41 protein-coding genes and 1 pseudogene (1 of these 42 running past the window's edge) are annotated in these 57,671 nt (G+C 59.1%); 30 read left to right on the top strand and 12 right to left on the bottom strand.

What is annotated here, in order from left to right:
* On the bottom strand, positions 1–276 hold the start of the coding sequence (gene hutI / locus AC6H1L_RS11660; RefSeq protein WP_497597674.1) for an imidazolonepropionase. 1,008 nt of this gene lie to the left of the window's left edge; the window shows 276 of its 1,284 coding nt (coding positions 1–276); the start codon lies at positions 274–276; the stop codon falls past the left edge of the window.
* Positions 277–526: 250 nt separating this feature from the next.
* Here hutI and AC6H1L_RS11655 point away from each other — a divergent pair, with 250 nt between their 5' ends.
* The 3 genes from AC6H1L_RS11655 to AC6H1L_RS11645 all read left to right on the top strand — a co-directional run bounded on the left by AC6H1L_RS11655 (position 527) and on the right by AC6H1L_RS11645 (position 2,017).
* Positions 527–796 (top strand): hypothetical protein, encoded by a 270-nt coding sequence (locus AC6H1L_RS11655; RefSeq protein ID WP_497597673.1) that lies wholly within the window; start codon positions 527–529, stop codon positions 794–796.
* Positions 786–1,157: a rhodanese-like domain-containing protein gene (locus tag AC6H1L_RS11650; protein WP_497597672.1), complete on the top strand. Its 372-nt coding sequence runs from the start codon at positions 786–788 to the stop codon at positions 1,155–1,157. The genes AC6H1L_RS11655 and AC6H1L_RS11650 overlap by 11 nt, the downstream gene beginning before the upstream one ends.
* Positions 1,158–1,243: 86 nt before the next feature.
* Positions 1,244–2,017, top strand: coding sequence for an enoyl-ACP reductase FabI (locus AC6H1L_RS11645; protein ID WP_497597671.1), 774 nt, complete (start codon positions 1,244–1,246; stop codon positions 2,015–2,017).
* A 203-nt stretch (positions 2,018–2,220) separates the two neighbouring features.
* Here AC6H1L_RS11645 and AC6H1L_RS11640 read toward each other — a convergent pair whose 3' ends face one another.
* A complete protein-coding gene (locus AC6H1L_RS11640) occupies positions 2,221–4,248 on the bottom strand; it encodes a trypsin-like peptidase domain-containing protein (protein WP_497597670.1) in 2,028 nt (675 codons plus the stop codon).
* 514 nt (positions 4,249–4,762) lie between these two features.
* On the opposite strand from AC6H1L_RS11640, the gene AC6H1L_RS11635 reads away from it, so the two are divergent.
* A complete protein-coding gene (locus tag AC6H1L_RS11635) occupies positions 4,763–5,134 on the top strand; it encodes a hypothetical protein (protein ID WP_497597669.1) in 372 nt (123 codons plus the stop codon).
* Between the two features lie 170 nt (positions 5,135–5,304).
* Here AC6H1L_RS11635 and def read toward each other — a convergent pair whose 3' ends face one another.
* Positions 5,305–5,808 (bottom strand): peptide deformylase, encoded by a 504-nt coding sequence (gene def / locus AC6H1L_RS11630; RefSeq protein WP_297162094.1) that lies wholly within the window; start codon positions 5,806–5,808, stop codon positions 5,305–5,307.
* Positions 5,809–5,979: 171 nt separating this feature from the next.
* On the opposite strand from def, the gene tilS reads away from it, so the two are divergent.
* The 5 genes from tilS (at position 5,980) to AC6H1L_RS11605 (ending at position 11,505) form a co-directional block, all read left to right on the top strand.
* Entirely contained in the window at positions 5,980–7,425 is a 1,446-nt protein-coding gene (gene tilS, locus AC6H1L_RS11625; RefSeq protein WP_497597668.1) for a tRNA lysidine(34) synthetase TilS, read from the top strand.
* A gap of 45 nt (positions 7,426–7,470) precedes the next feature.
* Complete coding sequence (gene hpt, locus AC6H1L_RS11620; RefSeq protein WP_497597667.1) at positions 7,471–8,055, top strand: hypoxanthine phosphoribosyltransferase; 585 nt, start codon at positions 7,471–7,473, stop codon at positions 8,053–8,055.
* A 120-nt stretch (positions 8,056–8,175) separates the two neighbouring features.
* Positions 8,176–9,648 carry an AAA family ATPase gene (locus tag AC6H1L_RS11615; RefSeq protein ID WP_497597666.1) on the top strand — a complete coding sequence of 491 codons (1,473 nt, stop codon included), beginning with the start codon at positions 8,176–8,178 and terminating at the stop codon, positions 9,646–9,648.
* 41 nt (positions 9,649–9,689) lie between these two features.
* Positions 9,690–10,289, top strand: coding sequence for a hypothetical protein (locus AC6H1L_RS11610; RefSeq protein WP_497597665.1), 600 nt, complete (start codon positions 9,690–9,692; stop codon positions 10,287–10,289).
* A 184-nt stretch (positions 10,290–10,473) separates the two neighbouring features.
* Positions 10,474–11,505, top strand: a complete 1,032-nt coding sequence (locus AC6H1L_RS11605; protein WP_497597664.1) for an NAD(P)H-dependent glycerol-3-phosphate dehydrogenase — start codon at positions 10,474–10,476, stop codon at positions 11,503–11,505.
* Between the two features lie 188 nt (positions 11,506–11,693).
* Here the strand turns inward: AC6H1L_RS11605 and rpoD are convergent, their stop codons facing one another.
* From rpoD to AC6H1L_RS11590, 3 genes are all read right to left on the bottom strand, one after another.
* Complete coding sequence (rpoD, locus tag AC6H1L_RS11600; RefSeq protein WP_497597663.1) at positions 11,694–12,923, bottom strand: RNA polymerase sigma factor RpoD; 1,230 nt, start codon at positions 12,921–12,923, stop codon at positions 11,694–11,696.
* Between the two features lie 192 nt (positions 12,924–13,115).
* Entirely contained in the window at positions 13,116–15,287 is a 2,172-nt protein-coding gene (gene dnaG, locus AC6H1L_RS11595; protein ID WP_497597662.1) for a DNA primase, read from the bottom strand.
* Positions 15,288–17,092: 1,805 nt separating this feature from the next.
* The gene (locus tag AC6H1L_RS11590; RefSeq protein ID WP_497597661.1) at positions 17,093–19,528 is read right to left on the bottom strand and encodes an amylo-alpha-1,6-glucosidase; all 2,436 of its coding nucleotides are present in this window, start codon (positions 19,526–19,528) and stop codon (positions 17,093–17,095) included.
* A gap of 456 nt (positions 19,529–19,984) precedes the next feature.
* Between AC6H1L_RS11590 and AC6H1L_RS11585 the strand changes: the two genes are divergently transcribed.
* From AC6H1L_RS11585 to AC6H1L_RS11570, 4 genes are all read left to right on the top strand, one after another.
* Entirely contained in the window at positions 19,985–20,893 is a 909-nt protein-coding gene (locus AC6H1L_RS11585) for an ABC transporter substrate-binding protein (RefSeq protein ID WP_497597660.1), read from the top strand.
* Positions 20,894–21,282: 389 nt separating this feature from the next.
* Positions 21,283–22,074 carry an amino acid ABC transporter permease gene (locus tag AC6H1L_RS11580; protein ID WP_497597659.1) on the top strand — a complete coding sequence of 264 codons (792 nt, stop codon included), beginning with the start codon at positions 21,283–21,285 and terminating at the stop codon, positions 22,072–22,074.
* A 163-nt stretch (positions 22,075–22,237) separates the two neighbouring features.
* Positions 22,238–22,996 carry an ectoine/hydroxyectoine ABC transporter ATP-binding protein EhuA gene (gene ehuA, locus AC6H1L_RS11575; protein ID WP_497601539.1) on the top strand — a complete coding sequence of 253 codons (759 nt, stop codon included), beginning with the start codon at positions 22,238–22,240 and terminating at the stop codon, positions 22,994–22,996.
* Between the two features lie 37 nt (positions 22,997–23,033).
* Positions 23,034–23,834: an iron-sulfur cluster-binding protein gene (locus tag AC6H1L_RS11570; protein ID WP_497597658.1), complete on the top strand. Its 801-nt coding sequence runs from the start codon at positions 23,034–23,036 to the stop codon at positions 23,832–23,834.
* Positions 23,835–24,068: 234 nt separating this feature from the next.
* On the opposite strand, the gene AC6H1L_RS11565 is transcribed toward AC6H1L_RS11570, so the two are convergent.
* Positions 24,069–24,725: an HD-GYP domain-containing protein gene (locus tag AC6H1L_RS11565; RefSeq protein WP_497597657.1), complete on the bottom strand. Its 657-nt coding sequence runs from the start codon at positions 24,723–24,725 to the stop codon at positions 24,069–24,071.
* Positions 24,726–25,124: 399 nt separating this feature from the next.
* Here AC6H1L_RS11565 and AC6H1L_RS11560 point away from each other — a divergent pair, with 399 nt between their 5' ends.
* A complete protein-coding gene (locus AC6H1L_RS11560; RefSeq protein WP_497597656.1) occupies positions 25,125–26,543 on the top strand; it encodes a metallophosphoesterase family protein in 1,419 nt (472 codons plus the stop codon).
* 217 nt (positions 26,544–26,760) lie between these two features.
* Positions 26,761–30,549 (top strand): AAA family ATPase, encoded by a 3,789-nt coding sequence (locus AC6H1L_RS11555; RefSeq protein ID WP_497597655.1) that lies wholly within the window; start codon positions 26,761–26,763, stop codon positions 30,547–30,549.
* 196 nt (positions 30,550–30,745) lie between these two features.
* Here AC6H1L_RS11555 and miaA read toward each other — a convergent pair whose 3' ends face one another.
* Positions 30,746–31,729, bottom strand: a complete 984-nt coding sequence (gene miaA / locus AC6H1L_RS11550; RefSeq protein ID WP_497597654.1) for a tRNA (adenosine(37)-N6)-dimethylallyltransferase MiaA — start codon at positions 31,727–31,729, stop codon at positions 30,746–30,748.
* A 64-nt stretch (positions 31,730–31,793) separates the two neighbouring features.
* Positions 31,794–34,103, bottom strand: coding sequence for a serine/threonine protein kinase (locus AC6H1L_RS11545; RefSeq protein ID WP_497597653.1), 2,310 nt, complete (start codon positions 34,101–34,103; stop codon positions 31,794–31,796).
* 496 nt (positions 34,104–34,599) lie between these two features.
* Between AC6H1L_RS11545 and AC6H1L_RS11540 the strand changes: the two genes are divergently transcribed.
* The 13 genes and pseudogenes from AC6H1L_RS11540 (at position 34,600) to AC6H1L_RS11480 (ending at position 52,273) form a co-directional block, all read left to right on the top strand.
* Entirely contained in the window at positions 34,600–35,874 is a 1,275-nt protein-coding gene (locus AC6H1L_RS11540) for a hypothetical protein (protein ID WP_497597652.1), read from the top strand.
* Between the two features lie 1,032 nt (positions 35,875–36,906).
* Positions 36,907–37,203 carry a hypothetical protein gene (locus tag AC6H1L_RS11535; protein WP_497597651.1) on the top strand — a complete coding sequence of 99 codons (297 nt, stop codon included), beginning with the start codon at positions 36,907–36,909 and terminating at the stop codon, positions 37,201–37,203.
* A 46-nt stretch (positions 37,204–37,249) separates the two neighbouring features.
* Positions 37,250–37,612 (top strand): ArsR/SmtB family transcription factor, encoded by a 363-nt coding sequence (locus AC6H1L_RS11530; protein ID WP_497597650.1) that lies wholly within the window; start codon positions 37,250–37,252, stop codon positions 37,610–37,612.
* 3 nt (positions 37,613–37,615) lie between these two features.
* Positions 37,616–38,506 (top strand): lysophospholipid acyltransferase family protein, encoded by an 891-nt coding sequence (locus AC6H1L_RS11525; RefSeq protein ID WP_497597649.1) that lies wholly within the window; start codon positions 37,616–37,618, stop codon positions 38,504–38,506.
* A gap of 297 nt (positions 38,507–38,803) precedes the next feature.
* Positions 38,804–39,796 (top strand): lysophospholipid acyltransferase family protein, encoded by a 993-nt coding sequence (locus AC6H1L_RS11520; RefSeq protein WP_497597648.1) that lies wholly within the window; start codon positions 38,804–38,806, stop codon positions 39,794–39,796.
* Between the two features lie 98 nt (positions 39,797–39,894).
* The gene (locus AC6H1L_RS11515; RefSeq protein ID WP_497597647.1) at positions 39,895–40,716 is read left to right on the top strand and encodes a PHP domain-containing protein; all 822 of its coding nucleotides are present in this window, start codon (positions 39,895–39,897) and stop codon (positions 40,714–40,716) included.
* A 160-nt stretch (positions 40,717–40,876) separates the two neighbouring features.
* On the top strand, positions 40,877–42,046 hold the full coding sequence (locus tag AC6H1L_RS11510) for a glycosyltransferase family 4 protein (RefSeq protein ID WP_497597646.1): 1,170 nt from the start codon (positions 40,877–40,879) through the stop codon (positions 42,044–42,046).
* Between the two features lie 528 nt (positions 42,047–42,574).
* Positions 42,575–43,073 (top strand): annotated as a pseudogene (locus AC6H1L_RS11505) (CDP-alcohol phosphatidyltransferase family protein); the annotation flags it as partial.
* Between the two features lie 663 nt (positions 43,074–43,736).
* Positions 43,737–46,292, top strand: a complete 2,556-nt coding sequence (locus AC6H1L_RS11500; protein ID WP_497597645.1) for a LabA-like NYN domain-containing protein — start codon at positions 43,737–43,739, stop codon at positions 46,290–46,292.
* A gap of 515 nt (positions 46,293–46,807) precedes the next feature.
* Positions 46,808–47,893: a BMP family lipoprotein gene (locus tag AC6H1L_RS11495; RefSeq protein WP_497597644.1), complete on the top strand. Its 1,086-nt coding sequence runs from the start codon at positions 46,808–46,810 to the stop codon at positions 47,891–47,893.
* 346 nt (positions 47,894–48,239) lie between these two features.
* Entirely contained in the window at positions 48,240–49,634 is a 1,395-nt protein-coding gene (locus tag AC6H1L_RS11490) for an ABC transporter permease (RefSeq protein ID WP_497597643.1), read from the top strand.
* Positions 49,631–50,587 carry an ABC transporter permease gene (locus AC6H1L_RS11485; protein WP_497597642.1) on the top strand — a complete coding sequence of 319 codons (957 nt, stop codon included), beginning with the start codon at positions 49,631–49,633 and terminating at the stop codon, positions 50,585–50,587. Before AC6H1L_RS11490 ends, AC6H1L_RS11485 begins: the two co-directional genes overlap by 4 nt.
* A gap of 108 nt (positions 50,588–50,695) precedes the next feature.
* A complete protein-coding gene (locus AC6H1L_RS11480; RefSeq protein WP_497601538.1) occupies positions 50,696–52,273 on the top strand; it encodes an ABC transporter ATP-binding protein in 1,578 nt (525 codons plus the stop codon).
* Positions 52,274–52,582: 309 nt separating this feature from the next.
* On the opposite strand, the gene cysS is transcribed toward AC6H1L_RS11480, so the two are convergent.
* Both cysS and AC6H1L_RS11470 read right to left on the bottom strand, forming a co-directional pair.
* A complete protein-coding gene (gene cysS / locus AC6H1L_RS11475) occupies positions 52,583–53,770 on the bottom strand; it encodes a cysteine--tRNA ligase (protein ID WP_497597641.1) in 1,188 nt (395 codons plus the stop codon).
* On the bottom strand, positions 53,757–54,551 hold the full coding sequence (locus tag AC6H1L_RS11470; protein ID WP_497597640.1) for a TatD family hydrolase: 795 nt from the start codon (positions 54,549–54,551) through the stop codon (positions 53,757–53,759). Before AC6H1L_RS11470 ends, cysS begins: the two co-directional genes overlap by 14 nt.
* A 393-nt stretch (positions 54,552–54,944) precedes the next feature.
* Here AC6H1L_RS11470 and AC6H1L_RS11465 point away from each other — a divergent pair, with 393 nt between their 5' ends.
* Entirely contained in the window at positions 54,945–55,358 is a 414-nt protein-coding gene (locus tag AC6H1L_RS11465; RefSeq protein ID WP_497597639.1) for a hypothetical protein, read from the top strand.
* A 146-nt stretch (positions 55,359–55,504) separates the two neighbouring features.
* The gene (locus AC6H1L_RS11460) at positions 55,505–56,389 is read left to right on the top strand and encodes a 4-hydroxy-3-methylbut-2-enyl diphosphate reductase (protein WP_497597638.1); all 885 of its coding nucleotides are present in this window, start codon (positions 55,505–55,507) and stop codon (positions 56,387–56,389) included.
* Positions 56,390–56,686: 297 nt separating this feature from the next.
* Here AC6H1L_RS11460 and AC6H1L_RS11455 read toward each other — a convergent pair whose 3' ends face one another.
* On the bottom strand, positions 56,687–57,526 hold the full coding sequence (locus AC6H1L_RS11455) for a bifunctional 5,10-methylenetetrahydrofolate dehydrogenase/5,10-methenyltetrahydrofolate cyclohydrolase (protein ID WP_497597637.1): 840 nt from the start codon (positions 57,524–57,526) through the stop codon (positions 56,687–56,689).
* Positions 57,527–57,671 lie beyond the last annotated feature (145 nt).

Below are 57,671 nucleotides of genomic sequence, written 5' to 3'. Positions count from 1 at the left end.
GGTATGCGAGTCGACAAAACCAGGGGTAATCACAGCTCCTTGGGCATCTACAATGGCAATGCCATCCTGCCGCGTTGAGAGAAATAATGGCTCGGCCTCATCGTCTCTTCCGATCCAGACAATTCTACCGTGATAGACTGCCAGCGCCGCTTTGTCGAGCACCTGAAGCACTCCGCTGGCTCCCGCAATGGGCTGCTGGGCAACCGTTACCAGTTGCTTGATGTTGCGAATGACGGCATTTGCTCGGATGGGAGGCTGCGCTGATTCAGGTTGCATGGATTGCTTCTCCTTGTAAGGGCTGTGAGTGAGGCTCGCTATGCTGTTTTTTTATAGCATAGTTGCTTCTCATCGTCGAGGCTTGCGGCTCGCCCCCGCATTTGCTACACTCTCCTCGTAGTAAGCAGATCGCTCTACCATCCTGCAACGTCGACTGCTCTTCGCTCGTAGTGGTGAGTGGACACATCGCGTCGGTTCGCGTTCCTCTTTCAGGCGAGGAACGCCCAGCCAGCAGGAAGGAGCAAGCAGTATGCGGGCTATCGACGATAGCAGTGAGAAGTATGCCGCCGTCCTGCGCGAGCTGCGCATCTGGAAGTATCTACCAGAAAGCGATCTCTCTCGCATGCTGCGCAGGTATTTCTTGGTGACGGATGATTTCCGCGAGATGGAGGATCAGGGGCTGCTGACAATGACTTTTGTGGGAGATGAGTATATGATTAGTCAGACAATGCTGGGTCAGATCTGGCTGGAGCAGTACGAAGCTAACCAGCGTAATAAGGAGCAATACAATGCCCGCTGACGAGTATGCAACGGCGGCCCCTCAGCCCTATCAGACGATAGGCCCTGCTGAGGCCAAAGAGCTGATGGCAAGCGGCGCCCGCGTTATCGATGTGCGCTGGCCTAGTGAATGGCAACAGGGCCATATCCCCGGCGCCACGCTTCTTCCCCTCAGTGGTATCTACGCCTTTGGCCAGGCCCTGCGGGAATTGCAGCTTTCCCCTTCGGAGAAGGTGATCTTCGTCTGCGCTGTTGGTCAGCGCAGCGCTCTCGCCGCAGAGATCGCCTCTCTTCTTGGTTTCCAGCAGGTCTATAATCTGGCCTCTGGTATGCATGGCTGGCTACTCTCTGGCTACCCTATCGAGCAGGCTTCTTCTGCTTGAAGGGATCTTCTCTTTGTTGTCGCTATTATCCTTTTCTCAGCCTGTAACGTTGAGTCCCTTATCCACAAAGGAAGGAGTAAAACTCTATGCCTCTCCTGGAAGGAAAGAACGCTCTTATTTTCGGTGTGGCTAATCATCGGTCGATCGCCTGGGCCATCGCTCAGGCTCTGGCTAACGAGGGGGCGCGGCTCGCCCTCACCTATCAAGAGCGCATGGAAAAGTTTGTGCGCGAGCTGGCCGATAAGATACCTGGTACGCCTCTAATTCCTTGCGATGTCCAGAGCGATGAGCAGCTCGATGCCGCTTTTGCCAAGGCCGCCGAGGTCTTTGATGGTGGCCTCGACATCTTGATCCATTCGGTCGCTTTTGCCCCGAAAGAGGATATGGAAAATCCTTTTTGGCAGACAAGCCGCCAGGGTTTCCTGACAGCGCTGGATATCAGTGCCTATTCGCTGGTGGCTATGGCTCGCCGCGCGGTTCCTTTGATGCAGGCGCGGGGTGGGGGCAGCATTCTGACAGCTACCTATATTGCCAGCGAGCGAGTGATGCCCAAGTATAATGTGATGGCTGTGGCGAAAGCGGCTCTGGAGTGCAGCGTACGCTATTTGGCCTATGAGCTTGGCGCCTATAATATTCGTGTCAATGCCGTCTCGCCAGGACCCGTGAATACTCTGGCGGCTCGCGGGGTTCCTGGCTTTACGACGATGCGCGACCACATGACGGAGGTGGCTCCTCTGCGCCGCAATATTGAGCAGAGCGAGATTGGCGATGCTGCGCTCTTCCTTTGCAGTCCTCTGGCGCGCGCTATTACGGGCGAGGTGCTTTTTGTGGACGCCGGCTACCATATCATGGGGGCTTAGTTTCGACGCCGCGGCTGGCACCAGTTCCGAGCATTGAGCTGCCCTGCTTTATTTGCCAGGTAGCTTTATAGGTAAGAGGTGGTTCCGCAAGTCCTTATCACCATCTCATGATAAGGGCGCGCTCCTCTCTCCAAGACGAGAAGGGAGCGCGCCTTTGCGTTTCCTTCACTCCGGCGCTGAAGGCGACTGCTTGCTTTTTGGCCTCATTGTTCGATGCGCCGCACTGTCGGTGGCGGCGGCGCCGGTTCGCCACAGGTACTGCAGTAGCGCGCCTGGGGGCGATTCATATGGCCGCAGGGCCAGGGGCGTAGCTGCTCGGTAGGCGACTGGGGCGCTGAAGGAGGCGCCTGCCCTGCCCAAGGAGCCGCGCGGATCTCGGAGTTTCTGGAAGGGGCTGCAGAGGCTGTCGGTGGACCGCCTGGATGAGTTGGCTGAGGAGTCGCTTGGCCTCCGCCAGCTAGCCAGGGCTGTCCCTGCCCTCGGGGGCGCGCAGCACGTGGAGGGCCTCCGAACGGTACGAGGGTCGCCTCGTCTCCCGGATCTATGGGAGGATACGAGGAGGGCGCCGTCCGAGCAGCCGGCGACTGCTGAGAGGCCGCGTGCGCTGGCGGCGCTCCCGCAGGAGCAGCGGGCCTTGCAGAGGGCTGAGGCGGTGTAGAGATCTGGCCGCCCGGACTGGCGGGCCACGGCGTTTGTGGCGTAGGAGGAGCGATCGGCCCTCCTGGCAGCGGCGCCCCACCTGGGGGCCTCGGCGGAGACGTCCCGGCCTGTGTCTGGGAAGAATAGAGGACAGGCGCCAATGGCGTACCCTGGGGAGAACCATAGCCTTGCGTCTTGCTCGCCGCGCTTAAGGTTGGCGTCGCCGCGGCTGGCCGCCGGCGTCTGAGCAGGAAGATCGTTCCCCCGGCCAGCACGGCGATGACCGCGATGCCCAGAGCAGCAACCCCTATGAGCAGCAGGGATACAGGCTCACTCTGATTGGTAGTCGTGGCTGTTTGCTCATGGGCAGCCTGCTGTCTGGCGTAGTTTAGATAGGGGATGACCGCCTTGAACGCCGGATAGCGAGCAGCCAGAGCGGCAAACTCCTGGGCCGCGCGATGCCAGTGGCCGGGAGCAGTAGAAGCGTAATCGTTAAAAGCCTGGCTCCAGGCCCGCTGAAACGGTCCGGGGTCCGTATTAAGATGGAGATTCTGGATCAAGGCCCGCGCGCTGTTGCTGGCCTGTAGGAAGCTGGTTCCTCCCGGCGTACCAAAGCTGACGATGCCCACCACATGACCCTGACTGTCGAGAGCCGGCCCACCGCTATCCCCTTGCTCCACGTTGCCGCCTACCTGAATCACCTGAGCCCCGCTATCTGTGGTCTTGATGGAGCTGACGAAAATGCGATTCACAGATGAGGTCAAGAAATCTGTCGGACGCATGCTGACATCAGCATTGCCCGGAAAACCGATGATGGTCAGATTATCTTGTACCTGGACAGCAGAGGAGTCGCCGAGCTGGACGCTGGGCGTATCTTCCATATTTACGTGGACAATGGCGATATCCCGCTGATCTGGAGGGCTTTCTTGTTCAATGCGGTCAACCTGAGCAAAATACATCGCAGGTACATCGCGTAAGCGGTTGGCAGTCAGGGGACCACTGTAGTCAGTGCTCAGATAAACAGCGCTCACCGGAGAAGCATAGCTCGGCAGAGAGGGAAACTGGCCATTGAGCAAGGCTTGCTCCATCTGATCAGCGCTGAGCGACTGGCCACGTGCTATCGTGCGGTTGTAATAGGTCGCGACATCAGGAGCGGCAGCCTTGATCAGCACAGCATTGAGAGCATCATCATGAGGAGGGTTGATGACATGGTCAGCGGTGAGAATGTCGCCGTGGGCGCTGATAAAGGTGCCGGTTCCGAGAGCAGCCAGCGCATAACTGCCTCCATCTAGCGGAAAGGTCACGCTGCTTGCTGCGGAGAACTGCACAGTAAGCCGCCCATTCATTTGGGTAACGATGCGCACGACGGCTGGCCGGGCAATATCAACCGCTTTGACCACCGGGTCCTGAATATTGCCCCCAGGCACTCCCCCGGCCCGCGCCGTCGCTCCCGTCAAGCTTCCTACCAGGAGGGTCGGCCCGCAGATGAAGCAGATGCTGACCAGCAGAGAGTAGAGCACTCGTGCAATGGTCCGTTCCTTCCGCGGGCTACTGCTGCCGGTTTCGACAGAGGTAGTCACATGGTGATTCATAGCAGGCATCCTGTTCCTGAGTCGAAGATCACAGCATTGCCATAACAACGTCTATCATAGCATGCATGGTACTGGCTTTTTCTTCCCCCTTTTCGACCTGAGACTAGGAGGCCGAGAGCATTGCGCCTTCTCAGGCGCTCTTCGGAGAGATCCTTGCTCCCCCATAGATAGAACGCTTAACCTGCCTGCTTGTTGGCAATTGGCTTCGCTACTAGGAGCATTATACAAGATAGATAACCAAAGGCGGATGAATGAAGAGAGCCGAGACGCGTCGATCGCGATTTTCTATTTCAGCATTGGATAGCAATTATCTGGCCGGTAGCGATCAGGAGGCAGAGAGCGCAAAACACAGCAGACGGGCAGAGGATTCGCACCCGGCGCAGCGCCTCATGAGTGTGCAGCCATTTGGCGGCTGCCCTCTCGCATCGGCCCTAGACGGCAGGCTTTCGCTGGGTATATAATTTACGGATAATAGTCATTCAGCATTGCCGGCATAAAGGGGGAGATACTGGCAGTGAGTAGCCATGCTACACCAGGCTCAGGCAATGGCGCTTCGGCCAGCGGCAGCTCTTTTTCACATCGGCGTGAAGGGCGCACGACAAATGGCGCTAGTCCAGCGTTAGCCTCACAGAGCGCCGGCGGACGCGGATCTGCTGGTGCTGCCTTTGATCTCAATGGTCTTATTGCAGAGCTACGCGCCCTCTTTGAGCGGGATCGCCAGATAGCCAGCCTGCCCGACAGCACTCGCTGTGGCATCTGCTATCTGCACTATCGCTTGAGTGAGCTGCGCTGGCGAGATGAGGGCTTTTACATTTGCCGCGAGTGTGAGCGTCTTCTCGGACAGCAGCCGATGCCTATGTTACGCAAGCAGCAACGACAGGGCTAGTCGACAAAGCTTCAACCCGGGTCGCACTACCATGCAACAATAGATCTACGTCTAGACGCCGGCAGCCCTGGATAAGCGGGCAAACACAACAGGAGAGAAGAAAGGAAGAAGGGAGGACCTGCGCTAGCGCCGACGCCCTGCCCTCGCTGGCGCAGGTCCTCTCATCGCCCTCAGACCACCTCTGGCTCCGGCTCCTCGATCTCCCCTTCGCGCGCCGGGCGCAAGTCTTCGGGACGATCGAGGCGATCCAGGAAGAGAATACCGTCCAGGTGGTCGATCTCGTGCTGCAGAATACGGGCAAACCAGCCCTCGGCATTGATCTTGATTGGCTTGCCATCAACGTTCTGGCCTCTGACTACTACTCTCTCGGCCCGCCTGATGTTATCCCCCACATAGCCCGGGATGCTCAGGCACCCTTCTGTTCCAAGTGTCTCTCCCTCAGCTTTGATAATCTCGGGATTGAAGACCGCGACCTTGTGGTCTTCGTACTCAGCCACGAAGACCCGGATCGACAAGCCAATCTGGGGAGCTGCCAGGCCAACCCCATGCGCGGCATGCATAGTCTCAAACATGTCGTCTACCAGCCGCTTCATGGAGGCATCGAAGCGGTGCACCTTTTTGGCCTTCTGCCTCAAAATGGGGTTCTCAGCCGTGATGATCTTGCGAATCGCCATAGCTCTTTTCCTGAGATGTATCCCGAATGAATTGCCACACAGCCACAGTCGGGCAGTCAATGTTATATAATTTGCGTATATATCCTATCACATGAGCATGCGATTATCCATAGACGGCGGAGGTGGGACGTGGTGTCTGCGCCGGCAAGCAGCGAGTCACTTCCAGCCAAAGTGGCTGCTTACATTGTGCGTCATGGTCTGCTCCCTGCCCAGAGCGAGATAGTGGTTGCCGTCTCGGGCGGGGCTGATTCGCTCTGTCTGCTGCACCTGCTGCGCTCGCTCTGTGGCGAAGGGAAGCCTTTCCCCACGGTGCGTTTGCTCGCCGCCCACCTTAACCATCGCCTGCGCGGCGAGGCGAGCGAGCGCGATGCCCTCGCGGTCGCCCGTCTGGTCTCAGCCTGGGGCCTCCCTTTAACGATCGGCAGCATCGATGTCCCAGCGCTGGCGCGGCGTGAGAAGCGCTCGCTTGAGGAAGCTGCGCGTCTGGCGCGCTATGCCTTTTTACGCGAGGTAGCTCAAGGTCGCCTGATCGCCGTTGCTCACCAGGCTGATGACCAGGTAGAGACGATTCTCCTCCACCTGCTTCGCGGTAGTGGCCTGGCGGGCCTGGTTGGCATGGCGCCGCGCCAACAGGATATCATCCGGCCCTTACTGGGGGTAACCCGCGCCGAGATCCTCACCTACTGCCAGCAGCATGGTCTCCAACCCCTGGAAGATGAGAGCAACCGCGATCCGCGCTTTTTACGCAATCGCGTGCGCCATGAGCTACTCCCCCTGCTTGAGCAGCTCAATCCGGGTTTTCGTGAGACGCTGCGCCGCAGCGCTGAGGTATTGCGTGTTGACCTAGAATGGATTGAAAGCTGCGTTTCACAGTGCTGGTCAACAGTGGTGAGCAGCGCCAGCGATAGCGAGGTGCTCATGAACTTGCCTGAGCTGCTGGCCCAGCCGCTCAGCTTGCAGCGTCACCTGCTGCGTCGTGCCACCGCCCTCATGTGCGGCGGCCAATCGCCGCTAGAGCCTCGTCACTATGCCCTGCTTGAGTCCTTCTTGCAGGCAGCCCAGCGCTCGCGCGCTGAGCGCTCGCTAGATTTGCCGGGCCGTCTGCGCTTGCAGGTAAGTGGGACAACGCTGCGCCTCTCACACGGTCCGCCCAGCAGGCCGAGCCGCCTCAAGCCCTCAGATCACGAAGTGCTGCTGTTGCCTATTCCTGGAGAAGGTCAGGTTCCTGGCACACCGTGGCGTGCGCGAGCGGCGCTGCTGGCCCCCGACGTTGAGCAGGCAGCTCTGGAGGCCCTGGCGCGCGAAGATTGGGAGGCGGTCTGGCATCTGCTGCCACGGACACGCTATGTTGTATATATCGACGGCGACGCTGCCGGCTCGCTACTGCAGGTGCGCACGCGCCGGGCAGGCGACCGCATTCAGCCGCTGGGAATGCAGCAGAGTCGGAAGGTCCAGGATGTCCTGGTCGATGCCCACGTCCCACGGTCAGAGCGGCAGAGTCTCCCGCTCTTCTTTGCGGGCTCGCGCTGTATCTGGGTCGCTGGCCTGTGCTTGGCTGAGTCCGTTCGCCTCAGCCGCACTACTCGCCGCATTGTTCAACTCAGCATCAGCCGCTAGATCAAGCGGCGCTTTTTCATTACTGTTCTTCGGGAAGGGAGAGCTATGCACGAGGATATCGAAGAGATTCTTGTAACTCAGGAGCAGATAGAGGCGAAGGTTAAGGAGCTGGGACGCCAGATCACTCAGGACTACCAGGGCAAGAATTTGCTGCTCCTGGGGATTCTGAAGGGCGCCATTCCCTTCATCGCCGATCTGTCACGCGCTATTGATATGCTGCACGAGATCGATTATATGGCTGTCTCCAGTTACGGCAATGCGACACAGTCTAGTGGTGTGGTGCGCATCCTCAAGGACCTGGAGGGGCCTATCGATCAGAAGCATGTGCTGATCGTCGAGGATATCGTAGATAGCGGTTTGACTCTGCATTATATGCTGGACCTGCTGCGTCAGCGCCGCCCGCTAAGCTTGCGCGTCTGTACGCTGCTGTATAAGGAGCGCGAACGCGCCAGGCCTCTGGACCTGGCCTATATCGGCTTCCGTATTCCTAATTTGTTTGTGGTTGGCTACGGCCTCGACTACGCTCAACGCTATCGCAATTTGCCCTACGTCGGCGTGTTGAAACCCGAGATTTATCAAAATAGCCAGAAGCCAGAGCGCCAGCATAAAAGCCCGGCTGAGAATAGTTAGCTCCTCCGCTCGCCCGCAGATCGCTATCGATCATTAAAATAGTGCATGCTTGGTGCAAAGGGGGCTTGCTTTGTGTTATAATCCCTATAGGACCACAGGGGCATTCAAGGAGGGAACGAGATGCAGATCACTGTTTGTAATCTCGGCCCTTTGCGGCGGGCAGAGATTATCATGAAGCCCTTAACGGTCTTTGTCGGGAAAAATAATACGGGCAAGACCTGGCTGGCCTATACCATTGCAGGCTCCCTCGGACGCTACAGCTTGGGTCACTACCTCAATGCCTACTTGAGTGGACAGACGCGCGAGAGGTATCCCCCTCTTGATGGGCTGGTGCGGCGCATTGCGGAGCAGAGCGAGGGAGTCATTGATCTGGTGGCCTTTGCAGACGAGCATGCCGAGCGTTTTCTGAATGATCTGCTCGCGCACGTGCGCCAATGGCTCCCGGTCTTCCTGGGTAGCGACCACGCTCGTTTCGACCAACTGGCGATGAGAATCGAGATCGCTGCTTTTAAGCCGGAGCTGCTCCGACGCCTCCTCCAGGCCAGCCTTAGCCATTATATCGGCAGAGACCAGGAAGACGCCCCCTTGAAGGCCCTGAAGGAGAGCGGTGAGGCCCGTCTCTACTTCTACCCAGGCCAGAATGTGAGCGAACGGCTCCCCCGTCGGGAGATCGCCAGTTTCGTTAATGGGGTCGTTTTCCGCGAGCTTCTGCGGGCCTTCTGGCACGATATTAGCTATTTCCCAACCGAGCGTAGTAGTATCATCTACGAGCGCTTCATCTCTTTACCTTCTTCGGCCAGGAACAAACGAGGGAGCCGGACCGCTGATGCCCGTGGCTTGCTAGAGCGTCTGCTTGCCGCCCTTTCTGAACAACAGCCGCGCCTGGTGCCTGTGCCAATTGCTAACTTTGTCGATATCGTCTGGCGCTTCCACCGCCAGAGTAGCCTGAGCCAGGCGCAGGAGCAGGGTGATGTCAGCGCCAGCCGGAGCCGCTATCTGGAGTTAGCCGCCCTCCTGCAAGAGGAGATTCTAGAGGGCACACTTGACTTTAGTCCCGTTGACGCAGGAACAGCGCGCGAGATTCTCTTTTCTCCCACAGCGGTCACAGCTACGGCTGCGTCCGCACCGCGCACCGAGCTAGAGCTGTCCGTCTCTTCCTCGATGGTCAAAGAGCTTTCCTCGCTGGCTCTCTATCTCCGCTACCTGGCCTATCCTGGTGAGCTGCTGGTCATCGATGAGCCAGAAATGAATCTTCACCCGGAGGCCCAGGTCAAAATGATCGAGTTGCTGGCCATGCTGGTCAATGCGGGCCTGCATATCATGATGACTACCCATAGCACCTATATGATCGATCACCTGATCAACCTGCTGGCCGCAGCCAGGCACCCGCGCGAGCAGCATGATGAGCTGGCCTCGCTGTTTCTCCTGCGACGGAAAGAAGCCTTTCTCGCCCAAGACCGGGTAGCTGTCTACCATATCCGTGATGATGGAGAAGCCACAAGTATCCTGGATGAAGAGGGCATCATTCACTGGCGCACCTTCAGCGAAGTGACGCGCCTGGTTGAGCGCATTCACTTTGCACTAGCTGATTGAAGCGAAGTCGGTTCTACTCCCAGGAAGGAAGCTGACCGGCCATGCCTCTCACTCGTCTGCTGCTGATCGGCGCTAGCTCCTCTAAATGCATTAACGGCGAAAAAGGGGATAAAGTCTTTGTCGCTCCTAAAAACCAGAAGGCTAAGGCTCGCCTTGGCCATCTAGATGATCCCTACGCCGGCGAAGTCATTCTCTGTTTTCAACTCGACGACGGCAGCGCACAGGCGCGCGAGCTATTGCGGAGCCTGGGCCTCAACGAGCACGATCGGCGCTGCGATGGCGTCATCTTCTACAGCCGGGACGGCTCCCCGGAACGCACTATTTGTCTGGTTGAGCTGAAACATAGTCGCGTCGAGGAGGCCGCTACCCAACTGATTCGTACTCGCCGTTGCATCGAAGATCTCTTATCCAAAGAATGTGGAGGAGAGTCCGGCAGAAAGTATCTGCAGCGTCTGCAATGGAAAGCCTGCCTCTATCGACACGGCGCCTCGCCGGACGAAACCAGTAAGGCGCTTAAGGAGCTGCGCAAATACTTCAAATACTATCATTCATGTGATCATCAGTCCGCTGACATAGGGCCTTTCCTACGAGGAGAAAGCGAGCAGCGCGAGTCAGAGGGCCGTGCAGGCAAGAAGCGCTAGGCAACGGGCCGCGGGAGTAGTCTGAGGCTGCAGCGGCAGAGGGAGCGGTGGGAAAGGGTGGGGAGCAAGCTCTCTCAGCAAGTGCACGAGGTTGACCGTCCCCTCCCCTGTGCTACAATGAGAGGCAGCGCATAGCCCTTCAGCAAGTGAGCCTACGGGCAACCGAGCATAGGAGAGGAGGACAATGGCATCCGTTGCAGTCATTGGCAGTGGTGCCTGGGGAACCACGCTGGCGCTTTTGCTGGCCAACAAGGGTATCGACACAGTCCTCTGGGAGCACCGACCCGAGCGGGCCGCCGAAATGGCGCGTCTGCGTGAAAATAGACTGTTTCTGCCCGGCTTTCCCTTTCCCGAGCATTTAGGAGTCACTGCTGACCTGGAAGAAGCCGTTCGCCGCCGAGAAGTGGTCATTCTGGTCACGCCCTCACAGCGCATGCGTGAAAACGCGCGCCAACTCGCTCCCTATCTTGAGCGCGGCGCAATTGTAGTGAGCGCCAGCAAAGGGATCGAACTTGCCACGCTCCAGCGCATGTCAGAAGTGCTGGCCGAAGAATTGCCCGAGGCGCGTGAACGCCTTGCCGCGCTCAGTGGCCCCAACCTCGCGCGCGAGGTTGCTGAGGGAAAACCAACCGCCGCCGTGGTGGCTGCTCAAGATGAAGCCATCGCCGTCTACTTGCGCACCCTGCTGAGTACAGCGCGCTATCGGGTTTACACGACCCAGGATATCATCGGTATTGAGCTAGGTGGGGCATTGAAGAACATCATTGCGATAGGGGCCGGCATCAATGACGGCATGGGTTATGGGGAAAATGCGCGTGCAGCCTTTATTACAAGGGGACTGGCCGAAATCACGCGACTCGGCACCGCTGCCGGGGCCCATCCGCTGACCTTCGCAGGCCTGGCAGGCTTAGGTGACCTGGTAGCCACCTGCTCGAGCTCCCTGAGTCGCAATCACCAGCTTGGCCGCCGTCTGGCGGCGGGCGAAAAGTTGAGCGATATCCTTGCCTCCATGCACAGCGTTGCTGAAGGAGTCTATACAACTCGCGCTGCCCTCCAGCTTGCAGAGCGCTACGGCGTCGAAATGCCCATTACCCAGCAACTGGCCCTTGTCCTGTTTGAAGGCTACGACCCCTACAAAGCTGTCCTGGAGCTGATGATGCGCGATCCCAAGGGGGAGATGGAAGGCCTGATCGAGGGCAGCATCTATGTGAGCTAAGACAAGCAAGATGAAGAAGACCAGAGCCAGCTCAGCCAAGCTGGTTTGGCCCAGCTAGCGCAGCGCCCAGCGCTCACGGCGCCAGCCCCGCCGACTATGGACGATCGGATCGCCTCTGACCTCGCCCCGGCTCCGGCCAAAAAAGTAGGGGCGCGTTTGACGCGCCCCATAGCTACCTTGGGAAAAAGCTAGTCAAGGTAATCCTTGAGCTTACGACTGCGGCTGGGATGGCGCAGCTTGCGCAAAGCCTTGGCCTCGATCTGACGGATGCGCTCGCGAGTCACATGGAACTCCTTGCCCACCTCTTCGAGGGTACGGCTCCGACCATCGTCGAGGCCGAAGCGCAACTGAAGCACCTTGCGCTCACGCTCGGTCAGGCTAGCAAGCACATCCTCAACTTGCTCCTTCAGGAGCTGATGGCTGGCCGCATCAGCGGGAGCAAGGGCGGTATGATCCTCAATAAAGTCACCCAGGTGACTATCTTCCTCTTCGCCGATCGGCGTCTCCAGGCTCACTGGCTCCTGACTGACCTTGATAATCTCGCGCACCTTCTCGGGGCTGATATCCATTTGCTCGGCGATCTCCTCCGAGGTTGGCTCACGCCCGAGATCTTGCAGCAGACGGCGGCTAATGCGAATCAGCCGGTTAATCGTCTCGACCATGTGAACCGGGATACGGATAGTACGCGCCTGATCGGCAATAGCGCGGGTAATGGCCTGGCGAATCCACCAGGTGGCATAAGTGCTGAACTTGTAGCCCTTGGTGTAGTCGAACTTCTCGACGGCACGAATCAGGCCAATGTTGCCCTCCTGGATCAGGTCCAGCAGGCTCATGCCCCGGCCAATGTACTTTTTGGCAACGCTCACCACCAGGCGCAGGTTAGCCTCAGTCAGGCGTCGCTGAGCCTCCTCGCCTTCCTCGATAATGCGCCGATTCGGGTTAGGCTTGGCGGCTTCAGCCTTGCCCCGCTCCATCAGCCGCGCCAGGCGGACCTCCTCCTCAGCGGTCAGCAGAGGAACCCGACCGATCTCGCGCAAGTACATGCGCACCGGATCGTCGAGGCTGTTTTCAAGGTCGGCGACCACGATGCCGAGGCCATCCTGGAGGTCATCCCACTTGGCGCCCGTCATCGCCTCTACGTCGACCTCGTCCTCCGGTCCAGGCTCCCAGTCTGCCGGTGGCTCCTTGGTATCCAGGGCATCCATGGTTTCTTCGTCCTGTAGCTTGGAGAACAGGTCATATGACTCACCGTCATCGGCAGCCGTCACAAGGCTACCGCCGGTGGTAGCACGCAGACCAAGTGAATCGATATCTTCAAAGACACGGTGCGAGTCTTCGAGGAGCATATCTGCCTCGAAAGGCTCATATACATCGCTCAATTGTTCAGTATGCACCTCTTCATTCCGCGATCTCGTCATGACATCCTGCTTCTGATTCACCATTCTGGCTCCCCCTTCAGAAAACGGGTCCGCAATGAATAACGAATAAGGAGACTGACCCTGCTCTCTGAAAATAAAGAGTAAGATAATAGCGCTATATTATCCTGATCATTGCCACCCACGACCCACGCCACTTTGCATCACCCATATAACACCTGGGCTTGAGGGTTTTCATCCCTGCAGATTCGTCCTCAAGTGAATCTCGCGGATCTGCCGGTGGATTTCCTGTAGCTGGCGCTCCAGCTCACGCACCGCGGCTAGATCTCCAGCTTCGCGGGCCTCTTGGATCAAATAGCGCAGCTCAGTATTGAGCTGCATAAGCCGCATGCGCTTCAACCTGGTAGCGCACTGGGTGGCTGCTTTGATCAGTCCTGCTCCATCGAGCGGAGAGGCTGCCTCGACGCGCCTTTGCGCTCGGGCCGCTGTTTCCAGCAACGCGGAAGGCAACAGTTGCTCTAAGGGTTGATGGAAAGAGGAAGAGCCACGTTGATAAACAGAGTTGAGAAAGTGGTACAACTCCCGCGTGTCCGTCCCGATAAAGTCACCATCGTTTATTATACCACAAACATGTTGACTTAAACCAGGATGTTGGAGGAGTAGCCCGATTAGGTAGTCTTCCCATTCTACTCTATCCAACTTCCCTCTGTCAAGCTCTGGACCTCTGCCGCCGGGGCCAGCACTCGTTGCAGATGCGGCCACGACGTCGGCATCCGTTCCGGCTCTGGCCTCTTCCCCCTCCACCGCCGTAGATGAGAGCGAAGATGGGATCTCCCTTCCCTCCTTCTCGCTGGAGCCCGTGCTGATGCGAGCCAGTGTAGACAGAGAGCGCAGCGGCGCTCCGGGTAGCTGGCGCTCCTGCCTCTGTCTTCGCCTACTCTTTTCCATCCCCCCGCGGCCTGGTTCGGCGGGTACGATGATTTCAGCTACCCCCTGGTGTTTGCCACGCAGGCTACGCTGCAATTCATTATACAGGGTCTGTTCATCGACATGGATCATCCTTGCCAGTTTCCGCACATAGGCGTCGCGCTTGACGCGGTCGCTGATCAGGGCAATGATAGGAAGCAAGCGGCGTGCCGCGAGCGCCTGATCGCGGGGTTGGCGCAGATCGAGGTCCGCCGTCTTCGCTACAAAGTAATAATCGACCAGAGGTAACGGATGCGCTAGAGCCTGCTCCCACTGGGCCGGGTTCTGGCGGATCACCTCGTCGGGGTCCTGACCGGCAGGCAACAGGAGAACATCAATCTCGGCATCTACCTCCTCCTCTAGACGAATGATGGCCCGGGGCCCGGGTCCCTTGGGTCCCGGGCCGCGACGATCCTGAGACGGTGCCGGCAAAGGTACGGGTACGATTGTGCGCTCTAGCGAGCGCAGCGCTTCCTGAATCCCGTGTTCAGTGGCGGCCATGCCGGCGGCATCGGGATCTAAGGCCAGGGTTATGCGCCGTGTGAGCTTTTTGAGCTGCTGAATGTGCTTTTCGGTAATCGCGCTGCCAATGCAGGCCACCGTTTGCCGGGTCCCGTACTGGTGGGCCATGATGGCGTCAAGATACCCTTCTACGATGATCACCTGATTCGCCTGCTTGATAGCATCTTTCGCACGATCAATAGCATAGAGCACGCTATTTTTCTCAAAGAGCAGCGTTTGCGGCGTATTCAGGTACTTAGGCTGGCCATCGCCTAGTGTACGACCGCCGAAGCCGATTACTTGGCCTCGCAGGTCTCGGATCGGGAAGATAATGCGGTTCCTGAAATAGTCATAGAGGCCTTGGCCGTCTTCCGGTTCACGGGCCAGACCTCCCCTGATCAATTCTTGCTCGCTATAGCCTTGCGCGAGCAGATAGCGACAGAGTGCATCCCGACTGTCGGGAGCATAGCCTAAGCCAAAGGCGATGACCGTCTCTGCTGTGAGACCACGGCTTTGGAGGTAGGCCCGCGCCTGGGCAGCTTCGCGCAGACGCAGCAGGGCCTGATGAAACCAGAGCTGAGCATCTTCGTTCAGTTGACGCAGCCGCTCGCGCTGAGCAGCTAGCTCGCGTTGCTGAGCTGCATCATAGCCGGACTGTTCTTCTAGAGAGACACCGGCCTTCTCCGCCAGGTAGCGCAGCGCCTCTGGAAAATCAAGGTTCTGCGTCTTCTGCACAAACGTAAAGATATCGCCGCTTTCGTGGCAGCCAAAGCAATGCCAGTGCTGCGACTCAGGAAAGACGTAAAAGGACGGCGTGCGCTCGTTGTGAAAAGGACAGAGAGCCTTGAAAGCCCGGCCCGTTTTCTGTAGCTTCACGACCTGGCTGACTTCATCTACCAGGTCAAGGCGCGCTTTGATTGTCTCAATGATTGAAGACATTGGCCGCCCTCGGTCGTCGATGGCGCTGCTGTTGGCTATAGCGCTCAGACTTTCGCCCCGGAAAGACGTCGGTAACGCTGAATCCTGATCCGCTGGGGCAGGCGAGGCCTTTGCCTGCCCGCGGCAGCTAATTGCTCACCCAAAAAAGGGCAACGAACGGGTGCTGCAGCAGGTAGGCATCGCGCTGAGAGAGGAAAAACGTGGCCACGCTTGCTTTGACCTCATAGCCGCTTCAGCCCGCCTCTATCCCGGCTCTGCTGCCCTCTCTGCCACTCCCTAGAGATATAACGAGCTAGTGCCGGGAAAGTCGCGCTCTTGGAGACGAGAGATGGACCGGCAGCGGTCGCTGCCACCTGTTGAGCCAGGGCGGAGCCGGTCAGATAGCAGGATAGCAAGCAGGGTGGACCGTGACGGGAGAGTCGGTCAGGAGTGCGTGGCCGGAGGTAGCAGCGTTGGTCACACAGCCGCTCTTCCGGGGTCGGTCAAGCCTGATGCAGCTGCTCCTTTCCGCCGCAATGTTTGACCTCCCTCGCCAGGCAGAGGATCGCTATGCCCGCAGCAAGTTATCCACATTTCCACACCCCCTACTACTATTATATCCATCTCTCTTTTAGAAATGGATGTGGGTAGCAGTAGTAATAGGGCCTGTGGAAATGTGGATAACTCGGGCCTGCAGCCACCGATATTCTGGGCAGGCTTATCGGCTAAAGTGGCTCTGGAAGCGGCGCGACGCGTTACTTGACATGGATGTTATTTGCCTGAGAAACGCCGCTCGCTCTGTGCAAAAGCGGTGGAAAACCTGGGGATAAGTGACAAGCAGGCTGTGGAAGAGAGAGAAGAGCGCGCAGGGGCTGTGGATAAGTTTTCCACAGGCAGCGTGGAAAAGTCGAGGGAAAAGACTGTTGCTCCGGTCATCTAAGTATCGCTGGCGTTACTTTGCCGACAGGCAGGCGATATTGTAACTAGTGGAATAGGTCTGCTCTTGTGGAAAGTGTGGAAAAGTTATCCACAGAATCTGTGGAAAAGTAGAGAGAAGGATGTCCTGACATGTTAGGTCACAGTGACCTATGTGGATAACTTATCCACAGCTTCTGTGGATAACAGGGGTGCTGCTGCTATTTATTCAATCTCTCCCCCTGCCTGTGTATAAATGCTGAGGATACCTCTACTCCTGCTGTGGAAGATTCTAGCATTGGTGATTTTTGCTCTTCGCCTGCTATCCTGTTTCTCTATCTAAGATGGCAAGCAGACGATAGAGCGGGCTTTTGAATACCGCCAGCCTGTGTGGAAAGTGTGGAAAAGTTATCCACAGAATCTGTGGAAAAGTAGAGAGAAGGATGTCCTGACATGTTAGGTCACAGTGACCTATGTGGATAACTTTTTCCACAATATCGGTGGATAAGTGCCTGTCCTCTTGTCCGAATATGTCTGACTTCTCAGGCGCAACTTGACATTTTATGGGGAGGCTGTGGATAACTTGTGGAAAAGTTATCCACAGCGCGGTAGTTCCGCTGGCGGATCAGCAGAATTACTGCCAGCCTGTGTGGAAAGTGTGGAAAAGTTATCCACAGAATCTGTGGAAAAGTGGAGAGAAGGATGTCCTGACATGTTAGGTCACAGTGACCTATGTGGATAACTTTTCCACAATATCGGTGGATAACTATGAAAATACCGCCTGCTTTGTGGAGAAGTGATCAGCGCGAGCAACCCTTATCGACAGGTTATCCACATTGCCTGTGGATAACCTGTCTGGAATGTGTATAAAACTATCTGCAGGGAACTGTGAAAATGGTGGAACGCTCTGCTTACACCGAGAGAGCGGGGGCCAGGTGTCCAGCTCCAGTCTGGGCTAAATAGCTATAGATCCGCAGTAGTTCCGCAATGCCGCTGGCGCAGGCCGCCTGATAGCCGGCGCGGTGAGGTGGGTCGCCATCGAAGACGCCGCTGACCATGCCGAGCGTATTCTGAGCCAGCTCATGGAGGAACGGCTCCAAAGCGCGCAGGCCCTGGCGCCAGATATACTCTTGGCCGAGGGGAGTAACCTTGTCCTGGCCTGCTGAGCTTATGCCTCGGGGACCATCGAGCTTGAGCAAAGCCTCGATGTAGGGGCCGATCAGCCATGTCCAGACGCTGCCTTGATGAAGAGCCTGCTGCTGCTCTTCACTGCTCTGGCCCAGCCGTCCGCGATAGGCTGGATCGTGGGGAGCCAGCGTACGCAAGCCATAGGGGGTCAATAAATGGCGCGTCACCTGCTCTAGCACCTCATGGCGGTAAGCTGGGGCGAGCGCGGTATGGCGCAAGGAGAGGGCCAGGAGCTGGTTAGGGCGCAAGCCGGGATCATGGCCAGCGGGACCGTCGATCACATCATAGAGATAGTGGCCCTCGGCGTACCAGAAGCGCTGGAAGCCCTCCTCACAGCGTCGACGCAGCTCCTGAAAGCGGCCACTCAAATAGGTATCCCCACCGCGTCCGCGCACTAACGCCGACCACTCCTCCATAAGTGCCAGAGCATGATACCAGAGAGCGTTGACCTCGACTGGCTTGCCTGTGCGCGGGGTGACCGGGCAACCATTGACATAGGCATTCATCCATGTCAGGGCCTGGTTAGAGCTGGTGCTGCGCAGCAAGCCGTCGCTCGGATCGACCTGAATCCCATGCAGGGTCCCTTCCAGATACCAGAGCAGACTTTCTGCCAGGCGCTGGTAAAGTTCGGCGATCAGCTCTTCATCGCCACTGAAGCGAGAATAGTGATCGAGGGCGTAAAGATACCAGAGCGTGGCATCCGCATTGCGATAGTCTGCCTCACTCAGGCTCTGCCCCGCGCGCGGCAGGTGGTCTGGCAACAGGCCCTGCTTGAAGCAGCGTGCCAATCCTCGAAGGAGTCGGCGACATTCTTCGAAACGTCCGGTAGCCAGTGCCAGCCCGGGCAGAGCGATCAACGCATCGCGCGTGTACTCCTCCAGTCCGTAGAACGTCGAGAGGATCGAGAAGCGCTCTGCCTCCTGACCTCCTGGCAGGACAGCATACGATCCGTGGCCCACACTTGCCAGGCGCGCTGGCCGCTGACGTATCATAAAGCGATCTCCTGCCTGCACGAGCAGGCGTAGAAACTCCTCGCTCTCTCGTTGAGGATTGGTCGTACCAGTCAGCGGCAGCACCTGCAGCCGATAAGAGGTTTCCCCTCCTTCGCCAAAGTAACGCTGGGGCTGGAGCAGGGCACGCCGCTGCTCGACGCTCCGCCGGTAAGCCAGCGCCAGATAGCTGGGAGTCAGTGTCAACAGGGCCGGGTCCTCGGCCGTGGCCACAATGGTGAGAGTTGCCTCCTCGCCTGGCCAAAGGCGCGCGCGGAAAACGCCAGGTAAATAAAGGTCATCGACAGCGGGCCGTCCGGCATCGCGGTCAACACGCCGTAGAAAATGCCAGTACCATACCCCTGTAGGAATAAAAAGAGGGTGGCTTTCAGGATGGCCGACAATAAATAAATGATATGGCTGGGCGCCCTGATAGGCCCGGATGGTACAGCCCGTCACACCGCGCGGCAGCAAGAGGTGTTCCCCTGACCACGGAGGCGAGGCCGCTCCTGCTAGCTGCTCGCTGCTGTGATGTACCTCTACTTGAAAGTGCCAGTCATTATGGCCGGCCTGGGGGCAATCGAAGGGACGATAGGCAGAGAATGGCAGCAAGGTAAGCTCCAACATGTGCTGATCCAACGCGCGATAGCGCAGATATGTGCGCTGGTAAGAGGGCGGACTGGTCAGGCCTGAGACCGAGGCGGCGGCGCGCATACCCTCTCCCTCTTGCCCGACGGCGCGCTCATAACTGCGCGATAGGCGGTACTGGATGCAAGTCGTATGCTGGCCTGGAATCATCCAGATCCGCTTCTCCAACATCACCCCATCGAGGCCACCGATACGGTAGAGAAAAACAGGAAAGCCTTCCTCCAGGCGAAAGGCCTCCAGGTGGACAAAGCCGGCGGGACTCAGCGTGCCATCGCGGTACTCGTTCGTTCCAAGATAATAGGTGCGTTGATCGAAAACCGCCTCCTCATCGATCTTGGCTAGCAATAGCTGAGGAGGGGCCTGCTGCTCAATGGGGACAACCAGCAAGCCATGCTGCAGGCGCGTCAGCACTCCGGCGACGGTGCCGGCGGCGTAACCTCCCAACCCATTCGTAATGAGCCACTCGCGCGCAATGGTCTCGTTCAGATCACAACAGATACTGCGGTCAAATGTAATGGGCATCGTGGACCCTCCAGGCCCTCTTCAATGATAGGCGGCTCTCCCCGCTGGACATCATGCTCTGCCTGTACGTTGTGCCTCTCAGCACCCCTTATTTAGTGTAGCATAACAAGCGCCAAGAAGCAGCGTTTTTCACGCTGTCCTCCCTACAATGTGAATGGATTGTTCTTCTGGCGTTGCACAAATGAGCCTCGGGTGAAAATCTTCCCAGCTGGGGCGTATATAACAATGCAGTCAGTCTCGGTGCACCGCCCCGAGCAAGCGAGTGCTGGGCATTTTCCCTGTGCAGGCCTTGACTTTTGTGCTATACAACAGTTATAGCCTCCTACCTTGTATTATGTCGACGGACGTCCAGGCCTACGATCAAAGCGGGAACTTGTCAATAACAGTCGAGCTATGCTACACTGCGCATATCCTTTGCACCCCATGTCGTTCTGTTAACCCGAGGAGGTGTCTGCCATGCTATCCTCTCCAGTCCACAGCGCAGGAGGTCGGCGCTTTCTGCCCAGCCGCAGTAGCATTCTGCTGGGCATGCTACTCTGCTTGGCCCTGATCCTGGCCGCCTGCGGTGGCTCTTCAGCGCCCTCGAGCGGCGGGGGCAATGCTACAAGCAATAAATACGGCCTGATTACACCGGGCGTCCTGACGGTCGGTAGCGATACAACCTATCCACCCCAAGAGTTCATTGATCCAGCCACCAACCAGCCTAAAGGCTTCGACATCGATCTGATTACAGAGATCGCCAGACGCTTAGGGCTGCAGACGCGCATTGTTACGGACGGCTTCGATACTATCTTCGATGATCTCGCTGCGCATCGCTTTGACCTGGTGATCTCCGCTGTGACGATCAACCCTGATCGACAGAAAAAGTTTGAGTTCATCCCCTACTTTAATGCCGGTGAGTCGCTTCTTGTCGAAAAAGGCAACCCGTTGCACATCACGAGCGTTGATCAGCTCTGTGGGCAAAACGTCGGGGTCCAGACAGGTACTGTGGAGCAGACTGACCTGCAGACGGCCTCGGAGAACTGTACTAAGGCCGGTAAGCCTCCCATTCATCTGACGGTGCTCAACGACCAGACGGAGGTTGTCCAGTTGCTGGCAAATCACCGCGTGGTGGCTACCTATCAGGATTCGCCGGTCACCGACTACTATTTGAAGCAGAATCCGGGCAAGTTCGAAGTGGGCGGTTCGGTCGTCAATGCTGCTCCCGAGGGAATTATGTTCCGCAAAGGGGATACAGCCCTTTACAATGCTGTCAAGAGTGCCTTTGACGCTATGCGCTCAGACGGCACCTACAAGCAGCTCATTGATAAGTGGGGGCTGACCAGTGGTGCCATCTCGTTGGTGGAGCGGCGTACTCTCCTCTAGCTTCACTGGCAGACTGCTCATGCTATAATACCTCAGCTTTGTCGGCCTTCTTCGGCTCGTTGTAACCCGTTGCTATGACTTACTGATTCGCGGCGAAGAAAGGCTGATGGCCAGCGCAGAGCGAGTAGAGCCTACCACTGACCGCTCTGGAGCCGATAGCTCCTGCTCTCTCGGCTAAGACAAGAGAGGACCAGGTCCTCCCGCCTCTTGTTGCTGAAGTAAGCCCTCATAGGAGGAAGAAAATCGGACCCAGGATAACGCTGTAGTGCATGCAGCCGGACCAAGCAGCCAGGAGCGTGTGCTCACTCAGCGATCAGTTGGCTCTGCTCTCTGCTCTGCGCACAGCGCTGGCCTCTTGCCAGATCCAACGACCCAAGGAGATCCCCGCCATGTTTGATTGGGATGCCGTCGGGAAATTCATCGTCTCGCCTTTTTTCCTCCAGGCTGCCTGGACCACGCTTTGGCTCTCGGTCGTCGCTCAGCTCGCCGGCGTGATCCTTGGCCTGTTCCTGGCCCTCATGCGCATGTCGCGCTTTAAGGTGCTCTCTCTTCCTGTGCAAGCCTACGTCTGGTTCTTCCGCGGTAGTCCGTTGCTCGTTCAGGTACTTTTGCTTTGGGATGGGCTTCCCAAGCTCGTCCCTGGCCTGCTCTTCAGCCAGATCGCCTGTATATTGATCGCCTTCTCTTTAAATGAGGCGGCCTATATGTCGGAGATCATCCGTGCGGGCATCAGCTCAGTTGATCCGGGGCAAATGGAGGCGGCCCGTGCTCTCGGCATGCGCTATTGGCTGGCCATGCGCCGCATTATTCTGCCGCAGGCGGCGCGGGTGATTATCCCTCCCCTGGGCAACGAATTCAACAACATGCTCAAGACCACCTCAATTGCATCGGTCATTGGACTCGAAGAGCTGACCGGCACTGCTAAGATCCTCGGGGCGCCAAGCTTCTCGATTTTTGAGTTGCTGATCGTGGCCACCGTTTACTATCTGCTGCTAACTACCTTGTGGGACTACTTCCAGCGCTGGATCGAGCGTCGGCTGGACCCAGAGCACGCCTCCAAGCGCGGACAGTCGGGGCGCTGGCAATCTCAAAAGAGCTGGGCGCAGCGGGTCTTGGGTTTTGGCAATCCGCCTGCAGAGCCGGGTGAGCTGATCGCTGGCGGGCGTGGAGGTGCGCGCTAGGAGAGGCATGCTCTTGCCTGCTCTTGCACGCTCTAGCTAGCTAGCTAGAAAGGAGGCCCTTCTAATGACACAGCTACAGGGCAACAATTTGTCTCATGAAGGTGATCAGGCGCAACCTCTGCCAACACTTCCCTCCGCGGTTAACGGAGAGGCAGAAAGAGAAATGGTGCGCATCGAGCAAGTCGTGAAACGTTTCGGTGACCTGCTCGTCCTCAACAATATCAATATGACGGTGAAGCGTGGGCAGGTGGTGGTCATTATTGGCCCTAGTGGCTCCGGCAAGACAACCTTGCTGCGCTGCATCAATCATCTTGAGAAGATCGACGGCGGTCGTATCTATGTTGATGGCCAGCTCGTGGGCTACCGCCTGGTCAAGGGGCGGCTGGTTGAGGCGAAGGAGGCCGAGATCGCCAGAATGCGCGCCCAGATCGGCTTTGTCTTTCAACGCTTCAATCTCTTTGCCCATATGACGGCCTTGGAGAATATTATTGAGGCACCTATCCATGTGCTAGGCCTGCCACGTGACGAAGCCGTCGCCCAGGCGATGGAGCTGCTGCGAAAGGTCGGCTTAGAGGACAAGGCTCACGCCTATCCTCATAAGCTCTCAGGCGGCCAACAGCAGCGGGTGGCGATTGCGCGGGCCCTGGCCATGCGTCCCAAGCTGATGCTCTTCGACGAAGCAACATCGGCCCTTGATCCCGAGCTTGTAGGAGAGGTTCTAAAGGTCATGCGTCAGTTAGCAGAGGAGGGCATGACAATGGTGGTCGTCACTCACGAGATGGGCTTTGCTCGCGATGTGGCCGATCATGTGGTCTTTATGGATCGGGGTATCATTGTGGAAGAAGGCCCGCCTGAGCAAATTTTCGATGATCCGCAGAACGAGCGTACGCGTAACTTCTTGGGCCTCATTGCTGCAGATTAGGCGCGATCAGACGAGGTAAGCTGAAAAGCGAGGCAGTATGCGTCTTTACCGGGCAAGGCTTCTGGAGAACAGGCAACTGCGACAGGGTGTGCACCTGTTAGAGCTAGATGCGCCAGGATTGGCGCAGGCTGTGCGGCCAGGTCAATATTGCATGGTGCGCTGTGCCGACGAGGCCTCATTTGATCCGCTCCTGCGCCGCCCCTTCTTTATTCATAGCGTAGAGGGTGGGCACTGCCGTATTTTGCTGCAGGTGCGGGGGCGCGGTACACGCTGGTTAGCGAGACAGCCGGTGGGGGAAGAGCTGGATTTGCTGGGTCCAATGGGACAGGGCTGGCGCGTGCCGGCGAGAGCGAGCACGCTGCTCTTGGTTGCTGAGGGCTTTGGCGTGGTCACTCTGGCGCTCTTGGCCCAACGCGCTAGTGAGCAGGGACTGGCGGTCACGCTTGTTCAGCAGGTGGCACAGGCGCACGAGGGCTATCCGCCTGCGCTGCTGCCAGCGGAGGTGGAGTATCATCTAGTGACCAGTGCCGGTGGCGCGCATGAGGGGAAGGACTCAAGCGGAGAAATGGGTCAGCCGGGAACGCTCTTAACACTGCTGGGGAACTATCTGAGTTGGGCGGATGTGGTCTGCCTGGGCGTTTCACGTGAAACGGCGCTTCAGCTCTATCAGCGCTTCGAACGTCTGCGCTGGCCAGGCTTTGCACAAGTGGCCGTGCTCCAACCCCTGGTCTGTGGTACTGGCACCTGTCTGGCTTGTGCTCTCGAAACTGCACATGGCCTGCGCCTCGTCTGCCAGGATGGACCAACCTTTGACCTCCGGGACATTGCCCGAGGCTAAGTACGGAGCCTGACCACACTATCCTTCTCCTGACCAGCGGGCCGGCATCGAGCCGGCCAGCCAGTCCTTCAATTCAATTATAACAGAATAATAGGCATATCAACCTGTCCAGCCTCGTCCCCGAGGCAAGAGAGCACATTTCACCTCTCCAGGCCAGAGCGACCAGACTGAACCAGGCGACCAGGCGACACCTCCCGTCTGCAGAGCCAGCAGAACGAGCAGGCCCACCAAGCATCACGGCAACTGCAGCAGGGTAATCTCTGCCAGTTGGTCCAGTTCCGCTGGTTGACAGGGGAGAAGGAAATTCGGCGTCGTATCCAGCAGCTCCAGAAAAGCCAGGACTACCGCCGGGTCAAAGCTGGTTCCAGCATCGCGGCCAATGCATTCGCGAGCCATCTCCGAGGAATATGGCTGCTTGTAAGGACGCCGCGAGGTCAGCACATCGTAGACATCGGCCACAGTCAGAATGCGCGCACTGAGAGGAATAGCCTCGCCGCGCAGCCCTGAAGGATAGCCCTGCCCATCCCAGCGCTCATGATGATACAAGACCGTCTCAACGTAGAACGGGTCCACATCGCACCCGATTAGAATGCGCGCCCCAATCACTGGATGGCGCTGCATCTTACGCCGCTCCTCTGCAGAGAGGGCCGCGGACTTGTGCAAGATCTCATTGGCGATCCAGGTTTTCCCCAGATCATGTACTAGCGCTGCCAGAGCCAGATCACGGGCCTGACCGTGCTCCCAGCCCAGCTTACTCGCCAGCCGATAGGCATAGACAGCAACACGGCGCGAATGCTCGTAGGTTACAAGATCGCGCTCCTTAATGCTTCTGGCAAAGGCGAGCAGGATTTCCCGGCTCTCCTCGCCATCCTTTAAGGTTTTGACTGCCACCACTCTGCTCTGCTCCCTCTAAGCCCACGATGAATGACAGTAAAGACGATGAGTGCAAGACGATGAATCATATAATATAGTAATGTTTTCACTTGCTGTCTGCCCAAGCTCTTGTTTTCAGGCAGTACTTTTGTGTTACTCGTCCTTTATTTTGCTCTTCCTGAAGACCTCGCATGGCTGCCCATGCCGGAGCGCCAGGCCCGTCAGCTCCCCCGCTCTTGCGGAACACTGGCTGCTTGCTCATCCCCCAAATGGTCCCTCTTTCCGGGCCGCCTGTTTTTTAATCGTCATAATTTATGATAGACTCCTCTTACCATCCATTCTATGTGCAGGAAAGATCACTGCAACCTGTCGCACGACAGTAAGATCGTCTCTCAGTTCAGTTGGAAGTAGCTTGCGATGACAGAAGAACTTGTGGAGGAGGGTTCAGGAAAGGCTCTGAACCCTGAGCAGCAGGCGAGTGAGGAGCAGGATGCAGCGTCACGCCCGCGGGATGTGATTACAGTTGTTTTAACAGCAGATAACCATCTGGGCGCTGCCGCTGGCCAACCGATGCGCCGACGCGAGGAGCGAGCGCGTCAACTACGACATGCTTTTCAACAAGCAGTTGATTTTGCCATTGGCCAGGGCGTGGACCTGTTCGTCCAGGCTGGCGACCTCTTCGATACGTTAAACCCGGCTGAGCATGAGCGTAGCTTTGTGGCTGAGCGCCTGGTCCAACTCCGTCAGGCGGGTGTACGCACCTTTATGGTTGGTGGGCTGCGCGATACGCCCCCGTTGGGTCGCGCCCTTGCGGAGGGGGCGCTGCCAGCGCCTCAATTAAGCTTTGCGCGCCTCGGCGCCCTCCATTATTTTGAACCGCTCTCGCTTCCTCCCCGTCCGTCTGTGCCGCTGGCTGCGGGCGTCGGTCTGGGAGGTGGGCAGCCTCTGGTTGAGTTGACTCCAGCCCTCTGTGAGATTGACGGGCTGCGGGTCGGCCTCTGTGGTCTGAGCGTACGCGCCGGCCAGGAGGGTGATCCTCTGGCCTGCGTTCGTCCCGCTGCTGAATTTGAGCGCGCTCAGATCCGTATTTTGATCCTCCACGCTCCTATCGAGGGCCTGAGTGATGAGCCGGCCTCTGTCGAAACCCAGGCCCTGGTGAGTCGCTCTACGTTGGCACGGCAAACCGCTTTCCAGTATATCCTGGCCGGTTATCATCATGCTTTTCAGCATTTGCGCCTCGGCCAGTGCGAGCTGATCGTCGCTGGCCCGACCCAACATATTGATTTCAATGACCCCGCCGATAGCGAACCAGGCTTTGTCTTTCTCGGCCTGGCCAGCGATGGTGTCCGTTGGTGTAAACATATCGCTGTCGAAACGGTGCGCCTGCGCCGTTTGATTGTACCGACTAGCGATCTCTGGCCTGCCTCGCCGGCAGAGGCACGCAGCGGGGAAACCGGGGCCGCCAGCTCTCCTACGGCGGTAATTCTGGAGCGCCTGCGCCCTCTTTGTAATCAACAGACGATGGTTCAGCTGAAACTGGAGGGCGAGCTGACGCGCCAACAATATCATCAGCTCGACCTGAACCAGATCCGCCGTTACGGCGAACAGTCTGCCTTCTCGCTGGCTATCGATGATACTGCCTTGACGTTGCTGCCCGACGACCATGAGGCTGCCGTTGCCGCCGGCCCTGCTGAGGCTGCTGAGCGCTTCTCTCCTCGCGAGGAACTGGCTGCTTTGGCCGACGAGTGGATCGCTGCCGCCTCTGATGAACAGGAGAAAAAAGCTCTCTTAGTGACAAAAGAAGTGCTGTTGAATGCTCTAGATGAAATTCATTAGCGCGGATCGCTCTGGGCGCCCGCCCTGGTGCCGCCCGGGCGGTGCGCTCGCTGGTCGGTGATTCTATCTGGCTGAGCTGAGCTATGTAAAGGAGATGTGGTAGCGTAAGGGCGGATCGCGGCGAGCATGCTGGCCTCTCTCCTCTCTCTTGCTTGAAGAGGGACCAGCGGAGAGCGCTCGCATCTCCCGAGAGGAGTGTGAACGGAGTGAAGCAGCAATGATTATTCTAAAACACTTGACGGTCGAGCGTTTCAGGCTCTTGCGCGACATAGATCTGCACTTTCCCCAGCGCGGAAGTATCCTGATCCAGGGGCCGAACGAGGCTGGTAAGTCAACCCTCTTTGAGTGTATCTACTTTGCTCTCTTTGGCGAGCCACTCACTACAAATCGGGAGAAACGGGCGCTGGACGACCTGATTATGTACGGAGAGTCCGAGGCCACGGTTAAGCTGACTCTCTCCGTCGGCGCCACTGAGTTGACTGTCACGCGCACGATTGAGCGTGGCAATGGTCAGCGTGTCTCACTCCTGGTGCGCCGCCTGGGGATGCCTGAGAGTGAGCCAATTACTCAGCTACGCGCCGCTAATGAGCGCATCATTGCCGAGTTGGGCCGCCTTGATGGCGAGACATTGCGCAACTCGTGCTTGATCGAACAGAAGGGACTCCAACGGCTTGAGCAGATCAGTGGTCGCGAACGGGAGGTCGCTCTGCGCCGCCTGCTGGGCCTGGAGAAGCTAACGCGCCTGGCTGAGCAGTTTCGTTTAACGCCCGAAGATGAGGAGCAGCTCCGTGAGTGCTCTGCTCGCCTGCGCCTGGCCGAGCTGCAAGCGCGTATTCCTGAGCTTAGTGCCAAGCTGGGTCAGGTCGAAGAGGCCCTGGACGCAGTCACAGTGAATGAACATCTGGCGGAGATCGAGCAGCAGGAAGCGGAGATCGCCGAACAGGAGCGCAATCTGGCTGCCATCCAGCAGAAGCGCTCTGAGTTGAAGAGCCGCCAGGCGCGTGTACAGCAGCTCAAGAAGGCTGAAGCTATCCTGGCTGAGCTGATTACCGCTTACGATGAGATGGCTGAGGCCCGGCGCGAGCTACCCGAGCTGGATCGCCAAATCGCTGATCTGGAGCTTCGCGAGCGTGAGGAGCTTCCCGCTCTAGAAAAGCGTGTGCGCGAGCTAGAGGATCTCTCTCGCTCTTTCGGTACGCTGGAGCGCATGGCGACCGACCTGCTGGCCACCGTGAGCACGATTAAGGAACTGGAGCAGGAGGTCCAGGAGCGCACGACCTTTGAGGAGAATCTTGAGCAGTTGGAGGCGCAGATCAGTCGCGCCCAGGCCCGTCTTGAGCAGGCCCGCCTGACGCGTAGCGAGCTGGAGGAGCGTCGCCGGGCCGGACGCCCATCGCTGGAGGAGCGATTGCGCCGTCTACGCCATCTGGCTTCCCGCTTAGAGGCGTTGCGTCAGGCTGAGGAGCGCTATGCCCAGCGCCTGGCGGCACGTGAGCAGGCTGAGCAGCTAGAGAATCGCATTGAGGAGATGCGCCGTCGGCTGCGAGAGGCCGAACAGGAGCAGGCGCGTTGCGAGCAGGAGATGCGCCAGGCCGAACAGCGGGTCACCACCTATGAGGAACGCTGGCGCCGTCAGAAGCTGGCTCGCCAGCTTGAGGAATGGCTGCGCCTGCGCGACAAACTGCGTGGCGTGACGGAGGCTGAACGGCAGGTCCGGGCCGCTTATCAACAGCATGAGCGCTGTCACCAGGAGGCTGCCGCTGCTCTCAGTGTGGCGCGCCGCTTGTTCGCTTTTCTGGTTATAGCTGTAGTCGCCTTCGTGATCATGGCATCCGTGAGCTTCTGGTGGGCCTTGTCGCAGCTTCTGATCCCGGCTGTGATTGGCATTGTGCTGGCGGCTGCCTCTGTTGCTGCTTTCATCGTTCTCTTTATCCGCTACAGTCGAGCGCGCGTCTCTGTCCAGCAGGCCTTACAGCGTGAGCAGGATGCTCTTAATCATGTACGGGCAATGGTAGCGGCCCGTGAGGCCGCGGCACGTGCCAATGGCGGTCAGGAGGCTCTGGCTCGTGTTGAAGAGGAGATTCGGGCGCTTGGGGCCGAGGTGCCGGCTTCTCCCGATGAAGCGCGTCGCCTGATCGAGCAGGCCCAGGCTGAGCGCTCCTCTAGTAATGAGCAGCAGGCTCTTGCTGAGGCTCGTGAGCAACTGGCCACTTTGCGGGCGCAGGTGGCTCAGGCAAGCGAGGCCCTGGCTGCTCTGCGCAAGCAGGTGAGCGATCTGGAAGAGGAGGCGCGCTCTAAAGGTTGGGATGATATTCATAGCAAGCTCCGCAGCGACCTGGTGGCCGTGGAGCAGGCTCGCCATGAGCTGGCCACTCTGATGGGGCAGGAGGGCCTCCCGATTCCGACTTTTGAAGCCAATGTCTTTAATTCGCCCGCCAGGCATGCTGAGCTAAAGGCCATCATTGATGAGGCTCTGAAGACCGCAGAGCTGGAGATCGCTGCGCTCGATGGCAAGATTGATGCTATTGCTGAGCTGCAGGAACAAATCAAGGTCTGTGAACAGGAGCTGGAGAGCCTCCAGGCCCGCAAACAGGTCTTGCTTGGACGCCTTGAGCGCTTTCAGACGAGCGATCCTCTCCAGCAGTTGGCCCGCGCGCGCGAGCAGCAGGCTGCTCTCAGAGAGGCTTTGCAGCAGCTAACAGATTCTTTGCGCCAGCGTGTCAAGCCTCTCGGTCTGCAGTTCGGCCAGGCTCAGGTTAGCAGTGCAGAAAGCGCGGCTCGCCGTGAGCTGGAGGCGCTCCATATTACCCTCGGGCGCCGCATCGAGTTACAGGGACGCCGCGAGCATTACGCTGCGCTCCTGAAAGAGCGTCAGCAGTCCCTCTCAGGCTACTACCAGCAACTCGCGAAGTTTAGCACAGTCCTCGGCAGTTGGATTATTCCGCCTAATCCCTTCGCCGAGACGCTCAATGGGCTGCGCGCCCGCTGTCAGCAAGAGTTGCAAGCGGCCAGTGAGGAAAGCATCCTCCAGGAGCTGGAGCAGTTGCAGGTACAGGAAGGTGCCTCGCGCGCTAAGATCGAGCTGTGCCGGCAGGAGATCGAAGAGATCCAGGAGCGGATTCGGGCGCTGCTGGATCTGCGTGGCCGCCCCGCTCCCCAGGGCTATCAGCGTGAGGAGATTGTGGCGGTCTGGCCTCTCGTCGGTGAGTATGGGGTCGGCGACCGCCAGCGCTTGGAGGAGGAGCGTGCCCGTCTGGAGCAGGAGCTGCAGCAGCATGAGCAGGAGGAGCTGGAGCTGAGCCAGCAGCTCGGCACGGGCGGCGAGCAGCTTGATTTGGAGCAGGCTCGCAGGCGCATGGAGCAGCAAGAGCGCACCTATCAGACGAAGAAGCGGGGTAGCATGCTGATTGCCGCGGTCATTGAGCGCCTGATGCGCAAGATGATTCCGCGCACCGAGTACTATATGCAGCAAATCTTGCCCCTCTTGACCAGCGGTCGCTATCACGATGTGCAACTGATCACGGAACCGGAGGAGGGCAGCGCTAGCGGTGGACCTCTGCGCTGGCGCGTCTGGGACTCGGCGGCAGGCGAATATATCCCGCGAGAAGCGCTTTCGAGTGGTGCGGCAGATCAAATTTCGTTCGCTCTGCGTTTGGCCTTTGCGATCGCTGCTCTGCCACGCGAGCTAAGCGCGGCCCCGGGCTTTTTGCTCCTCGATGAGCCTCTCAGCTCCTTCGATCAGCGGCGAGCACAGGCAGTGGTCGAGGTGGTCACCGGTGAGATGCTCGGGCAACACTTCGAGCAGATCTTCTTTATCTCGCATAGCAGCGCTTTCGATCCCGCGCAGTTCCCCTACTATCTCTTGATCGATGGGGGGCAAGTGGTCGAGAGCAATCTGCCTGTGGTGACGCCTCCTGGCTCTCTCAACGGCAACGGCTCTGGCAGCCGCCCTTCGCCCGAGGAAGGGCCAGAGGCTAGCTCTGAAGCAACCTCCGTAGTGGCTTAGCCTGACAGATTGCCTAACTGCCTGCCTGACGCCTGCTTGATCCGGGTCTCCGATGCCTTCGCGTGGCGGCCTTCAGCTCCCGAGGAAGCTCGCCATATGACCAGCTCTTGGCAGGCTGGGCAAGCAGCAGGTAACAAATAGCGCGGAGCCTGCTCGGCCAGGAGCAGGCTCCGTCAATGGGGCTGGCCAGACCGCGTTAACTGCCTGTCTCCATGCTCTCTGGAGACCTCTGGTCGCCTTTATCAGGTGAGCGCGGAGCCTGCTCGGCTACAGAGCAGGCCCCGCTCCTCTTCTCTCCAAGAAAACGCGCCACCTCACTGGCGGCTCGCTCCAGATCGGGACCTTCCAGCCAGATAATGCGCCGATCGCGTCGGAACCAGCTCAATTGACGGCGGGCGAAATCATGAATCGCATGTTTCAGATGTTCGGCCATTACGGTCTCGCTCTCATATTCTCCCCGCAGCCAGCGGCTGATAAAGCGATATTCCAGTCCCAGAGCCTCAAGGCGCTCATGGCTGATACCCTGAGCCAGCAAGCGACGCACTTCATCGACCATACCCTGACGGAGGCGCTCGTCAACGCGCTGATCGATGCGGCGGTACAGCTCCGCACGCGGCCAATGGATGCCGAGTAGCAGGCTCTCATAGAGAGGGGCAGGCGCTCCCTGCTGCTCAGAGAAAGGGCGGCCCGTCAGGAGGCAGACCTCCAGAGCGCGAATCACCCGCCGCGGATTGTGCCGGTCGATGCGGGCCGCGGTCCGCGGATCGCGGCGCTCTAGCTCGGCAACCAGCTCTGCCAGTGGACGCTGTTCAAGCTGACGACGCAGCTCCATGTCGGGCGGTACCTGGGGCACCTGCAGATTGTCAACGACCAGTTGAATATAGTGGGGGGAACCGCCGACGAGCAAAGGCAGTTTGCCACGGCTCAGGATAGCCTCGATGGCTGTCAGCGCCTCCTCACGAAAGCGAGCAGCGCTGTACACTTCGCTGGGATCAGCGACATCAAGCAGATGGTGAGGAATCAGGGCCCGCTCCTCCGGCGTGACCTTAGCGGTGCCGATGTCTAGGCCTCGATAGACCTGACGCGAGTCGGCTGAGACAATCTCTCCATTGAAGCGCTGCGCGAGTTGAATGCCAAGGGCGCTCTTACCCGAGGCTGTGGGACCCAGTACTACAATCACTTTGCCCTTTCTCTGCGGCTGTGCCGGCTCTACAGCTCTCATCACTGCTCTTACTCACCTGCAGCTACGGATGCCCAATCAGTCGATCAACACGGAAGATAAGGGCCAGGGCCACAGCCGCCCCGGCAGCCACAGCCAGAGGTGTCAGCAGACTCAGGCTTGTTCCCAGAGCCAGACTTAGGCCCAGGCTAACACCAACGATCATGATCAGGGCCAGAGTCGGCAGACGGAAGCGCTTCATCGCCCAGCTCGTCCCGGCCAGCAAACGACTGCTGATAGTCTGGCTACTGCCCAGAGCACCAGCCAAAGCAGCCAGAACGAGCAAGGTCAGGGCATGGAATGGGGGCGCACCATCCTGGAAAAAGCTATGCCAGGAGGGTTCCAGAATACCAAGAGCTGCCAGGGTGACGACCAATCCCGTACAGAAACGGTTCAACAGGGCCGGGCGCTGCCAACCATGATCGGTATTCAGCAGCAAGGCCCCCAGTGGTGCCAGCGGTAGCATAGCCAGCAATATCGGCAGAAAAGCAGGATCAGGAGGAAGAGGAGTACGTGAGAAAAAAGGTAGCTGTGAAAATAGCTCATAGAACAGAGAAGGCATGAGCAAAGCAGCAGCAAAGACCTGTAGCCAATAAAGCCGACGCCGCTCGGCAGGGGAGGCGCGCAATGGGTCCCAACCACCCGGCTGACCATATTTCGCCTTATAAGCCTCATCCTGGGGATTAATATAGGGTGGCAAAGCGGCGGCCACCGAGCCAGAGCGTTGGCCGGGAGGAAGTAAGCGCTGACCGGCCCCAGCGCCAACGCTGCCAGAGACCTGACCGCTCCCTGCTCTGGTTCCGCTGATCGTCACAGGGCCGGGTGCGGTATAGTCCATGACCTCCACCTCTACTTTCACCTCCACCGGCTTCCCTGCTGTCTCGCCTTGAGGTGTAATCACAATGGTACCACTATAGCGCTGCGAGCCTGCCAGACGACTGCTATCGACCCGAACGCGCACCAGGGTGCTCATCCCATCAAAATGGGTCTGATCAACGATAATCCACGGCTCCACAGGCTGGATCGTGCCCTGGACGACTGACCCCTGATTCCCCGTAATGGTGAGCAGCATAGGGGCAGAGAGGCCCGGATAGACCTGGCCAAAATTAATCGTAGCTGGACGCACGATCATCAGGGAGGCCTTGCGAGGACGTGCAGGCGACCGCCCGCGCGTCGCCTCAGCAGTTGCAGAGACCGTCGCGCTGGCCAGCTTCTGGGGCTTCGTGCGCAGATGGGCGTCAGGTCCCATGATCAGCTGAATCAGCCGTTCAACACCAAGCTCAGGATCACCGGTCGTCGCTCGTAAACGGCGCACCTTGCGCGCTAAATCGCTCTCGCCGATCTCCTCTAGCCATGATTCGATCTCTCCGTTAAACAGGTAGTCAGCCCCCTCCTCGGGAAAGCGAGCGCACAGCTCTGCTAGCTCTTCAGGCGTCGTAGCCTCCTGCCCGTTCTCGAAAGGCAGCGTTCCCACCCGGAAGAGGGCGCGCCGAAAAACGGCAACGCTGGGGTAGCGATCGTTGGGATCGAGCGAGGCCGCTTTCTCTAAGGCCCGAGCCACGGTCGGCGAGATCGCCGGATTCAATGTGCGGGCGTCAGGTAATCCAAAGCCTTTCTCTGGCAGCGAGCCTGTCAAGAGCTGAAACAGCGTCACTGCCAGCGAATAAATGTCTGAACGCTGATCCGTTTGGGCGCTGCCATACTGCTCTGGAGGAGCAAAACCAGGAGTACCCAGCAGCTGCGTGTCCTGCGAGGAAGAACGCCGTACCAGCCGCGCGATACCAAAGTCGATCAATTTGATGCGCCCATCGCGACGCAGCATAATATTGCCGGGCTTCAGATCGCGGAAAATCACCGGCGGCTGCTGACTATGCAGATACTCCAGCACGTCGCAGAGCTGACGAGCCCAGCCCAACACACGCCGTTCAGGAAACGGCCCGCCATTCTCCTCTAGCAACTCCTCCAGCGTTTTTCCATCGATATACTCCATCACCAGAAAATGGCGTTCACCCTCGCTGAAGAAGTCAGTAAAGGCGGGCAAGTTAGGATGGCTGAGGCGCGACAAGATCGTAGCCTCCGCCAGAAAGTTCTCTAGAGCCTTCCCCTGCTCGCTAGGTGGCACAGAAGAGAGGCTCATCTCCTTCACTGCACAGATTTCGCCCCGCTTCGTGTCGCGCGCCTGGTACACTGCTCCCATGCCACCCTGACCGATCACGCGCAGGATAATATAGCGCTTGTGGAGCAGGGTATTGCGTCCCAGGCGTCCCGTCTGGGCATTTCCCTGACCGTTCTGTGAACTGATGGGACCGATGGCGAACCCCCTGTCTCTCCTCACACAGACATCAAAGCTCCGTGGTCCACCGCTGGCGCCAGACCGGCTCAGGCTCGCCGCCCTTTTGTTTGCTCCTGCCAGCCCGGCCAAGCCAGGCAGAGGACCTGCAGCGCCTTCGTAGCGTAGCTCTCGTGCATTCCAGTATAGCATACCATTTATGGGAGATACTACCTATGCTGGATGCTATTGATACAAGTAAATTCGCGCTGCATGGTACAATCAGCTTAGACCCTCTCAGACATCCGACCGCCATTCCTGGCGTAGGAAGAGAGCAAGACTCTGGATGCCTGTTCAACTTTATCATACTTTAGAGCGGTGAAACCTGCTCAAAAAGTATAAGCTGAGAAGATCGATCAAGGTCAGGCGAGGACCAACGAGGCAAGTACAAGTAAGTATAAGGGCCGGCCTGACTCAGCGACGCGAGAATCTGCAGTGAGGCACGGTGGAGACGTGGCAAGGGGAGCGGCTCGCCTCTCTGGCTTCAAGCATAGACAGGAGTATGATGAAGAGCAAGCTGATCATCAAGACTACCCAGCCGGCGCGCCCGTTGCCGCATCTCCGGCGTTCACTGCAGACTGTGCTCATCAGCCTGACGCTGCTCCTGGTTGGGGCTGTGGTGCTCACCTGGCAGCTCGCCAGCGGTGGGAGCGGCAGCCAGGCCAGCGGCGCTAGTGTGCTGGGGCCGCCAACTCTGCCTGCCGCCACTGTCAATCGTATTCTGGCGTCGACTCCGATGGCCGGTACGGGGGAGGTGGTTGAACAGGCAGCCCGCCAAACAAACATCGATGACGCCTTTGCGCTGGCCGTCTGGTATGTCGAAACCAACCAGGGGGCGGCGGGGGTTGGACTGGGCGACCGTAATCCTGGGGGAGTGCGGGCCAGCCCAAGCTATCCAAGCGACGCCGGTGGCTATACTATCTACCCTTCCTATGCCGCTGCTATTCAGGACTGGTTTTCTATTGTGCAGCAGCGCTATATTGCGCGCGGGCTGACTACTGTCTATCTCATCGCCGGTCCCTACGTTGGGACTTCTAGCTCAGGTTCGTGGGCCGCTAAGGTCATGAATTTAATGACTCTCTATCGCAGTGAGGCCCCGCCTCCGACGCCGACGCCAACTCCAACGCCCGCCACCTTGAAGTATAAGATCGCGACAGCCCTGCAGAAGAAAGCTGCCCAGCAGACGCATACCGAGCGCGAGGATAGCCCGCCGGTCGGCGCTTCTGGCGGCGCCTCTCCCGGGGTAACGGCTGCCGCTTTCACCGACGGATCGAACAAGTCGGTTGAGCAAAGCAGCGTCATGCCGGTGGTTCTGGGCCTGGGCTGCGCGCTGGCGCTAGCGCTGGGAGCCATCTGGCTGCGCCGCCGACAGCGTCTACTGTTGCTCGATGCCAGTTCTGCCAGCGCCCTGCCTGCTTCGGAGCCTGTCACCGACACCCTGGTGCTCGGCTCTGTGCCGGCCACGACGACCTCGGCGATATCCTTTAGTCCAGGTCTGACGCTTTCCTGCTCCGAGCGCGATACAGATGCCTTGCCTCATTGGGGCGTGTCAGGAGAGCAGGATATCCAGGAGAGCGTTCTCAGCGCCTGGTCCGAAGCAGTGCCCTGGTCTGGTTCCCTCCCCCGCCGTCCAAAGCTGCAACCGCTGGCCACAACTGCCGCTGTACCGTTGCTCGCTGGACGCGGTGCCGGTCCGGGTAGCGGCCTCTTAAGCCGCTATGGCACGGGCGCAGGTCATGCGGCAACATCCACCAGCGCTCTGCCAGCTCAGGACTGAGCCTACCCGCGTTCGTTGGCCTCCGGGCTGGGCTGGGCTGCGCTGCGCAGCGTACTCGCTTGAGGCCGCTGGCAAAACGAGGGCGGAAAGAAGCATCTGCGGACTTCCGCTAACTGCCCTTTCCCTACTTGACGGGAGCCTGCAGATATGCTATCCTTCACTGTGCAGTGCCACCGCAGCACTCGAAGCAAGCTTGAGGCTGCGGTACGCTGTTAGGTTGGGTGACTAGCTCAATCGGTAGAGCAAGCGACTCTTAAGTGCGCCGTTGCGCTCACAGCGTCCCTGTCGGGAAAGACCCGATGCCACTGGAGCAGATGTGGCTAAAGCACCATCTTACCTCGTGCCGAAAGGTGGCGGGGGACAACAGCATGATGGAAAAGTCGCTGCTGATGATGAGCCGCGCCTGATCGCTCTCCCCAAACTTGGCTGCGCACGCTAAGAGAGGGAAGTGACGCGACTGGTCTCGGTTCGTGGCAGCGGCAGCTAGGCCGTATATGGTCAAGCCCGTAAAGGGTTGAATCCCTCAAAGGCCTGCCTCGGAGTCGTCAGCTGTGATTAGGAGGGCTGACGAATGCTCCCTCCAGGTAGGCGATTCTGCCAAAGGGAGACCTACGTACGGAGCGGGGCGCTGTGGGAACTACGGGATCACCTAAAAGCTGCAGGGAGCACCAGCAGACAAGCGGCTAACCGCTCAGCTAAGCCCTTGTAGCTCATGGTGACGGAGCGCCCATAGTACTCAAACGATCAGCGTAATGGCTGATACATGGGGAAGGGGCGCAGGAGAAGCGCGCCTAAAGGTGCTTCTCTGGAGAGCCGGATGCATCGAAAGGTGCACGTCCGGTTCGGGAGGGGATAACCAGCACGTGCGATGTGCTGGTCGACCACGTGGCCGACCAGAAAAAAAAGTTGTGCTGGCTGTCTGCTTCACTCGCTAGGTTCAGGGTTCGAGTCCCTGGTCACCCACTCTTTCCCCCATGAATGCACGGCCCAAAGCAATGATGCTCATGCTCGGATAGAGAGCCGGAAGTGGTCATGAAGGTTTCCCACTTCCGGTTTTGTTTTATTTTGGCGTTCCAGGCTGCGCGCTGGCAGGAGCAGGAGCAGACCAGTCTCCTGCTCTTTCCGCTGCTCCCTGGCCATCTGACTGCTCTCGCCGAGGCCTGCGCCTCCTTATGCCCACCGCTGGTCTGGTTGAGCGCCGAGACGGCCAATCGCTTGCTCTTCTACTGCTTCTATCGCTGCCGTCAGAAATTGCCCGCCGCCTTCTCTCACAGCTCTGCCGTCCCAATTCCCATCTTGACAGCCTTGCCGGCGCGCGTTAGTATATAAACAAAGATTTATACAAAATCGTCTGCGCACGCAAAGAAGGGTCGACTTGGACAGATCGAATGACTGGCGTGAACTGAAAACCATGATGAAAGCCCTGGCGGACGTCGTGCGCCTGACTATCATCTACCACCTGGCGCGGAAGCAGGAGATGACAGTCACTGCCCTCACCGATGCCTTAGAGATCAGCCAGCCGCTGGTCTCCTGGCATCTGCGGAAGCTGCAGCGTGCCGGGTTGGCCCGCATGCGTCGTGCCGGACGTCAGGTCTATTGTTCTCTGGATAGAGAGCGCTTTCAGTATTGCCTGCAGCGGCTGCAGCAACTGGTCGATCCCGGGTTCGTGCTGGCAACGCTGCCCGTCGGGAGTCTCCCCAAAGCGGAGGCGGCGGTTGAAGTCAACCTGGAGGAGTAACCGGTGTCTGTCATCTACTGGCTGGCACGTGGTACGAGTACGCTTGCAGGGCGCACACCCCGGCCCTTGCGTCATGCCCTCGGGGCGGCAATTGGAACGGCAAGCTATCTGGCCTGGCGCTCAAAACGCCAGGTAACTCAGCACAATATGGCCCAGGTTTTGGGCCGCTCCCCGAGCGATCGCACCGTGCGCCGGCTGGCGCGGGCTTCCTGGAGCAACTACGGACGCTACGCCTCGGACTTTTTGAGCTTCGCTCATCTCGATATTGAGGCCATTGAACGGCAAGGGCGCGACCTGACGCGAGGAGCTTCCTCCTGGCGCGAGTACCTTCAGCAGGCGCTCCGGCCTGGCCGCGGCGTGATCCTCACCACCGCCCATTTTGGCAATTGGGACCTGGCAGGCGCCATTATCGCCCGCGAAGTGCCCTTCTCTGCTATCGCCGAAACCTTCGCCGATCCACAGCTCAATGCTCTGGTGCAAAAGCAGCGCCAGGATAAGGGGATCTCGATTATCCCGATGGAACGCTCGGCCCGACCGATGTTGCGTGTGCTGCAGCAAAACCAAATGCTGGCCATTGTCATAGATCGTCCATTGGCGGAGGATGAGGGCGTTCCCGTCAGATTCTTCGGGCGCACAACGTATGTACCGGCTGGTGCGGCAAGGCTAGCTGTAAGGACAGGCGCAGCGATTATGTCCGGCTTCGTCTGGTATGGCAGAAAGGGACAATACTATATGCGCGCCTTTCCCCCCGTCTTCCCTCAGCCCGGGGAGAACCGCGAGGCCGAGGTGGTGCGCCTGACCCAGTCTATCTTTGATGCTCTGGAGGAGATGGTCCGTACTTATCCCGATCAGTGGTACATGTTTCGTCCATTCTGGCCCGCCGCTGATCCCTAGGCTGCAGACGAGCAACAGGCCTGCTGGCTTTTTGCCAGCCTGCCTGGAGAGACAGCGGCCAGGCGAGGCGCCTCAGCGCTGCTACAACTGAACGACGCGCGGCGGAGGGTACCGCGATACACGAGGTGAGCGTCATGCTTGTGCCCCAGTCCTCGGGCGGCTCCGCGCCGGCGGCAGTAGGCGAGATGAGATCAGCAAGCGTGAGCCGCTGTCAGGAGAGGCCTGGGCAGGGTACTCCAGGGCAACGGATCAGGATATCAAGAGAAAACGCGCTCCTTGCGCCAGAAAACGACGAAGATGTATCTACTATTTCGCCTTGCCGCTGTCATTGTCCCGCGCCTGCCGCGTCGCTGGCTACCTGCACTTAGCGTGTTGTTGGGCTGGCTTGCCTGGATGATTGCAGTGAAGGCCCGGCGGCAGGCCACCGCCAATATGCTCCATGTGCTGGGGCCAGAGGTACAGGCCACGCGCCTCGGACGTCGGCGTCTCAGGCGCACCGTGCGCCAGATGTTTATCAATAACGTGCGCAACTATCTTGAAGGCTTTTGCTTGCCCTACGTACCAGTCGAAGAAATTGTCGATAATATCATTCCTGGCGGTGAGGAGCATCTCGCAGCCGCCCTGGCCCAAGGCAAGGGAGTACTGATCATCTCTGCCCACTTCGGCCCGTTTGACTATCTGAGCCAATGGCTGGTCGCCAGAGGTTATGAGCTGGTGATCCCAGTCGAACAGCTCAAGGATCGGCGCATGCTCGAATTGATGCTGAACCTGCGCTGCAGCCACGGCATTAAGTATCTGCCCGTTGGCAATGGCACAACTATGCGCGCAATTCTGCGCACATTGCGCCAGAATCAGCTTGTGCTGATCACCGCCGATCGGGCTGTCGTAGGCCAGAGCGTTGAGGTCCCTTTCTTCGGGGCCCCGGCTCGCCTGCCAGAAGGGCCAGCCCTGCTGGCTCAGCGCACAGGCGCAGCCCTCGTCGGCGCCTTCGGCTGGCGTCTCAAAGGAACGCGTATGCAGGGAGAATTTACACCGATCTCCCTGGCCCTTCCCGAAGAGGAGCGGCAGAACCCGAACGCCCTCATGCGCTCAATCGTCCAGGTCATGGAACGCTATATCCGGGCCCATCCCGAGCAGTGGCTTGTCTTCGCGCCTGTCTGGTTGGACCACCCGGCTGACTCGCCTGCCGCGCCTGCTACGGCGGCGGACTCGGAGGAGCAGGGTCAGGGACGGCGCCGGATCAGCGGAGAGGAAAGTGGAGAGCAAGAGGGCGTCGTCGGCTGCCAATAGGGGTTGTCCAGTGAGTGGCTGTGGAGAAACCGTCTCCGCTCTCCTGGGCGAGAGGAGCTTTCCTTCCACATCTTCTCACTCAACGTTGAAGGAGTAGTATGGCTAGACGTATGAGCAACAGGATGACAGAGGAATTCCGGCCCGCCAGCCTGGCTAAGCGCTTGCTGGGCCGCCATCGGCAGATGACGGCTGCCGAAGCCTATCTGGCTGGAAAGCTGGGCAGGGCCGATCTCCATATTCATAGCACCTGCAGTGATGGGACGGCGACAATAGAAGAGATTCTCGAATATACTGAACGTTTCAGTGATCTGGATGTGATTGCCATCACGGATCACGACGCCATTGATGGCTCACTGCGCGCCCGCGATCTGTGGGCTAAGAGACCCTACCGCTTTGACTACATCGTCGGCGAAGAAGTCAGCACGCGTGAGGGGCACTTACTGGCGCTCTTCATCGAAGAGCGTATCCCTCCCGGCTTGAGCATGGAGGAGAGCATTGCCCTCATCCATGAACAGGGAGGACTGGCCATCGTAGCCCATCCCCTGCATCGTCTCTTCCGCCATAGCTGCCAGCGCGAAGTACTTGATCGCCTGACCAGCTCGGGCACCGTGCAGCTCGACGGCATCGAGACCTGGAACGCCAGTTTCTGCGGCATCTACGCTAATCAGGTGGCTATGCGGACCAATCGCAAGGTCTATCGCCTCCCCGAGGTCGGGAACAGCGACGCCCATACCCTCAACGCCATTGGCCGCGGCTGCACCTGGTTCGAAGGGCGCACGGCTCAGGATCTGCGTGCGTCGCTGCTAGCCGGCACCACTGCCCCCGGAGGACGGCTCTGGCAGATGTACGATTATCTCCAACTAGCTCAGTATCACTTTAGCAAGCGAAATCAGAAGAATCGTCGTGTCTTTGCGGCGTGAGGTGCGCAGAGTCTTCCTTTTGGTAGAGGCAAGCTCTTGCGAAAGTCTGGTAAAATGTTGTATGGCGCCTTTGGCTGAGTAGGAGGGGACCGTGGCCGGGCTTGCGTAAGGTCCAGGGGATAGTCGCGTCTCTACAACATTGTAAGGCAGGGAGCGACTCGTGAAAATAGGTCTCGTGACTCCATACGACTGGAGCTATCCTGGTGGAGTGCGTGAACATGTCCGCCATTTGGCGCGTGAGTTTCGCAGAATGGGTCTGGAGGTGCGCATCCTTGCCCCGGTCTCTCAAGATGACGAGCGGTTGGCAGAGGAACAGGTCTACAAGATGGCCGGGGCCTCACCCGTTCCTTTTAATGGCTCGATCGCTCGCGTGGCCCTCAACCCCTATCTGGGGCGGCGCGTGCGTTCCGTGTTGCAGCACGAACGCTTTGACATTATCCATCTGCACGAGCCATTGATTCCCGGTTTGCCCCTGGCGGTGCTCCGTTTCTCGCGTGCGATCAATGTGGGGACATTTCATGCCTTTGCTGCTGCCAGGATCACCTCCACACCCTATCTGGCCTATGCATCGCTGCATCCTTTCCTGCGCCCTTACTTTCGCCGGCTGGCCGGGCGCATCGCCGTTTCACCGGCGGCCTACCAGTTCGTGTCACGCTACTTTCCGGCGGACTATCGCCTGATCCCGAATGGGGTCGACTTGGAGCGCTTCAACATCTGGAACCAGCCTTTGCCCTGGTTCATGGATGGGAAGCGGAACATCCTCTTTGTCGGGCGGTTTGAGAAGCGCAAGGGCGCCAAATATCTGTTACGCGCTATCCCCGCGATCCGTGAGCGCCATCCCGACACACGGTTCATTTTCGTGGGCGAAGGCGGGTTGAAGCGCGGTTTCGAACGCTTTGTCGAGAAGCAGGGCTGGCAGGATGTGGTCTTTGTGGGCCGTGTTTCGGCGGAGGAGCTGCCACGCTACTTTGCCAGCGCCCATGTCTTCTGTGCACCCTCGATCGGCGGCGAAAGCCTGGGGGTGGTCCTGCTGGAGGCAATGGCTTCCGGCGTACCAGTGGTGGCGAGTAATATCGAGGGCTATGCCACAGTCATTACTCATGGCCTCAATGGTCTGTTAGCGCCCCCGCGTGATAGCCTCGCGCTCAGTATGGCCATCTGTCGCCTGCTCGAAGATGAACCATTGCGGCGGCGCCTGGTTGAAGCTGGCCTGCAAACCAGTCAGCAGTATGCCTGGCCGCAGATTGCGCGTCGCGTGCTGGACTACTATCAGGAGTTGCTGGAGGAGAGGCAACTCCTCTATACGCTGCGCGAGCGAGAGCCGGTCTAAACGGTCTTTTTCCCCCTGCGGTCAGCAAGCGCGGCGAGCAAGGCAGTGCTCGCGAGCGGATGGGATTGGAGCGAATCAGAAGGCCGGCTAGGGTCAGCCGAGCCATTCAAGGCCACTCAAGCCCAGGCAAGCCCAGCAGGACGATGAAGAGTCTCGCCTCGCTTCGGCGAGCGAGGATAAGAAAAGAATGGCCCAGCAAGATGTAGTTTGCTTCGGGGCACAGGCAGCAAAGGCGCTGTCCCTGTGCCCGCCGTCGGCTCAACGTCGATCGCCGCATCCTGGCCACCGCTTGGCTACGCTGCTCACCGACGACCTGCGCGGCGCGCTGCTGGCGCTTGCTCTTTGCCTTCCCTTCGCTGCCGGACTCTGGCTACTGCCTGTCAGCGAGTGTCACGGCACGGAGACTGTTCGCGGCTTTTCGTTTGGTCGTGTAGTGCGTAGTCTACGTCATCTTCAGAGGCCCTCGCGGCAGGCTCGCTGCGAAAAAAGAGCTAGTCCGAAGAGGGCCGGGTATGGTACAATAAAGATATGTTAAGCAGACGCATCCAGCAACAAGTTCGACTCCTGGTGGCTTTCATTATCAGACCGCTGGCCAACCTTGGCGTGACTCCGAATATGTTAACGCTGGTCGGGCTGTTGCTTAGCGGCTTAACAGCCCTGGTGATAGCGCAGGGGTACCTGGTGGCAGGCGGTTTGCTGGTGTTGTTTGCTGGCATCTTTGACATGTTCGATGGGGCTGTGGCTCGCGTTCGCCAGGCGGCTACGACCTTTGGCGCTTTCTTCGACTCGACTCTCGACCGCTATTCGGAAAGTATCATTCTCTTTGGGCTGCTCTGGTACGTGTTGCAGCGGCCAGCTCTCCATGAGCAGCTCTGGCCCTTTGGCCATGAGCAGCTCTGGATGATTGTCCTGGTGTTCGTCGCTGTTGTCGGCTCGCTGATGGTTAGCTATACTAAGGCACGCGCCGAAGGCCTGGGACTGGAATGTAAAACTGGATTGCTTGCCCGCCCCGAACGTGTCGTCATCCTGGCCATTGGCCTGATTGTGGGCATTGAGATCTGGGCACTGGTTCTCCTGGCGGTCTTCTCACAGATCACCGCCCTTGAGCGCATGTTCTACGTCTGGCGCATCACGCGCCGGCAGGAGAGCGGGCGCGCCGCGCCTCAGCCGGCTCCGGCTCCTACTCCTGCTTCCGCCACGCTCGCCAGTGATCAGCAGAGCAGTGCCCGCCTTGAGCGCGACCACGAGCAACGCGCTCGCTTCCTGGGCCGGGGCCGAGCCGGAAAGGCCCAAGAATCATCTGCTCGCCCCGTTCCCAGCCATATCCCGCCTCTCAGTGGCGGTATGCAGCAACAAGAGTGATTCCAAGCTTTGCGAACGGTGTAGAGGAGATCGGGATCGGACGTGCATGTAGCGTGAGGTGCCTGTCGCAAGCAGCGGAGGACAGGCAGGGCGGATAGATGGTAGTGCGCATCCGCCCATCTTTGCAACGCGGATCGGTGAAAGTACGGCGCGATTCGATGTGCTTACTCTTGATTGGCTAGCCTTTTCCCGAGCACCCGTTGAGGTAGAGCAGACGATAGGCGAGCAATGACGACATCCATTCGCCCTGACGGCTCTCTGCGTCAAGTACCTCTCCAGATGATCGCCTGCGCTCCGGTCCCGAATTAGTGAGACTGGAGATCTTTTTGTGACAAGAGAACATTCGCAGCCAGAGAAGAGCGACGTTGATGTGTCCGTCGCAAAGGAAGCATTTGCCTCCGAAGACGCAGCAACTCCTGCTTCTCTAGAGCCGACTGCGCCCCCCGGGGCGCAGGTGCCGGAGGGTACTGTGGAAGGGCAGAAGCAACCACCTGCGCGGGAGAGTGCGGACGCTGCTCCTGGCTATGAGCTTCCGTCTCAGGCGGAGGCCTCCTCTCAGCGCATCCAGGAAAGCGTGGCCGCCTACTCGCCCGTTGAACCCCTTTCCGCCTCTTCCACTCCCTCTACACCATCAGCACAGGAGGCCTTTGCGACGCCGAGCGAGGAGCCTGCCTCGCTCATTGAGGGCTTTCTGCCGTTCAGTGAGGGGAACGTACGCCCCTTCAGTGAGTTTATTGAGGAGTTCCGTCAGGCTGAAGAAGCCCGCCAGGCCGCTACGCTCGAAGCGGTGCATGAGGCGCTGGATGCCCTCAGTTCCTTGAGGGCCGTGGGCAGTCTAAACGCGCCCGCCGAGGGAGAGGGTGGCCCGTCTGTTGATCAACCGGCTTCTTCGCAGCCGGCACAAGCGCCTACAACGCCGGCTATTCCAGGACGTCTCTCGTTTGTGAGCGGTGGCGGTAGTGGCATGGCAATCAGCTCGCCTTCAGTCAGCGAGGCGCCGGTCCAGTCGGCAGAGCCATCAGCCGAGGTCGCTCGCGAGGACCAGGGAGGGAGCGAGCTTGCTCAGCCGGAGCAGGTGCCCTCGTCGGCGGAGGAACCTGCTGAAAAGCTGCAGGAGGAGCCGCCGGCTGCCCAGATGCCACCAGCGGCGCACACTCCTCCCGCGCCTGAGAAGCCCGCCGAGCGTCCACTGTCGCCTTTGTTACGCCCGGCTACGCGCATCCGTTTGCCTCGCTACGGGCGTCTGCGTGAGCCGTTCATCGAGGAGCGCCCCGCTCCTGAGCCTGAAGCTGAGAAGGGCGCCGAAGAGGAGAGCCAGGTCGCTGCAGCTCAGGCCGGCGGTGAGCCGACTGCCGCTCCTCCCGGCCAGGGTGAGAGCGGCAGCCCCGAGGCTACTGCCGCCGCTGGCGAGGAGGGGCAGACAACTCGTCCCGCGCGTCGCTATCGCTTCGATCGTCCGGCCACTACGGTCAATAGCGCTATGTTCCTGGTTAATCCATCTCAGCAGTCGACACCGCCTGAGCAGCAGCGCGAGGCGGAGGAGCGGCTTGCGGCTTCTGGTAGCCCTGGCCCTGCTGCCCAAGAGGAGCGTCGACCCGAGACGGAACAACCGAAGATGGCAGCTACTCCCGGCGAGCGCGCCGGAGAGGTTCTTCCTGTCTCGCCTCGTGAGATGCTAAACGAGCAGACTGTGGAAGATCAGCAATATAATAATCACAACAAAGACAGTAGACAACAACAGCAGCAACAACAAGCGAAAGAAAAAGAACAGGAGCAGCCGGCTGCCCCTGTGGCTTCGCAAGCGCAGCCGACGGCCAACGGCGCCAGGCCGGCGGCTCAGGAGGCCCAGGCTCCTGCCCCTGAAGATCTGCCTCCCCTGGAGTACTCTGAGATTCAGGCGGCCACCTCGCGCCGGCGTCGCCGCCGTCGTTCCAAGTCGGCGGCAGCCTCTGCACCCGCGCCGGCAGCTGAGCCGACGCCACCCCCGATAGCTCCGCCGCCCACGCCGGTCTCTCCGGTCACTGTGCCGCCTGTGACGCAGCCGGCGTCGGCACCGGCCTCGCAGCCGACAGCTCCTGCCGGACTCTACCATATTATCTCCGGCACCACTATGAACCAGATGAATCTGGGCAACGAGTTCGGAGGTCCTTTCATGGCGCCAGAACCTTCGCCCGCACGCGGCAGCGTGGCTGTGCGCGAAGCTGGTGTGCGCCCTTCACGCTCCGATGTGCAGCGGAACAATGTAGTTTATCCGAATAACCGTGGAAATGATCCGATGGCTCAGTTCGCCAATACGGTCGTGCAGGCTATTCAGTCACAGACCGACCGTATTGTGGCCGAGCTGCGCCGCACTCACCAGTCGCCGACCAATGTTTCGGTCTCGATCCCCCCTCCGCCATCGACGGAGCGGGTGGGGGTCTTCGTCGATGTGGCTAATCTGCTCTATTCGGCGCGTACGCTGCGGCTAACCATTGATTTTGGCAAGCTGCTCGACTTCTTGCGCGGCAATCGCCGTCTGGTGCGGGCCCATGCCTACTGCCCGACCAGCCCGCAGCCCGGCGATGAGCAAATGTTCCTCCAGGCTGTTAAGGGCCTGGGCTACCGCATTACGACGAAGAACTATAAGACGTTCTCCAGCGGTGCGAAGAAGGCTGATCTCGATTTGGATTTGTGCATGGACGTAGTGCGGCTTGTGGAGAGCCGGGCTGTTGACTGTATTGTGCTGGTCAGCGGCGATAGCGATTTTATGCCCATGCTCGATTACTGCTCGGATCACGGCGTGCGCGTCGAGGTGGCGGCCTTCGACGAGGCCATGTCTGCCACGTTGCGCCAAAGCTGCGACCTGTTCATCAATCTCTCGGTGCTGGAGGAGATCCGCGCCTGAGAGCGCTCCTGCTCAGGGAAGCGCAGAACGGCCATTCCGTGATCACTGGCTTCCTCTCGTCTGGAAGAACGTTGTGACAAAGCTAGCACACAGCACACCAGCGCGGCGGCGAGGAGAAGGGGCTGAAGCTGTATGTTATGGATGGCTCGCCTCTCTCCTCGCCGCTTCTCTTCGCCCTCTCTGGCTCTCTGACTGCCCTCTCTACCGGCTCTCTTCCTCCCTTGTTGGCCCTTTCGGGCTGTGTGAGATGTCCCAGCTCAGCGGCGTATAATTGACATGGAACCAACCGCTGCGAGGTCTGTTCCACTGCCCGGTGCTATCCCGCCAGAACAGTCGACCCATGCTGTCCTGGTTTTCTGATGCTCTGCTGATTCATGGGTTGCAGCTTGCTTTTTTGTATGCCGAAGATGGAGGCAGAGCCCCTTATTTGTTTGTAGTGCACCGCTACAATAACAGGAAGAGAACTTTCTGCTGACACACTACGTTCTCCGGGGAGAGAAGAAAGGAACGCGCGTATGCGAAAAGGTGGCATTTCAGCCCGCATTGTGGCCCTGCTCGCCTTATTTACTGTCCTGCTGGCTGCTTGTGGTGGCAGCAGCACAAGCAGTACGGGTGGTAGCACTGGCACCACCCCAACGGCTCAGACGGCGATCTCAGTGGCCCTGGTCACTGATATCGGCGGTTTGAACGATCGCAGCTTCAACCACCTGGCCTATGTGGGCTACACTAAGGCGATGAACGAGTTCCATTTTACGCGCCAGGTGATCGAATCCAAAAATCAGGCCGATTACGTTAAAAACCTGACGTTGGCGGCTCGTAGCGCCGATCTGGTCTTTGCCGTCGGCTTCCTGATGCAGAATGCCGTCGATCAGGTGGCGCATCAGTTCCCCACCAAGAAGTTTGCTATTATCGATGGTTGCGCGGTGCCAGCGGGCAAGCAGGATTGCGAATCGCTGCCCAATGTGGCGCCCCTCTTCTTTAAGGAGCAGGAAGCTGGCTGCCTGGTTGGGGCTATCGCAGCTCAGATGGAGGTCGATGGCAAGTCTAAGATTCCGCAGCTGCGTGGCCATAATACGATCGGCGCCGTTGGCGGCCTGCCTATTCCGCCCGTGAATCGCTATATCGCTGGCTACAAGTTCTGCGCCAAGAAGGTTGATCCCAGCATCACTGTGGTGATTAACTACTCGCAAGATTTCTCGGCCACCGATAAGTGTAAGGATGCTGCGCTCAGTCAGATCAATCAGCACAACGCCGATATCATTTTCCAGGTGGCCGGTGGCTGCGGTGTGGGCGCGCTCGATGCTGCCGATCAGGAGGGGGTCTTTGGAATCGGTGTTGATGCCGATCAGAACTATCTCCACCCGAAGAGCGTCATTACAAGCGCCCTCAAGAAGGTCGATGTTGCCGTCTACGATACAATCAACGACTATGCTCACGGCAAATTCACTAACAATCCACCGCGCTTCGACCTGGCCCATGATGGTGTCGGCTATGGTACACTGAGCAGCGTGGTGCCGGCTGATGCGAAGAACAAAGCCGACCAGCTTGCTGATCAGATCAGGGCTGGTACGCTTGTGGTTCCTGAGACTATTCCTTCCTGACCTGCGTAGTGAGTGAGTAGCCCGGGCATGACCAGATCGGGGTGTCGGAGCAGCGCAACGAGCGCCCCGATCTGGTCCTTTGTTCTCTCTCTGCTTGCTATCCTTACCTCGCCTGTGGCACGCGGACCACTCGCTCGCTCTACTCGGGAGCGCGAGCTCGCCTGCCGCCAGGCTTCGCCTGCGCGCTCGGTCTGGCCGCTGTCGTCTTCAAACCCTGCTTGTTTCTGCTCTGTGACGATGCTATCATTACAAGTCAGTTTTTTGTTTGGCGGACCGAGCATCTAGCCTGGCAGAAGGCTAGCCGCTCCTTCCTGCCTGGCGATTGCTGATCGGGAGGATTCGCTCTATGGCCTTGCAGACTGCTCAACCGCGCTCACCTGCTCCTCCGACGTTGGAGACCAGGTCAACGACCTGGTTGCTCTGGCTGCGCAGGGTTGGCACCGGGCTGGGGCGCCCACTGCTAGCGCTGGTGCTGGCCATGATCGCTGGCGTGATTGTGATCATGATCACTGCCTCTGGCTCGCTCCTCGACCGTTTCAATGCTGCCTTGCTGGCCTATGGTTATCTCTTCTCGGGAGCTTTTGGCAACGCGGCCAATCTCTCATTTTCGCTTGTGAATGTGACGCCTCTGATCTTTACTGGCCTCTCTGTGGCTGTTGCCTACCGCGCGCGCCTCTTCAATATTGGGGCCGAGGGCCAGTTTGCTGCCGGGGCGATCCTGGCGGCGATTGTCGGCATTAAGTGCTCAACCTGGCCCGGGTGGCTGTTGACGCCGCTGATGATTGTGGCCGGTGCCCTGGCGGGGGCGGTCTGGGGTGGAATTGTCGGCCTGCTGAAGGCGTGGCGAGGCGCTCATGAGGTAGTGACCACGATCATGCTGAACTGGATTATCTTCTATATCAGCGACTGGCTCGTTTCAGGTCCCCTGCAGGCTCCAGGTCAGGCCGATCAGACGCCTTCTATGCCTCCACAGACCAATCTTCCCAAGCTCTCGGTACTCTATAATCAAACTCTTGGCCATTTCCTGCCTGCCATTCAGCAGCCCGAGCAGTACATTGTAGACATTAGCTTTCTCTTTGCTCTGGTGGCCCTGGTCGTCTACTGGTTCCTGATGACACGCACTACCTTTGGCTATGAAACGCGCGTCGTGGGGGAGAATCCCCGGGCCGCCCAGTACGCCGGCATCTCGGTGAAACGCAATGTGGTGCTGGTGATGACCTTAGCTGGCCTCTTCGCTGGCCTCGGTGGGACATTGCAGCTGATGGGGCAGTATCCTTACGAGGTCATTGGCCAGGTGTTCCGCAATGATACAACGGGCTTTGACGCCATCGGTGTGGCTCTGCTCGGGCGCATGACGGCCATCGGCATCTTTCTTGGGGCTTTGCTTTTCGGCGGCATGCGTCAGGGCGGCTCGCTGATGCAGCTCAAGGCCAATGTACCAGGCGATCTGGTCTATATTGTCGAAGCCCTCGTTCTCTTTAGCATCGCAGTGCAGTTTCTCCCGGTGATTCGTCAGGCCATTGTCAAGCGCTTCGCCGCGGCGCGTCAGCCGACGGTAGTGGCCGCGCTCGCCGGTGGGGTAGTTGATCTGGATCAGCCGACACCTGCGAACGGCGCGGGCACTCCAACAATGGAGGCTCAGTCACAGGCTGAGGGGGCAGAGACTCAAGGGGCTTCCCTGACTGATAGACAGCAGGGTCAGGCTCAGGAGCGTCAAAATCAGCAGAATGGGGAGGCGTGAACGTGTTCTGGCCTATCTTTTTCCGGGTGATTACGTCAGGCGATCTCTGGCAGGCTTCCCTGCAGTTTGCCGCGCTCCTGCTGCTGCCCGCTCTGGGAGGGGTGATCTCGGAGCGCAGCGGGGTGGTAAACATTGCGATGGAGGGTATGATGCTGATCGGCTGCTATGTCGGGGTGGCGGTGACGCTGGCCAGCCATAATGTTCTGGTGGGGGTGTTGGCTGCTATCATTGCCGGTGGCCTGCTGGCTCTGGTGCATGGCGTGGTCTCGATCCATTTCAAGGCCGATCAGATTATCAGTGGCATCGCCATCAATGTCGCCGCTCTAGGCCTGACCAATTATCTCAATATTGTGCAGACCGGCGGCCAGGGAATTCCCAGCCTTGCTTCTTCCCTCCGGCTTCCGATCTTGAACTGGGGACCGTTGGGCCAGCTCCCTTTTATCGGTCAGGTGCTCTTTCAGCAGAATAGCGTGTTCTACCTGACAATTGTCATCCTGTTAGGCATGCAATTCCTGCTGTTTAGAACCAATCTGGGTCTGCGCATTCGCGCTGTCGGTGAGCATCCGCAAGCTGCGGATACGGCGGGCATTCCGGTGCGTCTGCTGCGCTATGCCTGTGTGGTGACCAGCGGCCTGCTCTCTGGGCTGGCCGGGGCCTTTCTGGCCTTGGGAGTGGCTGGCACCTTCAATCCCAATATGACCGCCGGGCGTGGTTTCATCGCTCTTGCGGCGGTGGTTTTTGGTAAGTACACGCCGCTGGGAGCTGCCGGCGCCTGCCTGATCTTCGGGCTGGGCCTGGCGCTGAGCGTGCGTCTGCAGGATACGGGTATTGACTCCAATCTGCTGGCCACCTTGCCCTATATTTTGACCATTATTGCTCTTATCGGGCTGGTCGGGCGCACAGTGGCCCCGGCTGCCGATGGCGTGCCCTATGAGCCGGGCAGCGCCGAATAGCCAGCAGCGTAAGCCCGAGGAGGTCAAGGAAGCATGCACGAACAGGAGAAGGCGTCTCTTGCTCAGGTAGAGGCTACTGGCTCTGCTCGCTCGCCCTATGCGGTGGAGATGCGCGAGATCTGCAAGGCCTGGCCTGGCGTGGTTGCCAACGATCATGTGAATCTGCGCGTGCGGCGCGGCGAGATTCATGCCCTGGTTGGCGAGAACGGGGCCGGTAAGACGACCCTGATGAACATTCTCTACGGGCTGGTGCGCCCCGATAGTGGGGAGATTTATGTCAACGGCGAGCGCGTCCATATTAGCGGGCCGCGCGATGCCATCCGCCTCCATATTGGCATGGTGCATCAGCATTTCATGCTCATTCCTCCCTTGACGGTGGCTGAAAACATCGTGCTGGGCCAGGAGCCGGGTGGCCCGCTGGCCATCTATGATCGGCGCCAGGCCCGTGAGCTGGTGCTCCAGCTCAGTGCTCGCTACGGGCTACCGATTGATCCCGACGCCCGTATTGAAAAGCTCTCGGTGGGTCTGCAGCAGCGCGTCGAGATCCTGAAGGCGCTCTATCGCGCTGCCGATATTCTCATCCTTGATGAGCCGACGGGCGTGCTAACGCCGCAGGAAACCTATGAGCTGTTCGATGTGCTGCGCGCACTCTCTCGGCAGGGGAAAACCATCATCTTTATTACCCATAAGCTGCGGGAGGTGCTCGAATTGACTGATCGCGTGACCGTCCTGCGGCGCGGGCGGAACGTGGGCGAGCTGGTGACTCGGGAGACGAATCAGGCAGAGATCGCCCGGCTGATGGTGGGACGTGAAGTCCTGCTGCGGGTCGAGAAACGCCCAGCGCGGCCCGGCCCGGTGGTGCTGCGCGTTGAGAATCTGCATGCCCGCTCCGATCGTGGTCTGGAGGCGTTGCAAGGAGTCAGCTTCGAAGTGCGCGCTGGCGAGATTCTGGGCATTGCGGGAGTTGAAGGCAATGGGCAAAGCGAGCTGGTTGAAGTTCTCAGCGGCATGCGCCGCGCCACGGCTGGCCGCATTACCATCACCCATGTCAGCGGCGAGCAGCGCGGCAAAACCTACGACATTACGCATATGAATGCGCGGGAAGAGCGCCTTGTCGGGGTGGCGCATATTCCCGAGGATCGGCGCGGCAGTGGCCTGGTTCTAAGCGATACCATCGAGAATAATACCATTTTGGGGCGCGAACGCTGGCCACGCTTCGCCCGTGGGCGCTTTATTCTGCGCCTGCGCGAGATCGCCCAGTGGGCGCGGCGCCTGGTGCGAGAGTTCGACGTCCGTACACCAAGTACGCGTCTGCCGGTGCGGGCCCTCTCGGGCGGCAATCAGCAGAAAGTCATTGTGGCGCGCGAATTTGCCTCAGATCCACAGTTGCTGATCGCCGCCCAGCCTACACGTGGGGTCGATATTGGCGCCATTGAGTTCATTCACCGTCGCCTGATCGAGCAGCGCGATGCGGGCAAAGCGGTTTTGCTGGTCTCGGCCGAGCTGGATGAGATTCGCTCGCTCTCCGATCGTATCGCGGTGATGTATGAGGGGCGCATTGTGGATATTGTCACACCGGACGCCAGCGAAGAAGAGCTAGGGCTGCTCATGACAGGAGGGCGGCCGGCTTCCCCGGGGGCGTCGAGGGCCGAGCGAGCATCGGCGCCAGGTGAGTCGGCGAGCTGAATCAGGCTCCGAGCGGCGGTCAATCGGATGGCCTGCTCTCACGGTACTCGGCTCGGTCTGATCCAGCTCGCTGGCCTGAGAAAGCTCGGAAACATGGTCAGGCAGGCCAGGCCCTGACCTGGCCTGCGGCGGACGCCGTGAAGCAAATCAGCAGTGGGACGAAAGCCGCAGCAGCTGTGACCGCCTTCCGTTGAAGGGGCACGGAGCTGGCGCTCCCATGACGCCGGGAAGGCTACTCTCTGCCTGCCTGCTTGCTTGCCTGGCTGACTGGCTGGCTGGTAAGGACCAGCCTGTAGGCCAGAACACGCTTCAACAACGCAGGCCCAGCACGCGTACCAGGCCTACAATCTCAGCGGCACGGCAGGCATCGCGACTGGCCAGGGCGGCCTGACCGGCTTCGTGTAGAAACTGCACGGCCTCGGGCGTCTTCAGGTCGTCATCCAGGAGGGACTCAAAGCGGGCGCGTAGCTCATGCGTGCTCTCCGTCTGGCAGCTAGCGGCTAGAGCGGCCACCTCCTCGAAAAGAGCGGCTTGCTGGGCTGCCAGTTGCAGATCGGCGGGGAAGCACTCCCAGGGCTGACGATAGTGATGATTCAACAGCAGGAGGCGGATCGCGTTCGGGCTATACTGCTTGAGCAGGTCGCTGACCAGGGTCAGATTGCCCAGCGACTTGCTCATCTTCTCTCCCTGCTGATAAACCATGCCCGTATGCAGCCAGTAGCGGACGAAAGGAGCCTTGCCGGTATAGTGTTCAGACTGGGCGATCTCGCAGGTATGGTGAGGGAAGGCCAGATCAGCCCCGCCGCCGTGGATATCGAGCTGATCGCCCAGATAGTGAAGAGCCATCGCGCTGCATTCGATATGCCAGCCGGGGCGGCCTGGTCCCCACGGGCTGGGCCAGGCCGGCTCACCGGGAGCCTGGGCCTGCCAGAGGACGAAATCCAGGGGATCGCGTTTGCGCGGATCGTCAGGATAGTTGCCGCGCTCGTTGGCCACCGCCAGCATGGCCGCGTAGTCCTGGAGGCCGATAGCCCGCCCCAGGGCCCCAAAATCGGGATCGTGGCGCACGTCGTAGTAGACGCAGCCCTCACTCACGTATGCATAACCACGTTCGATCAACTTCTGCACAATCTCGATAATATGGGGTATCTCATCGGTTGCGCGCACATAGAAGGTCGGGCGGCGCACATTGAGCGCGTCCATATCGCGCAGAAACCTCTCAGTCTCGCGCCTGCCCAGCTCGTCCCAGGGCACACCCAGTTCGCGCGCCTTGCGCAAAATATCATCGTCGATATCCGTGACATTCTGTACATAACGTACAGAGTAGCCGCGAAATTCTAGATAGCGGATGAGTGTGTCGAAAGAAGCATAAGTGAAAGCATGACCCAGATGAGTCGTATCGTAGGGAGTCACCCCGCACACGTAGATACGCACCTTGTTCCCTTCGAGGGGGACAAAAGCTTCCACTCGCTGGGTGAGCGTATTAAACAGCTTCATGGCGTTCTCCAAGACCGAACAGGCGCGTGGCGTTCGCCGTTGTAATCTGAGCGATTTCATCCAGGGTCAGGCCCCGGATCTCGGCTAGCTTCTGGGCGACGTGCTTCACGAAGAGAGGCTCATTGCGCCTGGCTCGCAGGGGAAGGGGGACAAGATAGGGGCTATCGGTCTCGACCAGCACCCGATCGAGAGGAACCATGCTGGCGACCGCTGGGAGGGCATTGCCCGGGCGGGTCAGAGGCCCGGCAAAGGAGAGCATAAAGCCCTCAAAGGAGAGGCATTCCTCAGCCTGGGCTACATCGCCCGAGAAACAGTGGAAGACCCCGCGCAATCCCCGGCCATGCGCACGCAGAAGCTCAATCACGTCTTCGTGAGCATCGCGTACATGGATGATGCAGGGAAGGCCACAGCTACGAGCTAGCTCCAGGTGGGCACAAAAAACCGCCCGTTGGACATCGCGCGGCGAAAGCATGCGGAAATAATCAAGCCCAAATTCGCCAATGGCCACTACCTCGGGCGCACGTGCCAGACTGCGTAGCTGAGCCTCTACCTCCTCGTTATAAGAGGTGGCCTCGTGCGGATGCACACCAACTGCGGCGAAGACCTGTCCCCGGTAGGCCTGGGCCAATGCTAGCGCCGCGCGGCTCGACTCCAGATCGCAGCCGGGATCAACAATGTAGCCGATCCCCCCCGCGAATGCAGCACGCAGCACCGCATCGCGATCTTTCTGAAAGCGGGGAGCATCGACGTGGGCGTGGCTATCAACAAGCAACCGCTGCATCCTTTCCTCTGTGAACAGGAAGACACGCAAAAAAAAGAAGGGTCAACGCTGGCTTGTTCTTTCTCTGTTCAAGAGCTTTCTTTAGTATAGTCTATCGCTGAAATGAATGTCAACAAGGCGGCAGCGATAGGAGACGGGCCGAGCATACCCAGCCCGGCGCATCAACTCCTCGCCTGGGGTACCTTGCCCCGTCGCTTCACCAGCTCGCAGCGGAGCAAGGTCGGGACCCTATAGAAAAATACGCGGGGAGGCCCCAGACAAAATCAGGTATTTACCTGATGCCTGCTCCTTTGCCATACGCTACGATAAACAGGAACATCTTGAGCCATGCTGTCAGAGCATGGCATCTGGCACTCGTGATCAAGAGGATGTCTCTGGAGGAGAGAGAATCGCATGCAGAATATCGCGCCACAGGTTGTATCAATTGCTGATGCGTGCCTGGGCGGCTTGCACGGTCGCTCTGCCCTGCTCATCGGTCCGGAGGAGCTACGGCGGCCCTTCGTGCAGTTGCTGAAACAAGCTGGTATGCAGACAATCTATGAGGAAGAGAGCGCAAGCCAGCTAGACAGACTGCTACCGCAGGTGCAACTGCTCATCAGCATTCCGGCTGTGACGCCTGCCGCCCCGCTCATCTCCGCGGCAGCCATTGCCCAGGGGTGCGGCAATCGCCAGATCCCGTTGATTATTCTGGACCTGGCGCGTAGCCCTTCCGTTGAAGAGCTAGTCGGCCTCTTGCCCTTCGTCTGTCTCTACACGCCTGCTGACCTTCAGCGTATTCTCCGCAACAGTTGTGTTAAAGCGGGCTGACGATATGGTACCATAAGGTAAGCAAAGAATCGCTACCGAAAGCGCAGTCTCTCGATCGAGCCAATAAATTGATTTCTCTTTTAAGTAAGTAAGTAAGTGCTGTCTGTCTGCCTGCTCCCAGGCGCAGGGCAACGAGTGAGGGCGTCATGGAAGTGATCAAGATCTCTCCCCGCGGCTACTGCTATGGCGTCGTTGACGCCTTGCAGATTGCGCGTCGGGCCGCCAAAGATCCAACCCTGCCCCGTCCGATCCATATCATCGGCCAGATTGTGCACAACCGGCATGCCATTGAGGAACTCACCGCCCTGGGCATCATCACCCTGGACGGACCGAATCGCGCGGCGATCCTCGAACAGGTGAAGGAGGGAACAGTGATCTTTACCGCACACGGCGTCTCGCCTTTGGTCAAAGAGCGTGCGCGTGAGCGGGGTCTCTACTGTATCGATGCCACCTGTCCTGATGTCACCAAGACTCATGAGCTGGTGCGTGAGCTAGTGGCAGAGGGGTACTACATCCTCTACATCGGCAAGAAAGGTCATCCTGAGCCTGAAGGCGTCATGGGCGAAGTTCCGGGCCATATCAGCCTCATCGAGAATGAGGCCGATGTAGATGCGTTGCAGCTCACGCCAGAGCAAGAAAAGAAGCTAGCTATCTCGACGCAAACTACGCTCTCACAGTGGGACACGCAGCGTATTGTCAACTATATCAAGGCTCGCTATCCCCATGTCAAAGTCTACATCGACATCTGCGCTGCCACCCAACTGAGGCAGGAAGCAGTAGTACGGCAGGCGAAGGGGGCCGACCTGACGATCGTGGTAGGTGACCCGCGCAGCAACAACACCAATCGTCTTGTTCAGGTCTCGGAAGAGCTGGCCGGCGTTCCTGCCGTACGCATTGAAGACCTCTCTGAGCTGAAACTAGAGTGGCTTAAGGGCAAGAAGCGCGTGGCGGTGACGGCGGGCGCCTCGACGCCCAGCCAGATTACGCGCGAAGTGATTCGCTTTCTGGAACAATACGAACCAGAAGCGTAACGGCAACAGCCGCCAGCCGTCTAAGGTGCCGGGTGACAGGTAGGTCGGGCTGCCTGTCCCTGCCCTCACTTCGCGCTGGCACTGCTCCACAGGCTGCGATCCATCCTGCTACTCGCCCGGCCTCCTGCGATCCTGTCTCGTCACCCTGGACTGGACCGCCGGGCCAACTCTTATCTGCTTAAGCAGATGTCTCAAGACCAGGCTGGGACTTTAACAGCCTGGTCTGGCCCGGCCTGGCGAGAGCCGGCACCTTTTGTCTCCCTCTCTCTCCCTCTGCCCCTATTCATCTCCTACCCCTCACTGAGGGCCAAGCAGCGTATGGCGGATCAACATGAGGTGAGTAAGAGGCCCGAGACCGCCAGGCACCGGCGTCAGGAATGAGGCCACGCGGGCCACGCTTTCGCTCTCAACGTCACCGACGACCTTCCCGTCAATAGTTGTAATGCCGGCATCCAGCACCACAGCCCCTGGCTTGACCATCTCGCCAGTAATCAGGCCGGGCCTGCCCGTGCTTACCACCAAAATATCCGCGCTGCGCGTAATCTCGGCTAGATCGCGTGTCTGTGAATGGCAGATTGTGACTGTGGCATCCTCGCGCATCAGCGCCAGCGCGATCGGCTTACCGCCGATATTGCTGCGTCCGACAATGACCGCATGCTGTCCCGCCACACGAATGCCGGCCTCGCGCAGCACCGTCAGCACTACATCGGCGGTCGAAGGGATAAAGCTGGGGAAGCCGAGCAAAAGATTGCCGGCATTGCGTGGTCCCAGACCGTCGACATCCTTTTCAGGGTTCAGCACCTCGGTCACCACGCGCTGGCGAATATGCTCCGGCAGTGGCAGCAGCAAAACGATCCCGTCAGTCGTGGGGGCCTCGCTCAGCATCGCGACCTCAGACCGAATCTCCTCCTCGTCCACCTCGTATGGATAGGCCAGCGTCACACAGCTCAGACCAATGCGACGGCAGGAGCGAACAAGCTGGCGGCTGTAGACCTCGGCAGCAGGATCACGGCCAATGAGAATCTGGGCCAGGCGCGCCGAGCGACGATGCTGCTTGCGAAACTCGGCGGCCTCCTGCTGTAGCTCAGCCATCATGCGCTCCACCAGTGGGCGGCTGTCGAAGATCGTTGCGGACATCAAGAAGCCTCCTTCCTCCACAGGCAAAATCTCCTGGCGTCCATCATACCATAGCTGAGAATGCTATGGAGCGCCATTCTGCCCCGCGCCTCTGACCAGGGGGCAGAATGGCTGGTAGGCCCGCTAGGCCAGACAATCAGTCAAT

The sequence above is a fragment of the Thermogemmatispora argillosa genome (assembly GCF_059696725.1).
Note: the sequence above shows the minus strand (reverse complement) of the source record. Positions and strands in the feature narration are given on the sequence as shown.

Coding starts and splice junctions, on each gene's coding strand:
- AC6H1L_RS11655 (WP_497597673.1), top strand. CDS start 527: ATGCGGGCTATCGACGATAGCAGTGAGAAGTATGCCGCCGTCCTGCGC.
- AC6H1L_RS11650 (WP_497597672.1), top strand. CDS start 786: ATGCCCGCTGACGAGTATGCAACGGCGGCCCCTCAGCCCTATCAGACG.
- AC6H1L_RS11645 (WP_497597671.1), top strand. CDS start 1,244: ATGCCTCTCCTGGAAGGAAAGAACGCTCTTATTTTCGGTGTGGCTAAT.
- AC6H1L_RS11640 (WP_497597670.1), bottom strand. CDS start 4,248: ATGAATCACCATGTGACTACCTCTGTCGAAACCGGCAGCAGTAGCCCG.
- def (WP_297162094.1), bottom strand. CDS start 5,808: ATGGCGATTCGCAAGATCATCACGGCTGAGAACCCCATTTTGAGGCAG.
- hpt (WP_497597667.1), top strand. CDS start 7,471: ATGCACGAGGATATCGAAGAGATTCTTGTAACTCAGGAGCAGATAGAG.
- AC6H1L_RS11615 (WP_497597666.1), top strand. CDS start 8,176: ATGCAGATCACTGTTTGTAATCTCGGCCCTTTGCGGCGGGCAGAGATT.
- AC6H1L_RS11610 (WP_497597665.1), top strand. CDS start 9,690: ATGCCTCTCACTCGTCTGCTGCTGATCGGCGCTAGCTCCTCTAAATGC.
- AC6H1L_RS11605 (WP_497597664.1), top strand. CDS start 10,474: ATGGCATCCGTTGCAGTCATTGGCAGTGGTGCCTGGGGAACCACGCTG.
- rpoD (WP_497597663.1), bottom strand. CDS start 12,923: ATGACGAGATCGCGGAATGAAGAGGTGCATACTGAACAATTGAGCGAT.
- dnaG (WP_497597662.1), bottom strand. CDS start 15,287: ATGTCTTCAATCATTGAGACAATCAAAGCGCGCCTTGACCTGGTAGAT.
- AC6H1L_RS11590 (WP_497597661.1), bottom strand. CDS start 19,528: ATGCCCATTACATTTGACCGCAGTATCTGTTGTGATCTGAACGAGACC.
- AC6H1L_RS11585 (WP_497597660.1), top strand. CDS start 19,985: ATGCTATCCTCTCCAGTCCACAGCGCAGGAGGTCGGCGCTTTCTGCCC.
- AC6H1L_RS11580 (WP_497597659.1), top strand. CDS start 21,283: ATGTTTGATTGGGATGCCGTCGGGAAATTCATCGTCTCGCCTTTTTTC.
- ehuA (WP_497601539.1), top strand. CDS start 22,238: ATGGTGCGCATCGAGCAAGTCGTGAAACGTTTCGGTGACCTGCTCGTC.
- AC6H1L_RS11570 (WP_497597658.1), top strand. CDS start 23,034: ATGCGTCTTTACCGGGCAAGGCTTCTGGAGAACAGGCAACTGCGACAG.
- AC6H1L_RS11560 (WP_497597656.1), top strand. CDS start 25,125: ATGACAGAAGAACTTGTGGAGGAGGGTTCAGGAAAGGCTCTGAACCCT.
- AC6H1L_RS11555 (WP_497597655.1), top strand. CDS start 26,761: ATGATTATTCTAAAACACTTGACGGTCGAGCGTTTCAGGCTCTTGCGC.
- AC6H1L_RS11540 (WP_497597652.1), top strand. CDS start 34,600: ATGATGAAGAGCAAGCTGATCATCAAGACTACCCAGCCGGCGCGCCCG.
- AC6H1L_RS11535 (WP_497597651.1), top strand. CDS start 36,907: ATGAAGGTTTCCCACTTCCGGTTTTGTTTTATTTTGGCGTTCCAGGCT.
- AC6H1L_RS11520 (WP_497597648.1), top strand. CDS start 38,804: ATGTATCTACTATTTCGCCTTGCCGCTGTCATTGTCCCGCGCCTGCCG.
- AC6H1L_RS11515 (WP_497597647.1), top strand. CDS start 39,895: ATGGCTAGACGTATGAGCAACAGGATGACAGAGGAATTCCGGCCCGCC.
- AC6H1L_RS11495 (WP_497597644.1), top strand. CDS start 46,808: ATGCGAAAAGGTGGCATTTCAGCCCGCATTGTGGCCCTGCTCGCCTTA.
- AC6H1L_RS11490 (WP_497597643.1), top strand. CDS start 48,240: ATGGCCTTGCAGACTGCTCAACCGCGCTCACCTGCTCCTCCGACGTTG.
- AC6H1L_RS11480 (WP_497601538.1), top strand. CDS start 50,696: ATGCGCGAGATCTGCAAGGCCTGGCCTGGCGTGGTTGCCAACGATCAT.
- cysS (WP_497597641.1), bottom strand. CDS start 53,770: ATGAAGCTGTTTAATACGCTCACCCAGCGAGTGGAAGCTTTTGTCCCC.
- AC6H1L_RS11470 (WP_497597640.1), bottom strand. CDS start 54,551: ATGCAGCGGTTGCTTGTTGATAGCCACGCCCACGTCGATGCTCCCCGC.
- AC6H1L_RS11465 (WP_497597639.1), top strand. CDS start 54,945: ATGCAGAATATCGCGCCACAGGTTGTATCAATTGCTGATGCGTGCCTG.
- AC6H1L_RS11460 (WP_497597638.1), top strand. CDS start 55,505: ATGGAAGTGATCAAGATCTCTCCCCGCGGCTACTGCTATGGCGTCGTT.
- AC6H1L_RS11455 (WP_497597637.1), bottom strand. CDS start 57,526: ATGTCCGCAACGATCTTCGACAGCCGCCCACTGGTGGAGCGCATGATG.